This window comes from Methylobacter sp. BBA5.1 (assembly GCF_000746145.1).
GTDB classification, from domain to species: Bacteria; Pseudomonadota; Gammaproteobacteria; order Methylococcales; family Methylomonadaceae; genus Methylobacter; species Methylobacter marinus.
In genome coordinates this window covers 1-57,671 of the sequence record NZ_JQKS01000021.1, presented here as the reverse complement: position 1 = coordinate 57,671, position 57,671 = coordinate 1, and the positions used below count along the sequence as shown (strand labels likewise).

Below are 57,671 nucleotides of genomic sequence, written 5' to 3'. Positions count from 1 at the left end.
CATAAGCTTATTGTAACTTGGAATGCCGTCCCTTGCTGTAAACCGATGCAATAACTACCGTGCATCCAGTGAGTATCAAGTATTCTATAGGGATAGTTGCTCGAAGGAAAATATCATTGCGATACATGCGCGCGGGAGAGATCCGTCATGCCTCCGATATTTTTCAAGAGGCATGACAGTTATCGCGGACAGGTTAGACTACGTCATCCAGTTCTTCGGCCGATTGTAAGGCTTTTTTCGATCGGTAATTTGGCGCTATGCTGATCAGTAACGTCAATAAGGTTGCCGCATAGGGAACAGCCTGTACTGATAGCACAGCTGTCCATAGTCTGCCGCTCAGATTATCGAAATGGTCCAGGGACAACATTAAGGTAATGGCTGCACCTAATAAAATCAGCAATATCAATTCTTGACGTATGGTCATTAAACCTTCGAACAGAGGGCCTTGCTTTTCGTATTTAGGCGTACGCATAAATGGCTTGTTGGATGTGAATAATCCCTGGATCGTGCCCTTGGCGACTGTATGCGTTAGGGCTAACCCAGATAAAGCCGCTCCTAGCGAATGCCAGACCGAACAAGGGACGCGCGCCTGATACAGCCATAAGCCGCGCAGGACTTTAAAGCTGAATATACCGATCGTCGGCAACAGGAAGGCATTGACCGGCAGCTCGCTGTGTGTCGGATCCAGTGCAATAAAGCCGGTCAATATCAGACTTGCCGTGGTAAATAACAAGGCTAACGCATCCGAAAACCAAGGTAACCAGCCAGCCACAAAATAATACCGCTGCGCGGATGTCAGTGGTGATTTTTTCGTAGGCAGGAAGCTGCGCCAATGAGCTTTAATAATCTGCATCGCGCCATATACCCAGCGATACCGCTGAGTCATATAACCGGACATGGTGTCAGGCATCAAGCCGCGTCCGAAGGAATCCTTGACATAGACCGAGTCATAGCCCGCTTCATACAGACGCAGCCCCAGTTCACTGTCTTCACAAATACACCATTCGGCCCACTTACCGACCTTTTCCAAGGCCGATTTCCGAATCATGGTCATTGTGCCGTGCTGGATAATGGCATTGTATTCATTCCTTTGTACCATGCCGATATTGAAGAAACCGGCATATTCCCAGTAACAGAAGGCTTTGAAAGTGCTCACATGCAGGTCACGGTAGTCTTGGGGCGATTGTACGAAGCCGACGTTTTCATTGTCGAAATAGGGCACCATGCATTTGAGCCAATCAGGTGAAAGAATATAATCGCTGTCGATGACAGCGATGATTTCAGCATCTTCAGCGGTTTGTTCGAGCGCATGATTGATCGCGCCAGCTTTAAAGCCCGGCCAGTTTTCCAGATGAAAGAAGCGGAATCTTGGCCCCAGGCGCTCGCAGTCATCACGCACCGGCTCCCAAACCGCAGGGTCCGTGGTGTTATTATCCATGACCAGCACTTCCAGATTGGGGTAATCGACTACCGCCAGCGCTTCAAGCGTTTTGCGCACCATGGCCGGCGGTTCATTGTGGATAGGCAGATGCAGCGATACTTTCGGGTATCTGAAATCAGGTCCCGGCGTCAGCGGTTCGAAGGTCCTGGCGGTTTTTTTATGCCATACCACTTCCGCGATCTCCAGGCTTTCAATCATCAGGATAATCACCGCCAATATCTGCATCAATATCAGTATGACCCAGAAGGCGATAGTGAGAGGCGAGTGGTATTGTTGGGCGCCAATTGACGCGGACCAGAAAATTACCGATGCAGCAAGGTTGGCCATGACGCCGAAAAAAACCATACCGGGCAGTTTGATGCTACGGCGCGTGAACAGGAAGACAGCCATTAATAAGACACTGAAAATGGCCGCACCTGCCGCCCAGTGTTTCCAGGCCGGCAAGGCCAGTACGTCGCCCTCTAATGGGAATTTCGGTTTACGGTCGGCATCGAACACGCCCCAATAAGCGCCGGCAGAACCTTCCAGTGCCATTTTCCAGGGTTGGTCAAAGGCTTCAACTATGTAGTAAACGAGTTTTTCATCTGTGGCGCGGTTCAGGAATTCGCGTAGGAATTTTGCTTGGTTGGACCGCGATGCCGTTGCGTGCTTGAAAGGTTGGCCATTCGACGGCCAGCCTACTTCGGTAATAACGATAGGCTTATTCGGATAGTGTTGCTTCAGTTCATTATAACGGTAAAAAACATAATCAACCGCATCATCGATATTAATTCCTTCCCAATAGGGCAGGATGTGAACTGCGATGTAATCTACTTCATCGACTAAATCCGGATGTTTAAGCCATAGATCCCATGTTTCAGCAGTGCTGACCGGCCGCCAGGTACGTTTACGCACCTCGCGTAAATATTCAATCAACTGTTGCTTGGCTTGCATCTGTTGCTCTTCATTCTTCTGGTGGCGCAGCAGAAACTCATTGCCAACCAAGAGTCTGACGATTTTGGGATTGTCCTGGCGACTGACTTGAATAAGAGTTTCGATTTCTTGCCGATTCGCTTCCAAGTCATCATCAATCCAAGCGCCGAGCGATACATTTAAGTTGTGTTTGGCGGCGAGTCCGGGAATTTTATCTTGTCCTCTTAATACGCTATAGGTACGGACGGCATGTACTTTTCCGGAAAGCAGAGCCAGATCTTCCTCGATTTCAGCTGTAGTGGGAAATTGATTGTTTTCCGGAGAATGGTTTTTTCGCCTGGGATCGAAGGTCAATCCCATCATGGGCTTGTTCCATGACTTTAACTGCAAGGGGTTATTGGTGTAGCTCCAAATACTGAAATTTATGACGACTAGCAAGGCGAGTGCAATAACAGTAACTATTTTTTTCATTCAGTTGCTCGAAAATTAACGCTAAAGCGAAAAAATTTTGGGTTGAGGGACTTGTAGGGTATACGGCTATTATTTATGTAAACTTAATTAACCATGGGTGGAGTAAACAATCATTCCTTTGGTGAATCGAAATGACTGATTTTGATGGTTCTTTTAAGTTTTTTGATGGTTCTTTTAAGTTTATGGAATGTGTCGAATCGATTTAACCACCATTTTACACCTGTTCCAAAACTGACAAGAATTTATTTGCTGGCGTTGCGCATGGAGCGCTTTTTTCCGTGCTTGCGGCACTTTATTAAATCAATCTTAATTCACTCACGAGTAGCAATAAGTGAGCGGTTATGCATCGCATGCTGTTTGCCTGCCGGCTTTACGTTCTGACTGGCATCCCGGGACTAATCCGCTTGCGGCTGCGTGACCTTATTCAGTCGGGTAAGAGGAGTTATAAATCCTGCTTCACGCCAGGTTTTAAATTAGGCCAGTGACTGAAAGCAAACACCCAGACCATTATAATGTTAACGACCGGTATCAATAGGCAGAAAACCCAAGCCTTATGCAAGCCTGCTTTATCCAGTATTTTGGCTCCCAACCATAAGACGAAAGCAACGAACACGATTATCAGGGCCGCTTCCATTTCATCCCTCCATCAATGTCTTTTTGATTGGGCCAGGGCGCAAAGGCAAGCTGCAAAAAAATCAGCAACAATCCAAATCCAGGCAAGAACACCAATAATGCCCATGCCGGATGGAAGCCCGCTTTTCTGTAAATCAGACCAACGGGCAGGACTATCATTAAGCCGACAATAATGACGCGACCTATTTCAGGGAACATATTCTTTAACGGATATGATGAATGGAAGCTGAATATTTATTAAAATTGAGCTTAATCCTTTTTTATGTAAAGGTCGGTGATCGTACCGGCAATCATTTCGGCGGCAAAAGCGAAAGTTTCGGATAGTGTCGGGTGAGCGTGCACGGTTAAGCTGATATCTTCCGCATCGGCGCCCATTTCCAAAGCCAGTACCGCTTCGGCGATTAATTCGCCGGCATTGGGCCCTACTATGCCGGCTCCGAGAATCCTGCCAGTCTCTTTTTCGCAGAGTATTTTAGTCAAGCCTTCCTTGCGCCCCAGGCTTAACGAGCGACCGCTGGCCGCCCACGGAAAAATGGCCCTGTCGTACTCGACGCCTTGCTGTTTAGCCTGATTCTCAGTCAATCCCATCCAGGCTACTTCGGGGTCCGTATAAGCAACGGAAGGGACGGTTAATGCATCAAACCCGGCTTTTAAGCCGGCAGCCACTTCCGCGGCAATTTTGCCTTCATGGCTCGCTTTATGGGCCAGCATGGGGTTGCCGACTATATCGCCTATGGCAAAGATATGCGGGACATTGGTGCGTTGTTGTTTGTCGACGGCGATAAATCCCATGTCATCAACCTGGACACCTGCTTGTTCGGCAGCAATGGACTTGCCGTTTGGCCTGCGCCCTACGGCTACCAGAACCGCATCGTATAGATCTGAATCAGGAGCGCCTTTACCCTCAAAAGACACTTTCAAGCCTTCTTTAAGCGCTTCAACAGAGGATACGCGTGTTTCAAGCCAGATGTTTTTGTATTGTTTTTTAATACGTCGATACAAAGGCGTAACCAGATCGTTATCGCAGCCAGGTATGATTTGATCCATCAGTTCAACAACACTGATTTCCGAACCCAAGGCATGATAGACGGTGGCCATTTCCAGTCCGATAATACCGCCGCCGACAATCAGCAATTTTTTCGGAATCTCTCTTAATGCTAGTGCATCGGTTGAATTCCACAAACGCGGGTCATCGTTAGGGAAGGTCGGTATTTTGGTCGCATGTGATCCTGCGGCTATAATGGCTTGATCAAAACGGATGGTTTGTGCGCCGGCTTCGGCTTGTACTTCGAGCGTATTGGCTGAAGTAAATTTGCCGGTGCCCTGTATCACGTTTATTTTGCGCTGTTTTGCCAATCGAGCCAGACCATCATTCAAAGCGCCTGATACGCTTTCTTTCCATGCGCGAATCTTGTCGATATCGAACGTTGGCTTGCCATAATGGACGCCGTGATGTTCGAATTCCTCCGCTTCATGGACGATCTGTGCAATATGCAGTAAGGCTTTGGATGGAATACATCCGACATTCAGGCAAACGCCACCTAAAACGGCATGACGTTCGACCAGTACCACCTGTTTACCCAAATCAGCCGCGCGGAAAGCGGCTGTGTAGCCGCCGGGGCCGCCGCCCAGCACCAGAACTTCTGCGTGCAGTGATTCATCATTAATCGCCGGATTAACATCCATCTTATTTCCCCTGATTAAAGTAGCAAGCGACGAATATCGCTTAAGTTTTGTTTGATGACTGCCATGAAACGAGCACCTTCCGCGCCATCAATCACGCGGTGATCATAAGTCAGATCCAGAGGCAACATCAGGCGAGGTATAAATTCCTGTCCATTCCATACTGGCTGCATTTTAGAGCGGGTAACGCCGAGAATAGCTACTTCAGGAGCATTAACAATAGGTGTGAAAGCCGTGCCGCCGATACCGCCGAGACTGGAAATCGTGATACAGCCACCTTGCATATCCGCCGGCATAAGCTTGCCTTGACGCGCTTTTTCGCTTTTTTCAGCCAGTTCAGTCGATAATTCGTTGATGCCTTTCGTATCGACATCGCGAATCACTGGCACGACAAGGCCGTTCGGTGTGTCGACTGCAATGCCAATATTGAAATATTTCTTATAGATCAATTTTTCGCCGTCGGCAGATAAAGAGGCGTTGAACTGAGGGAATTGCTGCATGGCGGCAACCAGAGCCTTGATGATAAATACCAATCCGGTGATTTTTGTGCCGCCAGCTGCTTTTTCGGTGTTGAGCGTATTGCGGAATGCCTCCATTTCCGTAATATCAACCTCTTCATGATACGTGACCATTGGCAGGTTCAACCAGGCGCGACTCAGATTTTGTCCAGTCAAACGTTTTATTTTGCTGAGCTTTTGTTCTTCAATGGCGCCGAACTGGGAAAAATCTACCGCCGGTATTGGTGGAATTCCCGCGCCGCCTTGAGCAAAACCTTCCGTCATCATTTGTTTGACGAAGCTTTTTACGTCTTCTTTTAATATGCGTCCTTTCCGGCCGCTGCCTTTTGTGATTTTGCTGATATCCACGCCCAGTTCACGGGCAAAAAGCCGGACAGCCGGCGTGGCATGCGCGACTTTGGCGGGGGAGGGTTCTGCAATTGGCTCAGGTGCGGATACAGGCTCTGGAGCTGGCTTGGATTGGGGGGGCGCTTGAACTGGTTGTTCGGGTGCCTTTTTTTCCGGAGCGACTTCTTTGGATTCTGGTTGTGCCGGTTTTTCAGCGGCAGCCTGCTCCGTACTTGGCGACACAGTTGCAATTAATGAACCTTCCGAGACTTTATCGCCGACCTTTATAAATACTTCTTGTACAGTACCTGCCGCGCTGGCGGGCAGGTCCATACTGGCCTTATCGGTTTCCAGTACTGCCAGAGTCTGATCCAGTTGTATAACATCACCTGGTTTAACCAGGACATCTATAACATCGATATCCGAGAAATTGCCAACATCAGGCACTTTTAATTCGATTAGAGAAGCCATTTTGATTCCTTTTCTCAAGTTAACCAGGGAGCCGTAACATCGGGAGCTATGCCGTACTTGGCAATGGCCACCTCTACTTTTGCCGGGTCAAATTGTCCCAAATCCGCCAGGCTTTTCAGGGCCGCAACGGCAATATGATAACGATCAACTTCAAAGAATCGGCGCAGTTGCTCTCGCGTATCGGAGCGGCCAAAACCGTCGGTGCCGAGCACGGTATAAGGCGCTTTGATATAAGCCCGAATTTGATCGGCAAAAGCACGGTTATAATCACTGGCGGCAATGACTGGTCCTTGAGCATTGTTCAGGCAGTTGGCGACATGCGATTGTTTCGGAGTTTCGGTCGGATGCAACCGGTTCCAGCGCTCGCAGGCCCGACCCTCTCTCGACAGTTCGGTAAAACTCGGACAACTCCACAGATCGGATTCGACGTTCCAATCATTACGTAATAATTCAGCGGCAAACTCGACTTCACGGAAAATAGTCCCCGAACCCAGTAATTGTACTCGCGGATTATTTTGTCCGGCGCCGCGGCGGAAGCAGTACATGCCCTTAATGATATCCTGTTCTATACCTTTGGGCATCGCCGGATGGGCATAGTTCTCATTCATCACGGTAATGTAATAGAACACGTTTTCCTGTTCGACATACATTCGCCGCAGACCGTCTTGAATGATTACTGCCAGCTCATAGGCATACGTTGGGTCGTAGGAGACACAATTGGGTACGGTCGCTGCAATCAAATGGCTGTGCCCGTCTTCATGCTGTAGACCCTCGCCATTCAATGTCGTTCTTCCAGCTGTGCCACCCAGCAGGAAGCCACGAGTACATTGGTCGGCGCCAGCCCAGATCAGGTCGCCCACACGCTGAAAACCGAACATGGAGTAATAGATGAAAAACGGAATCATCGGCACGCCATGGGTCGAATAAGAGGTGCCCGCAGCAATCCAGTCACAAAGGCCGCCGGCTTCATTGATGCCTTCCTGCAGTACCTGACCGTGCTTGTCTTCTTTATAGAACATGAGCTGGTCGGCATCCTGCGGCGTATATAATTGTCCGACTTGTGACCAGATGCCCAGTTGTCTGAACATGCCTTCCATGCCGAAGGTGCGCGATTCGTCAGGTACGATAGGAACGATGCGTTTGCCGATATTCTTGTCTTTGATCAGTATGTTGAGCAGGCGCACGAAAGCCATGGTTGTCGAAAATTCGCGACCTTCGCCGCCGGCTTCCAGTAGCGGTTTAAAGTCCGCCAGTACCGGCACATCCAGCGCATGGGATTTAGTTCTTCTAAAGGGTAAATGGCCGCCTAAGTTAAGGCGCCGTTGCTTCATGTATTCCTTCTCTTTCGAACCCTCGGGGAAAGTGAGATAAGGTAAGTCATTCAGCTCTTCGTCAGAGACAGGCAGTTCATAGCGATCGCGGAACCGGGTCAGCGAAATTAAACTCATCTTTTTCTGTTGATGAGTAATATTCTGCGCTTGTCCCGACTCGCCCATGCCGTAACCTTTAATGGTTTTAGCCAGAATAACAGTCGGCTGTCCTGTATGGTTGGAAGCGGCATGGAAAGCCGCATAAATTTTGGCAGGATCATGGCCGCCACGATTTAATTCCCAGATGTCGCGGTCAGACCAGTCGGAAACCATGGCCTTCAGTTCGGGCGTGTTAAAGAAATGCTCGCGTACATAGGCGCCGTCTTTGGCTTTAAAAGTCTGATAGTCGCCATCGACACACTCCATCATGCGCGCTACCAGTAAACCGTCTTTATCGCGTGCCAGCAGCGGATCCCAATGATGCCCCCAGACCAGCTTGATCACATTCCAGCCGGCGCCGCGGAATTCGCTTTCCAGTTCCTGGATGATTTTGCCGTTGCCACGTACCGGGCCGTCGAGTCGCTGCAAGTTGCAGTTGATGACAAAAATAAGATTATCCAGTTTTTCACGGCCGGCCATGCCGATTGCGCCCAATGATTCTGGTTCGTCTGTTTCACCGTCGCCGAGAAAGGCCCAGACTTTTCGTCCTGTCGTATCGGCAAGGCCCCGGTCCTGTAAATAGCGCATGAAGCGTGCCTGATAAATGGCCATAATCGGGCCTAATCCCATCGACACGGTCGGGAACTGCCAAAAATCGGACATCAGCCAGGGATGGGGGTATGAGGATAAACCGTTGCCATTGACTTCCTGGCGATAGTTATCAAGCTGTTCCTCGGTGAGTCGCTCCAGCAAAAATGCACGGGCATAATCACCCGGGGCTGAATGGCCCTGAGTAAAAATCAAGTCGCCATCGTGCTGCTCGGATGGGGCATGCCAGAAATGGTTGTAGCCGACATCGTATAAAGTCGATGCCGATGCAAAGCTGGCGATGTGGCCGCCGACATTAGTATGTCTATTGGCTCTTAGTACCATCATCATTGCATTCCAGCGGACATAAGAGCGGATTTTATACTCTATCGTGGTATTGCCGGGGAACTGTGCTTGTTGGGCAACGGGAATGGTATTGATATAGGCGGTGTTGGCGCTGAATGGAATGTCCAGACCAGCGTGACGGGTTGCGGCGACTAATTGCTCAATCAGAAAATGTGCGCGAGCACCGCCTTCCCGCTCTAATACGGCTTGCAGAGCTTCAATCCATTCTTTGGTTTCTGCCGGATCGACGTCATCCTGCCCGGTAATCTCTGAAATTAAAGTTTTGTTCATGTCTGATCCTAATTGGAGCGGGTATACATAGCTTATTAAAATTATTATTTGGAATTGTATCCAGTGATTTTGCCGTAATTTTTACAGGCTTAAAATTGCGAGTCCAGAAACAACATGACTGTAAATCAAGGTCAAAATATGCCGATGATAGCTAAAGGCGAAGCCCCACACCAGCTGTCAAGCCGGATAAAATAGCATTTTTGACGCCAAAATTAAATAGTGAATGGTTTATATTTAAGTGTTTATCAAGCTCGACTCTTTTCTTATTTACAAAGTATTATGCATTTGGTACCAGTTGTTATGAATAAGGATTTGGTTGTAAATAATCTTCCTGTTTAAACATCGTTCGCGAGCGATGCGCTTCACTGCGTCGCCTAGTGAGCCTGCTTTTGGTCGGTACATTCCATGCAAGATTCTAATTTCAGGAAGTCATTTTTAGCCAAATCCTAAGTGCATAAATTGTGAGTCCGTAGATCCGAAGTGTGATTCGGATTGATGATATAGAGCCTGAATGAGAGCAGGCAAAAAAACGAAAGCTATAAAATTGTACACAAAATTAGAATATGCTAATATTCTATTTCAGTATTGTTCTTACAGTTAAACAGGCGCAATATAGTCTTGGATTATGTTGATTATTATTTAAAGCAAAAATGTAAAACAACCAGCAAGAGGGTGTAACATGGCTCGTATAGTGATTTTAGGTGCCGGTATTGGCGGCGTACCGATGGCTTATGAAATGAAGGAAACAGTAGGGAAAAATCATGATGTGATTGTGATTTCCGATACGCCTACATTTCATTTCGTGCCATCGAATCCTTGGGTTCCACCTCGGTGGCGTAAGCCGGAAGAGCTGAAGATTGAATTGGCGCCGGTTATGAAAAAGAAAGGTATAGAGTTCATCCAAAAAGCAGCATCAAAAGTTGATCCTGCAAACAATCAGGTACAACTGGTAGATGGTTCTGCCGTGCCTTATGATTTCCTGGTTATTGCGACCGGCCCCCGCCTGGCATTCGATGAAGTGCCCGGATTGGGTCCTGAGGGCTATACTTCATCGGTCTGCCATGTCGATCATGCTGAAGTTGCAGTCCGTGATTGGGATAAATTCATGGAAAATCCGGGCCCTATTGTTATCGGCGCAGTCCAGGGCGCATCCTGCTATGGTCCTGCGTATGAGTATTTAATGATTATTGAAACGGAATTGCGTAAACGTAAGATTCGCGATAAGGTGCCGATGACTTTTGTCACGGCTGAGCCGTATATCGGTCATTTGGGTCTGGGTGGTGTAGGCGATACCAAAGGATTGCTTGAAAGCGCACTGCGGGATAAGAGCATTAAGTGGATAACCAATGCCAAAGTCGACAGGATTGAGGATGGCATGATGTATGTCACGGAAGTCGATGATGAAGGCAAGGAAAAGAAAAAACACGAGTTGCCGTTTAAGCATTCGATGATGTTGCCTGCTTTCACCGGCGTTGATGCGGTACGTAATGTCGATGTGTCAGGCTTGGTGAACCCGCGCGGTTTTGTTCTGGTGGATGAACATCAGCGCAATCCAACCTTCAAAAACATCTATTCAGTCGGTGTCTGTATCGCGATTCCGCCGGTTGAACCAACGCCGGTACCAGTAGGTGCGCCAAAAACCGGCTATATGATTGAATCCATGGTAACGGCGACTGCCCATAATATCGCCAGTGAACTGGAGGGCAAGGAGCCGACTTATGTGGCTACGTGGAATGCTCTGTGTCTGGCTGATTTTGGCGATTCCGGTGTCGCGTTTATGGCCAAGCCGCAAATCCCGCCGCGAAATGTGACTTGGTCATCGGAAGGCAAGTGGGTGCATCTGGCGAAAATCGGTTTCGAGAAATATTTTATGCGCAAGATCAGAAAAGGCATCAGTGAGCCGTTTTACGAGAGACTGATGCTTAAGTTGATGGGTGTTGTACGCTTAAAGTAGAGGAGAATAGATGACTATTGATCGCATGGTGTTTGCTGTGGCGGGCAGCTTTATTCTGATCAGTCTGCTGCTGGCGCATTATCATTCTGAAAACTGGCTGTGGTTTACGGCGTTTGTCGGGGCAAACTTATTGCAGTCGGCTTTCACTGGTTTTTGCCCATTGGCTATGGTATTAAAAAAGCTGGGCTTTAAGTCCGGCTGCGCTTTTTAAACATAGTGTTTGCAGAAACGTAGCGGCATGTGAATCTTCGCTAGCTTCGTTTCTGCGGCAAACTTTGTTTTCCGGTATAATTCACCTATTTTTTAACTCAAGGTTAAGGCGTTATGTCGGAAATCAATAAAGTAGTACTGGCTTATTCCGGAGGTTTGGATACTTCGGTCATTCTCAAATGGTTACAGGATGTTTATTCCTGCGAGGTTGTCACTTTCACTGCCGATCTGGGCCAGGGTGAAGAGGTCGAGCCGGCCCGGGCCAAGGCGCAAGCACTGGGCATCAAGGAAATCTATATTGAAGATCTGCGTGAGGATTTCGCGCGCGACTATGTTTTTCCGATGTTCCGGGCCAATACGATTTATGAAGGTGAATATCTGCTCGGCACATCGATTGCCCGTCCTTTAATCGCCAAACGGCTCATTGAAATCGCCAATGAAACCGGCGCCAGCGCGATTGCTCATGGCGCAACCGGTAAAGGCAATGATCAGGTACGCTTTGAGCTGGGCGCCTATGCTCTGCGTCCTGACATTCAAGTTATCGCACCCTGGCGCGAATGGGATTTAACTTCCCGGCAGAAACTGCTGGCTTATGCTGAACAGCATGGCATTCCGGTTGAAATGAAGAAAGGCAAGGCATCGCCTTATTCAATGGATGCCAATCTGCTGCATATTTCCTATGAGGGCCGAATTCTGGAAAATCCCTGGACCGAGCCTGAAGAAGATATGTGGCGCTGGACCGTTTCGCCCGAAGCGGCCCCTGATCAGCCGACTTATATCGAATTAACATATCGTCAGGGCGATATTGTTGCGATAGATGACGTTCCTCATACGCCTGCCGAAGTCTTGCAGAAGTTAAACAAAATTGCCGGAGAAAACGGCATAGGTCGTCTCGATATCGTCGAAAACCGTTATGTTGGCATGAAATCGCGAGGTTGCTATGAAACACCGGCCGGCACCGTCATGCTGAAAGCGCATCGTGCGATTGAATCATTAACCCTGGACCGCGAAGTGGCACATCTGAAGGATGAATTAATGCCGCGCTACGCGTCGTTGATCTATAACGGCTACTGGTGGAGCCCCGAGCGCAAGATGTTGCAGCAAATGATCGATGCGTCTCAGGAGCATGTTAATGGCAAAGTCAGACTGAAACTTTACAAAGGCAATGTCATCGTGGTCGGTCGGTTATCTGAAGCTGATAGTCTGTTTGATGAAAGTATTGCTACATTCGAAGAAGATGAAGGTGCTTACAATCAAAAGGATGCTGAAGGCTTTATCAAGTTGAACGCATTGAGGTTGAGAATAGCAGCTAAAAGAAAACGCTGACTCAAGAATTCAGTCGTATGGATTTAGTCTGTACGGCTATCCTTTGCATTTTAATAGGGTAAGAATGCTTTCGTTTTCTTAATTTATTTTTTTAATAATAAATAACACGTATACCCGTAAGGGTATGCGTATGGGCTGTCGATCCACTACATGGACAGGAGAAAGCAGTCAGTCATTTCCTCTGTTCACTCTGTTCTTGATGATGAGCTTCTTGCGGTCGCGGTTCCCCATGTCAGGATACGAAATGAACTTTTGGCCAAAAGGTCGGCGATGCATTGAATATTTGCGATGAAGTTGATCGGTGGTGAAGGCTATTCCATAAAACACAGGACAAATTGCATTAAACTTGTATAATTACCTGATTAGGTAGTGGTGCTACCAAATTATAAAAATAATATTTTTTCGGCCGGACATTGTTTTTCATTGGCTCCCGGTTGAGAGGAAGTGAATAATGAGCGATATGCGAGAGATAAATTCAGAGATTATTGATGCTCATGGGCGTCGCTCTGTGATTCTGCAAACAATACCGTCGCACCAGGGATTAATGAAAATTAACAAGTTGTTGCTGATTGTAGTGTTTATCTTGATGACTGTTGTTTTTATATTAGGCTTTTTATTATTTCCCGCGCACGATGTTATGCCTAATTATAAAAAAATCACGCCTTCCGAAATCTATACCTCCGGAATGAATTCGGTGTTATCTGCTGAAGTTAATACGTTAAAAGGGCAACTTATCGGTTTGGTCAGTGGTTCAATAGAAAGTAAACTAAGAATTTTGGAAGAGAGTATACGCTTGGGCGCTGTTTCGAGTTCTTTGGGGACAATAGAAGATTTAAAGAATGATGTAAGAGTATTGCGATCTTATTCAGATTCCGCTAAAAAAGAGCCGGCGGAAATTGACAGTGAGCGACTCATGCAGGAAATGTCGCACCTGAAAAACCTTATCTATCTTAGCCTTGCTTCTTGTGGATTGATGCTTGCCGCAATTGCCGGAATCTGGATCAGAAACAGTAACCGGTTACCTTATAATAAGGAAGTAAAAAGGGGATATTTAGGTAAGCGTTGAATTTTGTTGATAGAAATAAAAAAGCCACCCTAATATAAATTAGGGTGGCTTTTTTTATGTTCGTCTATCTAGGGGATAGATAGCTTATTATTTGCTGCCCAGATATGCATATAAAGCGTCAAGAGCTTGATCTTCGCTATAACCTGCTTTTTTGACGGGACCAACAGCCATGATAGCATCCATGGCTTTTGGCATGCCGCCTTTACCTTCTCTAATAACAGTTTCGAAAGTGGCTCTGTCCAGTTTTCCGGATTTAACTAATTCGAACAATTGTGGATTTGAAGCGATGTCATGGCAAGTGCCGCAGCCACGACCGAAAGCGCGGTCATAGATTTTTTGGCCGACTTTGATATCTTCCTGAGCAAATGCTTGTGAGCTTAAAGCGATTAAAGCAATGCCCGCTAATGAACCTAATGATTTTTTCATATTGACCTCTCTTGGTGATTAAAAAAGACTGCAATATTTTACTAAATACAGCCCAATTAAAAGTTAAACCCGCAAAGGATAGGGAATTTAGCAATAAAATTCAATCCTTTTTATTAAAATATATATTTATTATTTGCTTGGGGTCTATTATCAATAAATTGTATGAATAATAACTGAATCGTTCAGATTGTTTTTTGCCGCTATAAAGATTTATTGGCCGAAATGATAAAAAACTTCACTATTTATTTAAGTGCAGAGTGGTGGCTGTGAAATCACCGATTATGGCCGCTTATGAAGTTGCAATGAGATAGTCCAGTCAGTCAAATTCAACGGCTTGAATAATTATCTATTCTGTATGCTATAAGGTTGACAGCGTCTATAGACAGATGATTTTAAACTGGCTGATCCGTATGAAACCATTCCAGTTTGTCATGCAACATTACGACGGTGCCGATAATAACCAGTGTTGGCGGTTTTATGTCCTGGCCGGCCACTATGCCAGGCAGGGATTCCAGGGTGCCGGTAATAACCCGTTGGTTACTCGTGGTACCCTGCTGCACCAGAGCAACAGGCAAATTTTTCGGGCTGCCGTGTTCAATTAAAGACTGACAGATTTTTTCCAGCCCGACCAGACCCATATAAATGACAATGGTTTGATTGGGTGCGGCCAACTGTTTCCAGTTTAGGTTGATGGAATTGTCTTTTAGGTGGCCGGTCACGAATGTGCAGGATTGGGCGTGATCCCTATGGGTCAGTGGTATACCCGCATAAGTGGCGCAGCCTGACGCTGCAGTGATGCCCGGAACGACCTGGAAATTGATGCCCTGCTGCATCAAGGTTTCAATTTCTTCTCCGCCGCGACCAAAAATAAAAGGGTCGCCTCCCTTCAGTCGTACCACCCGTTTCCCTGCTTTGGCCAAATCCGCCAGCAGGCTGTTGATGGATTCTTGTGGGAGTGCATGGTTATGCCGTTGCTTGCCAACATAGATTTTTTCGGAATCCCGGCGGGCTAAATCGATAATTTCGGGCGAAACCAGTCGGTCATAAACTATAACATCAGCCTGTTGCATTAACCGTAATGCACGGAAAGTTAATAAGTCAGGCGCACCGGGGCCGGCTCCGACCAGATATACTTCGCCAACATTAACGTTTTCTTTCTGATTAATGAGTGTCTGCTCAAGCTGTGCCTCGGCTTCCTGTTCCTTGCCTGAAAAGACCAGTTCGGCAATGGAGCCTTGAAGTATGTTTTCCCAGAAGATTCTGCGTTGCGCAGGCTCTTTAATGATTCTTTTGACGAATGGTCTGAATTTTTCAGCAATATGAGCCAAGCGACCATAGGCAGGGGGAATCAAGCCTTCTATTTTCGCGCGAAGCAATCTTGCCAAAACCGGCGAAGCGCCGCCGGAGGATACCGCGGCAACGACCGGTGAGCGATCAATGATGGCCGGAAAGATAAAGGTGCAAAGTTCGGGGTTGTCAACTACATTAACAGGGATGTTCTGTTCAGCTGCCGTTTTGGCAACTAGTCGGTTGGTATCGGCATTATCAGTGGCTGATACAACCAGTCTGAATCCATGCAAGTCGACAGTTGGGGAAAAAGTCTTTTTCTGTATATTCAGGTTATGAGTGACCTGTAGGTTGGAAACGGCTGCGCTTATTTCATTGGCGATGACAGTGATTTTTGCATCGGCCCGTGCTAATAATTCAATTTTACGGGCAGCAATTTCACCAGCGCCGACAACAAGGCAATCTTGATCTTTAAGTTTTACAAAAATTGGAAAATAATCCATTGTATGTCTATGATTCGCGGATTAAGTAGAGGATGGTATTATAAGCATTCTGAAGTGACTTAAGAACATTTAAAACCAAACAATGATTGAATTTAACCTAGAATTAGATGCTAGCGGTTTGAATTGCCCTCTGCCATTGTTGCGCCTGAAAAAAGCGCTGATGGAAATGGCCAGCGGTGATGTTGTCAAGGTAATCGCGACAGATCCGGCAGCCCACTTGGATTTTGGCGTTTATTCCGACCAGACAGGTCATCAAATCATTAAGCTTATAAGAGAATCGGACAGGCAGATTTTTTATATCAAAAAAAAATGATCGGCTTGCTTCAAATAGAAAAATGCAGGATATTCGGTTGCTGTCGGAATCTGCGGATATTGAAATATAAAGTCATGAGCTATAAAAAATGGAAATAATAAATAAACTCTGCCTTGCTTCACTGTATCCCGCTTCGGCTAAATTGTTTGCCTCATGACGCTCAACTTCAAAACATCCACGACATTATAAGCATGTAAACTCTATCCAATGTTGTCACATTCAGGCGAACTTATATGATCGATAATTTTATCTATTTTCTATAATCACTCCCAGACGTTATATGCGCGATGGGGAATCCGGAATATCCGCAATTTTTACGACGCAATCCGGCGTCAGATTTTTTACGCTTAGTATATTTGCATTCTTTCTCATCAGCAGTCCGATTGCTCATGCCGAGCCTGAAGCGAATCCAGTCTTAAACAGCAACACGCTTTATTTTTATAATTCGGAAACAAATATTAATAATTACGTTTCCTTGAAGATCGCATTTGATACCTATCTTTCAAAATTTGGGGGCTTTCGTTTTCAACCGTTTAGTAACAAAGATGTTTTTGAGAAAACGCTCATGGAAACGCAAGACGGTGGATTCCTGCTTTCTAGCTGGCATTATCATATTTTACAAAAAAAAGTGTCGATAACACCGGTTTTAGTGGGAATCTCTCACGGCAAATCGACCCAGCGAAAAGTCTTGTCAGCAAAAAAACAAATCAATAAGTTTGAGTTATTAAAGGGAGGGAGAATAGCTTCCGCAGCTACCGAAGCCTATACGCGAACTATTCTTAGTCAGATTCTGGGTGATGACAGTGCTGGGATTCTGGCGCAGATAGAGTTGATTCTGGTTCCCAAGGATATCGATGCCTTGATGGCTGTGGGCTTCGGCATGGCGGACGCGGCATTGACGACGGAAGACAGTCTCGAGAATCTTGCCAAAATTAATCAGAAGCAGTATAGCTTGTTGACTCGGCTGGGCGTCAGCGAGAAACAGTTCCTCACCTTGGTCGTGGTCCCGAACAAGGCGACTGCAAGCGCAGAGGTCTTGCTGGATATATTGGAAGGCATGGATCAAGCCCCTGAAGGGGAAAGTAGGTTGAAAATGCTCGGTCTTGACGGCTGGCGGAGGCTCACACAGTCTGAACTCAAGGAGCTCGGGCCCTAGTATGACAGTAAATATGGCACGCGTTATGACAGACTGGCTTTTGATTTGGCGAACACTAATCGTCAGGACAGGATGCCTGCTGTTATTTGTTTTAATGCTGTTATCATTTCAGACAGGTGAGGCCATTGCTGAAGAAAGCGGAGGTACATTGGTTCTTAATTCAAATGCGGCGGTAAAAAATTATGAATTGGCTCAAGCGGCGTTTACAGCAAATACAGTAGGGATAAGGGCAAAAATTAATTTGGGGGATAGTTCAGTCGACATCGATCAGGTTAAGAAACAGATTCGGCAAGTCAATCCTGACATTATTTATGCGATTGGTTCAAAAGCTTATTTATTGGCGCACGAAATTGCTGAAGATAAAAAGATAATTTTTTCATCTGTGCTGAATTGGCAGCGTTTACCGATGAGCGAAAATTCCTATGGCGTCTCCAATGAGTTATCACCGGGAATGCAGTTGATGACTTATCGTTACCTTTTTTCGGCGGTAAAGAAGATTGGGGTAATCTATAGTGAGAGATATAACAAAGAATGGTTATCGGGAGCTATTGAAACCGCGGAAGATGTGGGAATGGAAATTATTAGCACTCCCATTGCCGAATCAGCAGAATTAATGCCGGCCTTGGAAAAACTGTTGCCGGAAGTGGATGTTTTATGGCTTATTTCGGATCCTGTTGTTCTTGCAAGCCAAGAGTCTGTGCTTGAAATCTTTAGCGAGAGCGCGGCGATGAAAAAACCGGTCATTGCCTATGCTGAAATATTTTCCACATTGGGGGCAACGCTGGTGATATCGGCTGATATTTCCACGATGGGCCTGCAAGCCGCAAGTCTTGCGAGAGAGTTGCTAGAGCATAAAAAAGTCTTGCAACCCGTGGTTGATCCCGCAGGTTCCTATATTATGCTTAATATGAAAAAAGTGAAGGAATATGGATTGGATTTGAATAACGAAGCTTTGGGCTCGGTTAATCAAATTATTGAATAATCTTTGATAGATCAGCCTGAGAATATAACAAATGGTTAAACGGAGTATTTTTAAAAAGCTTCTCGTGACGATGGTGGGTTTAATCATCGCCTTGTTGACTATGTTGACCTTTGTTCAGATCGAGTTTCAAAAAGATGTGTTTGAAAAAGAGTTGGAAAAACGCATTGCATTGATAAAAGGAAAATTAATCGATAGAGGACAAATTTTATCCGATAGTCTATCCGGTCAAGTCAAAAATGGCATTGCTTCCGTTAATCTCTCGCATGTTTCCGACCTGCTAAGAAATGCAGTGAAAGAAAATGAGGGCCTTCATTACATCATTCTAATGCAATCCTCCGGTATGGCGTACATCCATACCCTAAAGCCTCAGTTGGAGTTGGAGATCTTATCCGAAAAAGAAGACTTATTCGCTGCGAGCCAAAATACCGCGACAGTCAATGAATATGCCAGCGATGGTAAGTCCTTTATGGAGTTTATCATGCCTATCCAAGTAAGTTCGGAGCCTTGGGGGGTTCTTAGGCTGGGATTTTCACTGGATCTTCTTAATCAGGAGATCACTAAGTCAAAGCAGGAAAGTCTCGGACAAATCCGTGAAATGATAACGCGGTTATTAATAATCACGGCTATTTTTATTCTAATGGGGGTCGGTATCGTATTATTCGTATCCGAGCGCTTGTCCAGGCCGCTAATGCATTTAACTCGTCTGGCAAATCAGCTGGCTCAAGGCAACTTTGCGGTCAGCGAGACCATTAACGAATACCAGGAGGGTGAAATCGGTGCGTTAACGACAGCGTTTGCTCAGATGGCCAGAAATCTAAAGGCTTCTTACGATAAGCTTGGAGAATATAGCCGGACATTAGAGCAGAAAGTCATAGAACGTACATCCGAACTGGCGGAGGCACGGGATCAGGCAATTGCCGCCAATAAAAGCAAATCAGAGTTTCTTTCGATCATGAGTCACGAAATTCGAACGCCGATGAATGCGATTATCGGTATGACCCGCTTGGCGCTGCAGACGGAGGTCACCGCCAAACAGTATGATTATCTGACAAAAGTTCAAGCTTCCTCGCATGCATTGCTTGGAATAATTAACGATATTCTGGACTTTTCCAAAATCGAAGCCGGGAAGCTGGAATTGGAAGCCATCGCATTTAATTTGGATGATGTGCTGAATAACCTTTCAAATCTGATGAGTGTCAAAGCGGAGGAAAAAGGCCTTCAGATACATTTTATCACTGACTGTAACGTACCTTTGTATTTGATAGGGGATCCGTTGAGACTGGGTCAGGTATTACTTAATTTGGTCAATAATGCAGTGAAATTCACCCCATATGGCGATATCGTCGTTAATATTGCTTTGGCTGAACATGCTGGAAAGGTGTTGGAACAAAACCAGATCATGCTTGAGTTCTCCGTCAAGGATACCGGAATAGGTTTGACGAAAGAACAAATAGGCGGGTTATTCGAATCTTTTAGCCAAGCCGATAAATCCACTACTCGTCGATACGGGGGGACTGGCCTTGGATTGGCGATCTGTAAACGAATGGTGGATATGATGGGAGGAGATATTCATGTAACCAGCGAAGTAGGAAAAGGAAGTACCTTTACATTTACCGCCGTCTTTGAGCAATACCAGGGAATTGATGAAAAATATATTGCATCGTTTGGTGATTTTCACGGCATGAAAGCATTGGTGGTGGATGATAATGCAACATCCAGAAATGTTTTACGTTCTCACCTGGAGTCATTTTCCTTTCAAGTCGCTCAAGCCAACACAGGGGAGCAGGCGATTCAGATGTTGGAAAACGCATCCGTTGAAAGTCCTTTCCGACTTGTACTCATGGATTGGAAATTACCCAAACTGGACGGTATCACAGTCGCGCGCCGTATTAAGAATAATCCCAGGATTACCCATGTGCCTCGCATCATCATGATAACTGCTTACAGCAGGGAGGATGTTATACAACAGTCTAATGACGCCAACCTGGACGGGTTTCTTATTAAGCCGGTGCATCCGTCGGTGTTGCTGAATGCGATTACCGATGTATTCGGCCAAAATCGATTTGACGATTATCCTGCTTTACAGAATCCCTGTTCGACAATGAGGCATGAAAAATTGCACGAAACCAAAGGGGCGAAACTGTTGTTGGTAGAGGATAATAATATTAATCAACAAGTTGCGAAAGAAATACTGGAGCAGGAAGGTTTTGAGGTCGTTATCGCCACGGATGGATTGGATGCCGTGCAAAAAATACGGATCAACCGTGTTGACGCTGTGTTAATGGATTTGCAAATGCCGGTGATGGACGGTTATGAGGCAACACGAATTATACGTTCCGAGCCTCAGTTTGATGACTTGCCTATTATCGCTATGACGGCTCATGCCATGGGCGATGTTAAAGATAAGTGTTTAAGTGTCGGCATGAATGGATATGTGGTCAAGCCCATAGACGTTGATGAACTGATGACTCACTTATTGGCTGTTGTCGAGCCGAAAATGCAGAAAATATCATCAGATAGGACTTTGGAGGAAAACATAGAGCTACCGGCGGCTTTGCCGGGTATTGATATGCAATTGGGATTAAAAAATGTTGCGGGAAATGCTCAGTTATTTCATGAATTGCTGGTGAAGTTCCATGAGAATTTTAATGATGCAAATGCCCGGCTAGAAGCCTATCTGCAAGCAGGCGATAATGGAGCGGCTTTGACTTTACTGCATTCATTAAAAGGTGTAGCGGGCAATCTTGCCATGTCCGAACTGAACGACAGAATAGGTGCGCTGGAACAAGCCATTAAAAAACAGCAGGCATGTGTTTCTGAATTGGCAATTGAATTTTCAAGAGCTCAGCATAAAGTGCTTGAGTCGGTATCACGGTTACGCGCTATCGAGTCTGGAGATCTGCCCGATGGTGATAACCCTGTTGACCTCGATTTGTCGCTGGTAAGGCTTGTATTAGAGAAACTGCTTAATGCTTTGGATGGAAGTCGCCTGGATGCGGATTATTATTTTAAAGAACTGAAAATGATTGTCCGCAATGCATGGCGAAGTGAAAAGCTCAAGCTGCTTGGGCAGACAATTAACGAATTTGATTTTGCCGCCGCCCAATCTGTTTTACAGGACATTGCTCTGAATTTATTTGATACGGAACTCGAGCAGACATCCGCATCTTCCAGCGCGGATAACCGGCAAAAAATATTGATTGTCGATGATATGCCGATCAATATCAGGGCATTGGGAGAGGTTTTAAGGTCGCGTTATGATATCATTGTGGCAATAAGCGGGGAACAAGCTTTGCTTATGGCGGAGTCGGATCAGCCGCCGGACCTGATTTTGCTGGATATCGAAATGCCGAGTATGGATGGGCGGCAAGTGTGCAGATGCCTGAAATCCAATGAAAAAACGCGTCATATCCCAGTGATTTTTATTACCGGGCATGATGAAGTGTCGGAAGTGATGGCGGGCTTTGAGTCAGGCGCCGTCGATTACATCAGCAAACCGTTCAATATATCTGTCGTTCAGGCCAGGGTTCAGACACACCTTGAACTTAAGAAACAGCGTGACTTACTGAAACAGCTGGCCAGCATAGATGCATTGACGGGCATTCCCAATCGCCGCATGTTCGATGAATATTTTGCCAGAGAGTGGCGCCGCTCCATGCGGTCAGCGTCACCCCTGTCACTGATCTTCATGGATGTGGATTATTTCAAACCTTTTAATGATAACTACGGGCATGCGGAGGGCGATCGGTGCCTGGAGAATATCGCGGCAATACTGAGCGATACGCTTAAGCGGGTCACTGATTTTGTGGCTCGTTATGGAGGCGAGGAATTCGTCGCTGTATTGCCGGAAATGAATTTTGATGGGGCGGTGGAAATTGCCGAGGCCATGCGTAAAAATGTAGCTGATTCCAATATTCCTCATGCTTATTCCGGTGTGGCCGATCGGGTAACGTTAAGCCTGGGCGTGAGCAGTGTCGTGCCTGCTACGGACCTATCGCCGGAAGACCTGATAAAAACAGCCGATGAGGCACTTTATATGGCGAAAGAAAATGGTCGGAATCAGATCGGCGCAAAAATGCTGAGGGTTAAAGATGCAATGCCTGATGTGTAACAAAATCGGTTTTCCATTCCTTTTGTCCGCGCTGGAGCGCCAGACATGTCATGGCGCTTCGGTTACATGTTTTTACCTTTAGAAAAGAACTCATAATCTTCATCGACTATGAGTAAACAATTCCTGGCTTTATCCATATACGCCGTTTCATTGATCCAAATGGCACCGGTATCCGCCGGAGCGCCTTCCATCACGCCGCAAACAGATATCGCAAATTCATTAGATGAGGAACTCGGCTGGCTGCAGGAAGAAGCTGTCATTTTTTCCGCGTCCCGGCGCGAACAAAAGGTTTCGGAAACATCGGCCGCTGTATTTGTTATTAACAATGACGACCTTCTACGGTCCGGCGTTACATCCATTCCCGATGCATTGCGAATAGTTCCCGGTCTTCAGGTCGCGCAAGTGAATGCGAATACCTGGGCAATTACAGCCCGCGGATTTAATGGAGAGAATGCGAACAAACTGCTGGTGATGATTGACGGCAGGACGGTTTATCATCCTACATTTTCCGGAACGCTCTGGAGGACAAAAGACGTATTGCTCGAAGATGTAGAAAGAATTGAAGTGGTTCGGGGGCCTGGTGCCGCCATGTGGGGCGCCAATGCAGTGAATGGTGTCATTAATGTCATCACCAAAAGCGCGAATAATAGTCAGGGTTTGTTGGTTACGGCCGGCGGAGGTACAGAGGATAAGGGGGGGGGTGCTGTTCGTTATGGTGGAAAGATTGCAGATAGTCTGCATTACCGGACATACCTGAAATATGCCGACAAAGATGATTTGAAAGTCTTGGGAGGCGGAAACCCTCAGGATAACTGGGAAAAATTTCAGGGCGGTTTCAGGGTGGATGGCGAATTGACAGAGCAGGATTCCCTGACCTTGCAAGGCGATCTGTATACCGGCAACGGGGGCAGTTTGCGGAGTATTACGGCACCTATGGCGCCTTTTACTTCTCTGGCTAATGTGGGGGAGGATTTTTCCGGCGGCAATATTTTGAGTCGGTGGCGGCATCGGTTTTCTGATACATCGGATCTGTCGCTACAGCTGTACTTTGATCATACCCGGGATAAAACCACTTATTCCGCATTTAATGAATCATCGAAAGCGGTTATCAATACATATGATGTGGATTTACAACATTATTTCCAGCTTGGGGGGCGGCAGGAAGTAACTTGGGGGCTTGGATTTCGGTATATAACGGACGATCAAAATAATGCCATCAATTTTGCATTTGCTCCCGCAAGTCGCGATTATCTCCTGTACAGCGCATTTATACAGGATCAGGTCGCGCTGATCCCCGACACGTTAAAGTTCCTGTTTGGCTCGAAGTTTGAACATAATGATTTTAACGGTTTTCAAATTCAGCCTAACGCCCGTCTGATTTATACGCCCGATAATCAACAGACCCTGTGGGCGTCTGTTTCACGCGCGGTACGCACGCCCAACCGTTTAGACCATGACACGAGTTTGCTCTATTTCAGCCAGGAAGCCCCCGGCGTTTTTGCCGCTTTACAAGGTAACAAGGATTTCGAATCGGAAGAGCTGATGGCGTACGAATTAGGCTATAGAATAGCGCCGGCGGAAAATATCTCAATTGACGTCGCGGCTTTTTACAATGTTTATGACAACTTGAGCAGTGTGGAAGCCCGCAGGCCTTTTGTTGAAACGATTGATGCCGCACCTCATCTGGTTTTCCCTGTTTCTTACGGAAACAACGCCCAGGGCGAAACTTACGGATTGGAGATGGCAGTGCAATGGCTGCCATTGGAATGGTGGCGTCTGCAAACGAATTATTCTTATCTGCAAATTCAGATTCATACTGCCACGGGTTCGGTGTCCCAAGATGTCGAGGAAGGACAATCGCCGCATCATCAATTTAATCTCAGGTCTTCCATGGATTTGCCGCACAATGTGCAAATGGATACTTTTTTTCGCTATGTGGATAGCTTGCCTGAACGGAATATCGACAGTTATCTGGAAATGGATGTCCGCCTGGGATGGAAACCTGTAAAAAATATAGAATTCTCCCTTTCCGGCAGAAATTTACTCGATAGCAGTCACGCCGAATTCCAGGCCGTAGGGACAGCGGTACCTGTCATCGAGGTACAGCGCAGCCTGTTCGGACAGATAAGTCTGAATTTTTGAAGAGCAGGCCGGCTTTCTTTCTCAGCTTGTCCTTGCGGAAGGCAATATTAAAATTTCCTTTGCCATGCAACCGACCAGGGAATGCAAATTTCAATTCCTTCCCAGGAAAGCTTGCTTAATAGGTTTGCCGGAGGCTATCCAGATTTTAATGGCCTCATAAATAATGACTGTTGTGAACGTGACAGCCATCCATACCAATACAGCTTCAATAGGCAGGGATGTCCAGGCGCCGATCGTTATGCCCAGCATTTGATCATAGTTGTATCCCCACCACTGATAAGGTGAGGCGAGTGTCACTTCCCACAGCAAGCTGATCAATAAAATGAAAAAGAAGGTGGAACTGAAAGCGCGCCAGTTGATAAATCGGTAAGTTGTCTTAAAAAAAGCCATTGAAGGAACAAAACTGGCGACTACGAGAAAAATAAAATAGCCGGGAAGACCGCCTTGATAGGGATGAGGATAAAAATTCTTGTAGATAATGGCTGATATAATCAAGACCAGACCAATCATGAGCGATTGCGGATGGAAAAGCACGATGCTTTCTATCTTTTTACTCTCGACTGAATAGTCAGGCACATTATAAGCGGCAAGCCAATATTCATCACACCAGATATAGATGAGCAGAACCGCAATAAATCCGGTTAGATAAAAGACAAATTCCTCAAGCGGCAATGCCATCCGCCAGTTCATCTGGCTGAAGTCAAAGCCGGGCAGGTATATCTGGAGGGTGGCTTCATGGTTCGTAAAGGTAAAAAAAACAAGCCCGAAAACAATATCCAGAATAAAACCGAGCGGTATGAGCACGATTAGGGCCAGCCAAAAAGATTTACGGATAAATTTTTCATCGTGATTGATATAAAGCCAGATGATAATTGCCAAAGCCGGAACAATAAAAAGCAGAAGGCTCCAGGTATAGCCCAGAGGGGAAACGCCGGCAATAGGATCAATGACATTTTGAGCTTTTTCAATGGTCAGCAGCGTTAATGTGGCTGGCAAGACCAGGATGACGATCATGACAAAAAATATTTTAAAATCTTTTACTGACGTGAAGTTCATTTTCGCTCTCTGTTGCTAAATAATTATAAGGATTTGAAATACTTGTCAAATTTGTCGGTCATGCGATGGCTCCATCGGTTTCGCCAGAGGGAATTCCATAGCATCGGTACGAGCGAAACAGATGGGTTGACTTTAAAAAAGCTAGCACAAGCTCTGCATTTTGTCAGTTTTTATAATGGAAATGCGGAACCAGCGGTTATATCATTGGGCGGGACAGTCAACAGAGACGAGGCTCAAGCGCTATTAATGCTTTATTGTTGTCGCCCGCCGGAGCATGGCCGTATGGCAATTGATGCCTTTTTATTGTTCGGGGATATGGATTCTAGCTAATGTAATGAGCCGCCTCCATGCTTCGTTTGATTTGGCAATTCAGAATCGAACGCTTTGGGTCCAGGCGGGTATGCGGTATATCATCGAAAGAATCCGTTATTCAATGTACTCATAAATGCTAAATAACTTCAGCGCTTCCTTGCTGAAGTCCGTAATTCCGGTTCGAGAACAATCAAGGTGTTATCAGTACTCAACAGCGATAATTCTTGCTGGGCGGTTACCCCTTGGTTGGTTTGATGGCTATTTATGAAAATGATGCGTCGGACATTCGCCGTTTCTTAGGCTAATGATCGGCCACCGGGCCGCCTTGGCAAATTGGGTCAGTTTTTCATCAGGATCAACCGCGACTGGATTGTCGACTAGTTTAAGCAATGGCAGATCATTGTGTGAATCGCTATAAAACCAGCTGTTTTTCATGGTTTCCGTCGAATTTTTCAGCCAGGCTTCCAGTAGTTTAACTTTACCTTCCTGAAAACAGGGGATGCCATCAAAATCGCCTGTATATCGCCCTTCTTTATATGACGGCGTGGTCGCCAGCAGGTTATCAATGCCATACAGTCCGACTATCGGTTCGGTAACGAAGCGGTTGGTGGCCGTAATAACCAATAAGGTATCGCCCCGGTCCCTGTGTTTGGTAATCAGTTGTTGCGCGGATTCCAATAACAGCGGTTTGATGGTTTCTTCAATAAATTGGTCGCGCCACTGGTAAAGCTGCTCGGGTTCGTTGTTGGCTAAAGGCCGCAGGGAAAAGCGCAGGAATGCTTTTATATCCAGCGTGCCCCGCTTGTAATCGTCATAGAATTTTACGTTAGCACTGGCATACTGATCTTTATCGACAATGCCCCGGTCGACAAGAAACTGCCCCCACAAGTAGTCACTGTCATCGGCAATCAGGGTATTATCTAAATCAAAAATCGCTAAACTCACGGTTGAACCTGTCTGAAATAATTAAAAAAATCACGCCCTATGGCGTCGGTAGTTTTTTTATGGAACAATGGAGGTCATTACAAAACAACCTGACCTATTTTTTGCAATTCTACCACACGCAAGATTGAATTTAGGAAAGGACAAGACACAGGTTTTTTAAACATGATTGACTCTAAAGGATACCGGCCCAATGTCGGAATCATCCTTTGCAATGACGAGGGTCGCGTGTTTTGGGCAAAACGGATGGGCGTGAACTCATGGCAGTTCCCGCAAGGCGGAATTCATCAGAATGAAGATCCTGAAACAGCGATGTATCGAGAATTGTGGGAAGAAACGGGGCTGCAACAACAGCATGTACAAGTGCTTGGTCGTACGCGATACTGGCTGAGGTATCAGTTGCCCGAGCGTTATATTCGCAAGAACACACTGCCGGTCTGTATAGGTCAAAAACAAATCTGGTTTATTTTGCGGCTGATAACGCAGGAATCCAATGTGCGTTTCGATCGTTGCGCCAAGCCGGAGTTTGACGGTTGGCGCTGGGTGGATTATTGGGATCCGCTTAAAGATGTCGTTTACTTCAAGCGTAAAGTCTATCAGAAAGCGATGACCGAGCTGGGAGCGCTTCTGACTATCGATTCTGTTCCCGTTAATGCGGAAGGGTATTTATCGAAAGAGAAACAATACAGCGGGGCCAAGCATCAATAGCCTTGTGTATCTGTTTGCAACCCGGTCAGCGGCTTGGGTAAATGGTGAGTCTCGGATTTGAGCTTGCCATCGGCAAACAGTCGGATCACGCGATAACCCGAAGGCGTATTAGCGACTGTGAGTTGTTTGCTTTCGGGCTGAAACTGGAAACAGGTTGAAGGTGCGCCCCATACGCGAACCGGCCCGGCTTCAAGCGTTATTGCCTGATGGATGTGGCCGAATGTGACGGCTTTAACTTGCGGGTGTTTGTTGATTATGGCAAACAGCGCCTGCGCGTTTTCTATCATCATGGTGTCCATCCAGGGACTATTGATGGATTGGCAATGGTGATGCATGGCAAGCAACGCATAGTGATCCGGCTGGCTGCCCAGGCACCGTTCAAGAAATGCCAGTTCCTGATCAGACAGGCGGCCTCCGGGCGCGCCGGGAATCTGGCTGTTCAGACTTATGATTTGCCAGTTGCCTAAGAAAACCTGTTTGCGGCAGTTGACGAGTTCCGTATTCAAGATCTGCTGCATCAACTCATAATCATCGTGATTGCCAGGCAGGCAGACGCAGGGTGTTTGATAGGCCTCCAGCGTATTAAGAATGCGCTGGTAATTTAACGGGCTTGGGTGCTGCGCTAAGTCGCCCGTGAATAGAATTAAATCAAACTGTTGCCCAGGCGCGAAAGCCTGTTCAAGGACAGCCTGAAAATAGTAGGCTGTATCAATTCCCAGCAATGTCTCTCCAGGCTCGGGAAGGATGTGCGAATCGGATATTTGCAGTATAGACAGGCAACCGGGTGTATGCGCCATGGTCGAGACCTCATTCGATATTTTTGCATAGAACTTTGGAGTTTCTCTGCGGATTGTATAGCGCCTTGAGCGGGTCGGGTAAACTGTTGATGTCTGACGGCAAGAATCCCCGTTCAATAAACCAGTGCATGGTTTGTGTTGACAACACGAATAATTTTTTCAGTCCCAGCTTATTTGCCCGACGGTAAGTATACTCAAGCATGCGATTGCCCCGGGCGGAACCTTGATAATCCTGATGCACGGCCATGCAGGCGATAACGCCCGATTCCCGTTGCTCATCAGGATGCAGTGCCGTGCAGCCTATGATCAGGCCGTCTCTTTCAATCACGATATAATCGGCAATTTCCATTTCAATTTTTTCCCTGGAACGCTTGGTTAATTTGCCTTGCTGCTCCAGCGGCTTTATCAATTCCAGTATGCCGCCTATGTCGTTCAAAGTGGCGGGGCGCAATTCCTCAAACGGTGTTGAGCTGATCAAGGTACCGATACCGTCGCGGGTGAAAAGCTCAAGCAACAGGGCGCCGTTATGGGTGCGGTTGATCAGATGAACGCGGTCTATGCCGGACTGGCAGCTTTGGATCGCCGCTTTCAGAGGCAGGCTGATCGTGTCGGCAAGGTCGGGGTGCTGCTCCAGAAAAGTTCTGGCTTCCGCAGTGGTCATCTGCTGGATTTGCGCGCCGTCATCAGGATTGCAACAGCTTTGTTCAGTCAATAAAATCAGTTTTTCGGCTTTTAATGCAATCGAGACGGCTGTTGCGACTTGTTCGGCGGACAAGTTGAAAATTTCCCCGCTCGGCGAATAACCGATAGGTGAAATCAGCACAACATTGTTCTGATCCAGTTGTTGATGGATGGCCGCGCTGTCGATGCGCCGCACTTCCCCTGTATGGCAGTAATCGATGCCGTCGATGACGCCAATGGGTTTGGCGGTCACGAAATTGCCGGAAGCCACCTTGATTTTCGCGCCCGCCATCGGCGAATTGGCAAGGCCCATGGACAAGAGTGCTTCAATTTCCACGCGCACAAGCCCCGCCGCTTCCTTGACGCATTGAAGCGCCTGGTCATCGGTAATGCGTAAATGTTTATGAAAGCGAGGAGGCGGGCTGTTTTTCAGGCGCTGGTCTATCTGCGGACGTATGCCGTGGACCAGAACCAAGCGTATGCCCAGGCTGTTCAGCAATGCAAAATCATGAACGTGATTGGCGAAATCATCGTCAAGAACCGCCTCGCCGCCGAACGAAATCACAAAGGTCTTGTTGCGATGGGCATGTATATACGGCGAGGAGTTTCTAAACCAGCTGACGAATGATTGATGCGATTCCATGATAGCGCTTGCGGAATTTTTGCCCATGAAAGAAAAGGGGCTCAGGGCGCCGGAACGCCCAGAGCAAACAGGGACGGGATTTTAATCCAGATTGTCAGTCACCGCGCCCAATGAAGCGGAGCTGACAAGTTTGGCATATTTTGCCAATACGCCACGCGTATAACGCGGTGCGGGTTGCCGCCATTCGGCCAATCGACGAGCAATCTCCTGGTCATCAACGTGCAACGTCAAGGTATTGTTTTCCGCATCAATCGTGATCGAGTCGCCGTTTTCAACAATCGCCAACGCACCGCCGACATAGGCTTCCGGAGTGATATGTCCGACCACGAAACCATGCGTGCCGCCGGAAAACCGGCCGTCGGTAATCAGAGCCACATCCTTGCCCAAACCTTTGCCCATTACGGCGGAAGTGGGGGACAGCATTTCGCGCATGCCGGGACCGCCTTTGGGGCCTTCGTAACGGATAACGATCACATCGCCTTTGACAATGTCGCCGTTCAGGATGCTTTGCAGTGCTTGCTCTTCGGCCTCGAATACCTTGGCTTTGCCGGTAAAACACAGACCTTCCTTGCCGGTAATCTTGGCGACGGCGCCTCCGGAAGCCAGATTGCCGTATAGAACCACCAGATGGCTGTCTTTTTTGATCGGGTTATCCAGCGGATGAATCATGTCCTGGCCTTCCGGATACGATTTGACGTCAGCCAGATTTTCAGCCAGGGTTTTTCCGGTCACGGTCAAGCAATCGCCGTGCAGCAAGCCCCGGTCCAGCAGTTCTTTCATCAAAGGCTGAATGCCGCCGATCTCGATCAGTTCGGCCATTTGGTAGCGGCCGCTGGGTTTTAAATCAGCAACCATGGGTACATGCTTGCCGATGCGCGTGAAATCGTCCAGTGTAATGTCGACACCGACGGCATTGGCCATGGCCAGGATATGCAGTACCGCATTGGTCGAGCCGCCGAGTGCAATGGCAACCGTAATCGCATTCTCGAACGCTTCCTTGGTCATGATATCGCGTGGCTTGATGTCTTTTTTCAACAGTTCCAGTACCGCTGCGCCGGCGAGTTCGCAATCCCGGCGCTTGTCTTCAGAGACAGCGGCCTGAGCGGAACTGTTGGGCAGACTCATGCCTAATGCTTCAATCGCCGATGCCATGGTATTGGCGGTATACATTCCGCCGCATGAGCCGGCCCCCGGAATGGCTTTAGCTTCAATCTCAGCAAGTTCGGCATCATCGATTTTGTTATTGGCTCTGGCGCCAACCGCTTCGAATACGGACACAACATCCAGTTTTTTATCTTTGTGGCAGCCTGGCAGAATAGTGCCGCCGTATACGAAGATGGCCGGACGGTTCAAGCGGGCCAAGGCGATCATGCAGCCGGGCATGTTCTTGTCGCAGCCGCCAATGGCGACAACGCCGTCAAAGCCCTGGCAGCCGACCACGGTTTCAATGGAATCGGCAATGACTTCGCGCGATACCAGCGAATATTTCATGCCTTCCGTACCCATGGAAATACCGTCCGATATCGTGATGGTATTGAAGATAACGGCTTTGCCGTTGGCATTGTCCACGCCGCGCGCGGCATCATCAGCCAGCCTGTTGATGTGCATGTTGCAAGGCGTCACCATGCTCCAGGTCGAGGCGATACCAATCTGCGGTTTGCTGAAGTCTTCGTTCTTAAAGCCAACGGCATGCAGCATTGCGCGACTTGGCGCACGCTCCATGCCGTCAACAACTTGAGAAGAATAGGTGCGGTTTTTTTTGTCACCTGAGTTAGCCATATAAGCGATTTCCGAAGGTTAAATATTTAAAATATAGGGTGCGAAGGCAAAGGGTTGCATTGGTTTCTCAGAAGGTATCCCAACTGCTGTTTCTACGACGCCAGCCTAATTTGGGTAGAATGAACCCTAATACGACACCGATCAAGGATAGAATGCCACCGTATAAAAACCAGTCCTGATTGCTGCTGTCCGCCAGCGCCTGGTTTTCCAGTTTGAGCTGTTCCAGTTCCCGTTCAACATTAACCACGCGTTCCTGAAGTTCGTCGCGTTGAGTTTTTAACTCTATCGCGCTGGAGGCGGTTTGTTTCAGTTCGTTAAGTTCCCTGGTTAAGTGATCACGTTCCGCTGCCAGGGATTGTTCAAGCGTTGTTCCCGGGGTAAGCGCGCTTTTCAATGATTCAAGTTCGGCTTTCAACGCTATATTCTCCGTTTCGAACGACGCCAGTTTTTTATTGGCGGCATCCAGTTGAAAACGCGAGGAGGGTTCTTTCATAGTGTGACGGGTCAGAATATAGCCTTCTGTGCCGTTACTAAGACGCGCATAGCTGAAACCGGTTTTATTGTTCTGGCTAATTATCGTAAGAGGCGTACCGGATGGGAGCAGTTTTACCACCTTGCCGTGCGTGTTTTCTTCGCTTCTTAACGCTAAATTGACATTGTCGGTTATATAGGCTGTTGTAGCCTGCGCCGGACCGAAAGTGAGCATTAGGATAAAAAACGAGCTTAATAGTTTTTTCACTTGAATCTCTGGTGTTGATCGTTTGAAAAGATAAATTTTAGCGTTATTTATGGCACATGAGAAATTCCAGCAGCGCCTTTTGGGCGTGCAGGCGATTTTCAGCTTCATCATAGATAACGCTCCGAGGACCATCGATAACGTCAGCAGTGACTTCTTCACCGCGATGCGCGGGCAGGCAATGCATGAACAGGACATCATGATTGGCGACTTTCATGACCTCTGTATTGATTTGATAATTTTTAAAGGCTATTTCGCGTTGTTTCTGTTCCTCTTCCTGACCCATACTGGCCCAGACGTCGGTAACGAGCAAATCCGCATTCTGGGCCGCTTCCAACGGTGTGGAAAAAAAACGGACGCGATCGCCCGCGGCTTTAACGATCGATTCCAGGGGTTCATAACCAGACGGGCAGGCAATGTTCAATTTGAAGTCCAATACGGTCGCGGCATCAATATAGGAATGGCACATATTATTACCGTCACCGATCCAGGTGACTGTCTTGCCTTGAATGTCGCCGCGATGTTCAAAAAAGGTCTGCATGTCTGCCAGTAATTGGCAAGGATGCTGTAAATCGGTTAAGCCGTTGATCACAGGTACGCGCGAATGTTCCGCGAATGTCGTTACCGTTTCGTGCTTGTCAGTTCTGAGCATGATGCAGTCGACCATGCTGGAGATAACCTTAGCGCTGTCTTCCAGCGGTTCGCCGCGTCCGAGTTGGGTGTCCCGGGGCGACAGGAACAGGGCGCTGCCGCCAAAATGGCTCATGCCGGCTTCGAATGAAATGCGCGTGCGCGTCGATGATTTTTCAAAAATCATCGCCAGGACTTGGCCTTTAAGGGGCTGGTAGTTGGGATCGCGGTTGTTTTTCAGCGTTATGGCTCTGTTGATCAAGCCGCGAAATTCTTCGCTTGATAAATCGAGCAGGCTGATGAAGTGTCTGGGAATCATAGGCATAGTCTTGTATGCTCTTGAATAAGAGCTGATAAGGTTTCCACGAGTTGATTGATTTGTTGGTCATCAATGATTAATGGCGGCAGCAAGCGGATGGTTTTCTCGCTGGTAACATTGATCAATAAGCCTTGCTGTAGGGCTGATTTGACAAGTTCCGCGCAGGGTGCGTCAAGCTCAATGCCGATCATCAGGCCTTTATGGCGAATATCGACCACATGCGGGTTATCACCCAGTTGCTTGGCAAATCCGTCGTGGATTGCCGTGCCTTTTTGTTCGACTTGTTCGATCAGGTTTTCATGGTCTAACGTTGCCAATACTGCTAACGCCGCGCTGCATGCCAAAGGATTGCCGCCGAACGTCGAGCCGTGGGAACCCGCGGAGAAGAGTTGGGCCGCTTTGCCATGGGCGAGGCAGGCGCCTATCGGTACCCCATTACCTAGCGCCTTGGCCAGTGTGCAGACATCAGGCACGATCGAGTTGTGCTGGTAGGCGAGAAATTTACCCGTGCGGCCTATGCCGGTCTGGATTTCATCCAGCATCATCAGCAGGTTATATTGGTCGCACAGGTTGCGGATTCGGTTCAGATAATCGCTGGCCGGAATGTTGACGCCGCCCTCGCCCTGAACCGGTTCGACCAGGATGGCAACGATATTACCGTGCTGTCCAATTGCTTGTTCGATGGCATCGATATCGTTATAAGGCACGCGCACAAAACCTTCGACCAGCGGTGCAAAGCCTTGCTGTACTTTGGGGTTGCCGGTGGCGCTCAGCGTGGCCAGCGTGCGGCCATGAAAGCTTTTTTCCATGACGATGATGGCCGGATTTTCTATATGCCGCTGGTGTCCATAGAGGCGAGCCAGTTTAATGGCGGCTTCATTGGCTTCGGCGCCGGAATTACTGAAAAAAACGTTGTCCATGCCGCTTTTATCAATCAGCCTGTCCGCCAGGTTCTCCTGGGCAGCGATACCATATACATTTGATGTATGCACCAGGGTTTCGCTTTGTTTGCAGATGGCCCGGTGCACTGCCGGGTGAGCATGACCCAGGTTGCATACGGCTATACCCGCTAAGGCATCCAGATAACGTTTATTGTCGGTATCCCACAACCATACGCCGCTGCCCCGCTCGAAAGTTACGGGTAAACGTCCATAAGTTGGCATAATATGGCTAGTCATTGATTCTGCCTGCAAAGAAAAGTAGGCGGAAGTCAGCCGCCCGTCGGAAAAATGTTCGATTATAGTTTTCAAATGAGCCTCAGGCAAGAGCGGTCCTTTAAGATTTACTTTTTTAACAGCGTAAATGTTGATAAAATTAGTTGGTTTTATTTGTCGAATGAGTGACTGCTACTATGAATGTTACAGAAAGAATTAAAGACCAGCTTGAAAACAATCCGGTTGTTTTATACATGAAAGGCACGCCTGATTTTCCGCAGTGCGGCTTTTCGGCGCAGACTGTTCAGATATTGGATGCCTGTCATGCAAAATACGCGTACGTTAATATTCTTGAGGACCTTGAGGTTCGTGAAGCGCTGAAGGAATACTCGCACTGGCCGACTTATCCGCAGCTTTATATCGGCGGTGAACTCATCGGCGGTTGTGACATCGTGACTGATTTGTACACCAAGGGCGAGTTGAGCAAAATGTTGGCGGCGGCCGATGCCATAGCGGAATAAACCGCCGAGGCTCTGCAATAGTTAAATTGAGAGCCGGTTGATCAAGCGCCGCTGGCTCAATAGGCGGGATAAAGGCAGTTCGAAGGTAATGTCAATGATCACCGTATCCGCGGACGCGGGTACGGTGATGGTTTCTATCTTATTGATCGAGCGACTCAAGTCGCTTCCAGCGGTTGACTATCATACAGAACAGTTCGGCTGTCTTTTCGGCATCATAGAGCGCTGAATGCGCCTTTTCGTTATCCCACTCCAGTCCGGCTGTCCGGGCTATTTTAGCCAGCACGGTCTGTTGATAGGCCAATCCTCCGAGTGTGGCCGTATCAAACGTACTGAACGGATGAAACGGACTTCTCTTGATTTGCGTGCGATGAATAGCCGCATTTAAAAAATTAATATCGAAAGCCGGATTGTGGCCGACCAGGATCGCCCGCGTGCAGTTGTTGCGCTTTACCGCTTCCTTGATGGGTTTGAACAGCGTATTCAGCGCCTCTTTCTCGTCGACAGCCATGCGAAAAGGGTGGTGCGGATCAATGCCGTTGAATTTAAGGGCGGCTTCATCCAGTTCGGCGTTTTTAAACGGAATCACATGCGTGGAATAGCGTTCTGTGATTTCCAGATCGTGCTGGCTGTTAAGTTCGACGATAACGGCGGCGATTTCCAGTACTGCATGTTTTTTAGGATTAAAGCCGGCTGTTTCAATATCGATAATGACGGGTAGGTAGCCTCTAAATCGCTTGTCTAAGGGTATTGCAGGTATATCCATTAATTTTGAATGGTCTCGGGGTGGAAAAACTTAAGGGGCATAATAGGGTGGATGTCGGTGGTAGTAGACATTTTATGGTATGTTACGCGAAATTTAATTCAGAATAAAAATAATAGCGAAATTAAAGGCAAATCAATGCGCAAGCAAAAATTAATAACGCAATTGACTGGTTTTATATTATTCGGCATGTTGGCCGGATGCGCAACCAGCGCAAAAGACACCAGGGATCCGATGGAAAACTGGAACCGTGGGGTACAGACATTTAATGATAATCTTGATGATTATGTGATGAAGCCTGTCGCTAAAGGTTATCAATGGGTCACGCCGTCATTTGTCGATCGTGGCGTGACTAACTTTTTCAGTAATATCGATGATATCGGCGTCACCATAAATGATCTGTTGCAGTTTAAGTTGTCGCAAACCGGTATGGATGGCGCGCGCTTTATTGTTAATACGGTGGCCGGGATTGGTGGCTTCATCGATGTCGCGGAAATGATTGACCTGCCCAAGCATAACGAGGATTTTGATCAAACCCTGGGCGTTTGGGGCGTGCCGACCGGGCCTTATCTGGTGTTGCCGTTTTTCGGGCCCAGCTCGCCGCGCGGGGTGGGCGGTTTGATCGGCGATGCGGCCATGAACCCTATCAGCTATATCGATAGCGGCATTATTACGGGTTCGTTATTCGCCCTGAATGCGACCGATTTGCGTGCCGATAATTTGGGCACGGAAAAAGTGGCCGCTGAAGCGGCTGTGGACCGGTATGAGTTTTTCAAAAATTCCTATTTCCAGCGGCGTAACTACCTGGTTTACGATGGCAATGTCCCGGAGGATGAGGAAGAACTGGAACTTGATGAGGATTATTTGTCACCTGTCAGCCCCTATTGACCGGCATTTTAACCCCAGACAGCCGGCATTTGACGGCTGTCTGGGGTCTATGCGCTACTGCTGTATTTGCCAGGCGAGTTCTTCATTGGCTTTCAGCGGCGTGATCGATAGCGAATGCTCGCTATAGGCCCCCGGTACTTTCCAAGGGGTTTTCACCAGCGTGACGGCGTCCAAATTTCTCGGCAAACGGTAAAAATCGGCGCCGTGGAAACTCGCAAAACCTTCCAGTTTATCCAATGCGTCGGCCCGTTCAAAGACTTCCGCATACAGTTCCAGCGCGGCATGGGCGCTGTAACAGCCCGCGCAGCCGCAAGCGGCTTCCTTCAGCGAGGTCGGATGCGGGGCGCTGTCCGTGCCCAGGAAGAATTTCGGATGGCCGCTGGTGGCGGCGGCAACCAAGGCCTGGCGATGGTGCTCGCGTTTGATGATCGGCAGGCAGTAATGATGCGGACGTATGCCGCCGGCCAGCAGGGCGTTGCGGTTGAACATCAAATGCTGCGGCGTGATGGTGGCGGCAATGCGCGCGCCGGCCGACTGCACAAACTGCACGGCTTCCGCCGTTGTTACATGCTCGACTACGATGCGCAGTTCCGGGAAGTTTCTGCTGATATCGGTCAGGGTGGTGTCGACGAATACCTGCTCCCGGTCGAAGATGTCACATGCCTCGTCAGTAACTTCGCCATGGATCAGCAAAGGCATGTCGTGCTTTTCCAGGGCCGCCAGCAGCGGGTAGGCGGCCTTGATATCACTAATGCCGGCATCGGAATGGGTTGTGGCGCCGGCCGGATACAGCTTGAACGCTTGTACATGCTCGCATTCCGCGGCTTTGCTGATTTCAGACGCACTCGTCGAGCCAGTCAAATAAAGCGTCATCAGTGGCGTAAAATTCAGACCGACGGGCACGGCCTGCAGAATTTCCTCCCGATAAGACAGGGCCTGTGCCACGGTCGTCACGGGCGGCTTCAGGTTGGGCATGATGATGGCACGGGCAAATTGCCTGGCGGTATGAGGCATGACGGTTTTTAAAATCGCGCCGGTTCTGACATGCAAATGCCAGTCGTCAGGTCGTGTGATGGTTAATTTTTTCATTATGCGGGTTATTCTTCTGTAAAATAGGCAGGTATTTTATAGGAAGGACCTTGAAAATCTAACATAGTCCCCTATTTTGGGTATTATTTTTTTGTTATCGGAGGGGCTAATGCCAATTTACGAATATCAATGTCAAGCATGCGGTCATGAACACGAGGCGTTGCAAAAACTCAGCGACGAGCCATTAATTCACTGCCCGGCCTGTAGTCAACCTGAGCTGATGAAAAAGATCTCAGCGGCCGGGTTCCGGTTAAAAGGCGGCGGCTGGTATGAGACTGACTTCAAAAGCGGTACCAAGAAAAACATAGCGGGCGAAAGCAGCAGCTCCAGTACCAGTACCAGCTCTCCAGGCTCAGCGAGCTGCTGCGGCGGAAGCTGTAACAGCAGTCATTAGGGCTGACTTGCAACAGCCGGTTTAAGCACGTAATATCGACAACTTTTTTGGATTAACAGAGAAAACTTATGCGTACCCACAAGTGTGGAGAATTAAACAAAGAACATTTAGGGGAGGCCGTTGAATTATGCGGTTGGGTTCATCGTCGCCGGGATCATGGCGGGGTCATTTTTTTTGATCTGAGAGACCGTGCCGGCCTGGTGCAGGTCGTATTTGATCCTGATTCTCCTGAAACTTTCGCCATCGCTGAAAGTGTACGCAGTGAATATGTTTTAAAGGTTGAAGGGATCGTGCGCAATCGTCCCGAAGGCACGATTAATCCGAACATGCATACCGGTGAAATTGAAGTGCTGGTCAGCAATGTGGAAGTGCTGAACGAATCCGAAACACCGCCTTTCCCGGTGGAAAGCGATATCGAAGTCAACGAGGAAATGCGTCTGCGTTATCGCTACATCGATCTACGCCGCACATCCATGCAGGAAAAAATGCGCGTGCGTCGCGATGTGACGCGTACCTTGCGCAATTTCCTCGACGATAACGAATTTTTCGAGATTGAAACGCCTTATCTGACCAAGGCCACGCCGGAAGGCGCGCGCGATTACATCGTGCCCAGCCGCACACATGAAAATGCCTTCTTTGCCTTGCCGCAGTCGCCGCAGCTTTACAAGCAAATACTGATGGTTGCCGGCATGGACCGCTACTATCAGGTTGTGCGCTGCTTCCGCGACGAGGATTTGCGCGCCGACAGACAACCTGAATTTACCCAGCTCGATATCGAAACGTCTTTCATGGATGAAAACGAGATCATGGAGGTCATGGAAGAGATGATCCGTCAGTTGTTCGCGGAAATCATCGATGTGCAACTCGATGCCACTTTTCCTCGCATGACTTATCAGGAAGCGATGTCCCGGTTCGGCGTCGACCGTCCCGATCTGCGGATTCCGCTGGAACTGGTCGATATCGCCGAGGAAATGAAAGCGGTCGATTTCAAAGTCTTCTCGGGTCCTGCCAACGATCCCAACGGTCGTGTCGTGGCCTTGCGCCTGCCTAACGGCGGCGATCTGAGCCGCAAGGATATCGAGGACTTGACCAAATACGTCGGTATATACGGCGCCAAGGGTCTGGCTTATATCAAAGTCAACGACCGCAATGGCGGCATCGACGGCCTGCAGTCGCCGATCGTCAAATTCGCACCGGCCGAAGTCTGGGAGCAAGTGCTGACCAAGACCGGCGCTCAGACCGGCGATCTGATTTTCTTCGGCGCCGACAAGGCGCACGTCGTCAACGAAGCGATGGGAGCGCTACGGGTCAAGCTGGGCCACGATCTCAACCTACTGGAAGGCGACTGGAAGCCGGTTTGGGTGATCGATTTCCCGATGTTCGAATGGGACGACAAGAGTCAGCGCTGGAATGCCATTCACCATCCGTTCACGGCGCCCAGTTGCTCGGTCGAAGAATTGCTGGCCAACCCTGGCGCGGCGTTGTCACGCGCCTATGACCTGGTATTGAACGGCACTGAAGTCGGCGGCGGCTCGATTCGTATCAATCGAACAGCGATGCAGCAGACCGTGCTAAAGATTCTGGGCATTGACGAGGACGAAGCCAAGGAAAAATTCGGCTTCCTGCTCGAGGCGCTGAAATACGGCGCACCGCCGCACGGCGGAATGGCGTTCGGACTCGACCGCCTGGTCATGCTGATGACCGGATCGCACTCGATCCGCGATGTGATTGCCTTCCCTAAAACACAATCAGCGTCCTGTCCTTTAGTCAGTGCGCCGGCTGTCGTCGATGATGCGCAGTTGCGCGAACTGGGCATCCGGTTGCTGAAACCGGCAGTCAAGGCATCGTAAGATAAGCCTGTCCAACATTTGCTCCGCCGTAAAATATGCGGCGGAGGCAAAACTATATCGGGAAGGAAGGGTCTTAGTAAATTAAATACTTCGTTCCATCGTGTCCGTTGTGAGTTATCAAATTATTCTCTGTTAAGGTTTGTCTTTATAATGACCGATACCGCATTATCCATTCAAGATTATGCATTGCTCAGTGACGAGGAGTGCGAAGCGCGCATTGTTGCCGCCAAGGAAAAGCTGGGCAGTCGTTGTGTTGTTCTAGGTCATCATTATCAACGTGATGAAGTTTTCAAGCATGCTGACTTGACCGGCGATTCATTGAAACTGTCCCGGGAAGCGGCCCAGTCCGACGCCGAATACATCGTGTTCTGCGGTGTGCATTTCATGGCCGAAGTGGCCGACATTCTGTCCAGGCCCGAGCAGATCGCCATATTGCCGGACATGGCGGCCGGCTGTTCCATGGCGGACATGGCCAACCTGATCAAGGTGCAGAAATGCTGGCACGAGCTGGCTGAAATTCTGGATGTGGAAGCTGAAGTCACGCCCGTGACTTACATTAACTCGGCTGCCGACCTGAAAGCCTTCTGCGGCGAGCATGGCGGCATCGTCTGTACGTCGTCCAATGCCCAGAAAATCCTGGAATGGAGCTTCGCGCGCCGCGAAAAAATCCTGTTTTTCCCGGATCAGCACTTAGGCCGCAACACCGCCTACCGGATGGGTATTCCGCTGGAGGAAATGGTGGTTTGGGACTTCACCAAGCCCATGGGTGGGCTGACGGCCGAGCAAGTCCGCAATGCCAAGATGATTCTGTGGAGCGGCTATTGTTCCGTGCACCAGGCGTTCCAGCCGGAACATGTCGATAACTTCCTGCAGCGTTATCCCGAAACGAAGGTGATTTCGCATCCGGAAGCCTGCTTTGAAGTGTGCCAGAAATCCGATTACATCGGCTCTACGGAATACATTCTCAAGACCGTACGCGAAGCGGAGCCGAACACGCGCTGGCTGGTCGCGACGGAACTGAACCTGGTCAATCGTTTGAACGAGGAATGCAAAGCACAGGGCAAGAACGTGCACTTCATGTCGCCCATGCTGTGCATGTGTTCCACCATGTTCAGAACCGATCCGCAACATTTGGCCTGGGTTCTGGAAAACCTGGTGGCCGGCCATGTCGTCAACCGGATCTCCGTACCTGCCGACGTGGCCAAACTGGCCAAGGAAGCCCTAGATAATATGTTAGCTATAAAATAGTTTTTATTTGATATCAGCAGTTGTAGGGTCGAATTCATTCGACCCGAAATACTCGCAAAGCTTTACTGCATAAAAAGCCGATAAATGCAGCGCATTTATCGGCTTTTTTACAGTAGATGGAGGGGCGACTTCAGTCGCTCAGAGCGGATAAATCCGCCCCTACAGAATTATTTCGAATCCTTCCACTTCTGTTTCCTGGCCAGTTTCTTCGCCGCTTTCTGCTCGCGGATAACCGCCAGTTCGGCCAGTTCCCGTTCCATCATGGCCGGCGTTTCCAGGCTGATGCGGCCGATCATGCCGGAGCGCAGCTCGGCCAGTAACAGTTTGGCAACCTTGTCCATGTCCACGCGTCCGCCCGAGCGCAGACAGCCGCGATTTTTGCCGATAGTTTCCATAAGCGCCTGCTCGCCATCCGGCAGCTGTTCGATCTGATAGCGGGCCTTCAGCAGGTCGGGGTACTGTTTTAACAGATACTCGGCCGCGAAAAAGGCGATATGTTCATGATTGATGGCCGTGTCCTTGATCGCGCCCGTGGTCGCCAGCCGGTAGCCGCTGTTCCGGTTTTCGACATTGGGCCAGAGCACGCCGGGTGTATCCCACAGGACGATGCCGTTGCCGATGTCGATACGCTGCTGGGTTTTGGTGATGGCCGGTTCGTTGCCGGTCTTGGCGATAATCCGGCCGGCTAGGATATTGATCAGCGTGGACTTGCCGACATTCGGTATGCCCATGATCAGGGCTTGTATCAGCCGGCCGCTGCTGTCCCTGCCGGGCAGCATCTTGTGGCACAGATCGGCGATCTGGCGCATTTTTTCGGGTTGCTCGACGGTCAACGCCAGGGTCTTGACGCCTTTTTCCCGTTCCAGATAGATTTGCCATTGCTGCGTCAGGTCCGGGTCGGCGAGATCGCTTTTGCTGAGCACCTTGATGCAGGGCTTGTCACCGCGCAGGGTTTTCAGCATCGGATTCTCGCTGCTGAACGGAATGCGCGCATCCAGAATTTCAATGATCAGGTCAACCTGAGGCAGGATGTGTTTGATCTCTTTGCTGGCCTTGTGCATATGGCCGGGATACCACTGAATAAGCATGATGTTTTTCAAATAGTTAGAATGCGGGTCGAGCGCCATTATAGCAGCTATAGCATAGGGCCGCCCCGATGACAGTGCAGCAAAGATGGCTGTTATTCAGTATCATGTGCCATAAAATCCCGATTGCTATTAATCATCCGTATGAAAACGACGAAAGAAACAACGATAACAAGCAGCTTTTACGCCTACTTATCAAGATTGCGCTGGATCAAGCGCTGGGGGCTCAAACGCAATGCCCATGACGAGAACGTCATGGAGCACAGCTGGGAAGTCTCCGTCATCGCGCATACGCTGGCCCTGATCAAAAACCGCTATTACGGCGGTAATGTCGATGCCAATGCCGTCGCCGCCGCGTCCTTGTATCACGATATCACCGAAGTGATCACCGGTGATCTGCCGACACCGATCAAATACCACTCCGAGGAAATCAGCACGGCTTACAAGCAGATTGAAAAACAGGCCGAGAAGGAGCTTCTGAACCTGTTGCCGGCGGAGCTGCAGGCCGATTTTAAGACGCTGATTCATCATGACCACATGCCGGAAGAGCATGTGCGCATCATCAAGGCCGCCGACAAGATCTCAGCCTACCTCAAATGCCAGGCCGAGCTGAAAGCCGGCAACACCGAATTCGAGATGGCCGCCGAGCACCTGGCCAAAACAATCGGCGAATCCGATCAGCCCGAAGTCATGTTTTTCATGCAGGCGTTCGTGCCCAGTTGCGGACTGACCCTGGACGGCCTCATGAAAACCTACTGAGCTGGCAACATTAGGGACATACCACATGTTAAGACTCTTCCATACAGCCGACTGGCATCTCGGCCATCACCTGCACGGCGTATCGCGACACTCCGAACACCGGCAGTTCCTGGCCTGGTTGCTGCAGGCCATGCAAGACAGACAGGTTGACGCATTGATCGTCGCCGGCGACATTTTCGATACCGCCAACCCCTCGGCGCTCGCGCAGGCGCAACTTTATGAATTCCTGGTCAACGCCAGAACACGGCAGCCTCAACTGGATATCGTGCTGATCGGCGGCAATCACGACTCGGCAAGCCGGCTCGATGCGCCTTCGCCGATACTGAAAGCGCTGGGCGTGCATGTCGTCGGCGGACTGGTGCGCAAACCCGACGGAACAATCGACTGGGATCGGTTGATCGTGCCGCTGACCGATGCCAAAGGAGCCATCAAGGCCTGGTGCGGCGCCATGCCGTTTCTGCGCCATGCCGATCTGCCCGGCAATGGCGAGGCCGGCGATCCCTTGATCGCCGGCGTTAAAGACCTGTATGGACAGTTATCTGAACAGCTCCAGAAAAAGTCCGGCAACGGCGCGAGTCTGGTCCTGACCGGCCATTGCTACATGGTAGACGGCCGCGTGTCGGAACTGAGCGAGCGCAAAATCCTGGGCGGCAACCAGCACGCGCTGCCGGTCGATATATTCTCCGGCAACGTCGCCTATGTCGCCCTGGGCCATCTGCATCTGGCGCAAAAAGTCGGGCCGCACGAGCATATCCGCTACAGCGGCTCACCGATACCGCTGTCCTTCGATGAAGCCGACTATCGGCATCAAGTGCGGCAGATTGATATCGAGGCGGGGCAGGTGGAAACGGTCGCCGTTCAAATTCCGCGCGGCGTCGAGATGATCAGAATCCCTGACGGCAAGAACTTCGCGGTATTAGCCGACGTCATCGCGCAACTGGAGCGTCTGGATCTCGACCACGAACTGCCGATTGAGCAAACCCCGTTCGTGGAACTCAGAATCCGGCTCGACAAGCCGGAACCGGGCCTGCGCCAGCAGATCGAGGAAGCCATCGCCGGACTGCCGCTGCGCCTGCTGAAAATATCGACGGCCTATGGCGGCAGCCAACAAAGCCTGGCCGATGCGAATATCGAACAGCGATTGGAAGAACTGCAACCCATGGACGTTTTCCAGCGCTGCTACCAGAACCGCTACGACCAGAGTGCACCGGACAGCCTGACAGCCCTATTCAATGAACTGGTCGAAAGCGTGCAGGGAGGCGACTGATGCGCATTCTGGCGATTCGCGGCAAAAACCTGGCCAGCCTGGCCGGCGAGTTTGAGATTTCACTGGACGATGGCCCGCTCGCGCAGGTCGGCCTGTTCGCCATCACCGGTCACACCGGCGCTGGCAAGAGCACGATACTGGACGCCCTGTGTCTGGCGCTGTACGACAAAATACCGCGTCTGCCCGAAGGACACGGGTTTGCGGTCGGGCACAGGGACGAGGATGAAAATCTGCGCGTGACCAGCAACGACGTGCGCTCGATATTGCGGCGCGGCACGGCCTCGGGGTTTGCCGAGGTCGATTTTATCGGCAAGGACAAGCAAGCCTACCGGGCGCGTTGGGAAGTCAGCAAGGCGCGCGGCAAGGCGACCGGCCGGCTTCAGCCCCAGGACATCACGCTGACTCATACCGCCAGCGGCCTGCGCATAGGGCAGGGCAAAAAGAGCACGCTGGAAGCGATCAGTGAAAAAATCGACCTCAATTTCGACCAGTTCCGGCGTTCGGTGCTGCTGGCGCAGGGCGATTTTGCCGCGTTCCTGAAAGCCAAGAAAGACGAACGCTCCAATCTGCTCGAGCGCATCACCGGCACCGATATTTATTCCGAACTGTCGATCGCGGCCTTCGAGCGCGCCAAGCAGGAAAAAGAGGCGCTCAGACGCATCGAAGAGCAGTTGCAGAATCAGCTGCCGCTGGCAGAGCCCGATCGAAAAGCGTTGGAACAGGAACGCGATCAGTGCGTCGCGCTGCTGGACGATCTGGAAAAAGCGATCAACGCCAATCAGCAAACCCTCGACTGGTACACGGCGCTGAACAACCTGAAAGCGGCCGAGCAGGCGGCCGGAGAGGCCTTCGAACACAGACGGAAAGCCTGGGACGACGCCGAAGCCGATCGCCTGCTGATAGAAAAAGTCGAAGCCGCGCAACCGCTTAAAACCCTGCTGGCGCAGTATGAAGCAGCGCTGACAGAAGTCCGGGATGCGCAACAGAAACTGCAAGCCGGCGGCGAATTGCAAGAAACCACCGAATTCAGGCTAAAGGCGGCCAAACAACAGGCAACGGTTGCCGCCGATGCCCTGCAGGCCGCCGAGAAAAACCGGCATGATGCCCAACCGCTATTGAACAAGGTCCGCGATCTGGATACCCGCATCGAGATCATGCAAGTCAATATCAACGCCTTGACTGCCGAACAAATCCGCCTCCAGGAACAGCTGGAGGATGCGCAAACGCATCATCAGCGCCTGCTGGCACAGCAGGCTGAAAAAACGGATCGATTGCAGCAGCTCAACGTCTGGCTGGACGAAAATCAGGCGTTCAAAACCATCGCGGTTGAATGGAGCCGTTGGCAAGGAGAACTGGAACGCTACCAAGTGCTGGCAGCACGCAAGATCGACTGCGAGAACAGGCTCAATACCCGCAAGGATGCGGTTGACGGTGATGAGCACCAGCTGGCCGGGATCAAAAAAGCCATCATGGAAAGCCTGCAGGAGCAGGAACGGCAACAGGCAAGGCTCGATCCGCTGAAACAGCAGGCCGGACAGTACTCGCTTGAGGACTTGAACCGGACTAAAGACGAGCTGGAAACCAAGCGTGCGCAAGCCAGTGCGGCCCTGAAGCTGGCTGAGGAAGCGAGAGGGCTGCAACAGGCCATGACGCAGGACGGCGACAGACTGGCCACTATCGGGCAGGCGCTGACCGATGCGGCCGGACAATTGGAAACGGCAATCCGCCAACAGGCCGTCAACGGCACCGCGCTCGAAGAAGCCAAAAAAGCCCTGGCCCTGATCCAGGCCGCCACGCATAAAAACGCGCAGGAATTCCGCGATCTGCTGCAGCCGGACCAACCCTGTCCCGTTTGCGGCGCCCTCAAACATCCCTGGCGTAGCCATAGTACCGTGGGCTCCCCGCTGGATGGCGCTCAGCAGGCCCGGGTCAAGGAACTGGAAAGCGAAAAAGTGGCCCTGATCAAATCGGTCGCGGGGCTTAACAACCTGATGGCCCAGAAACAGGAACAACAGACGGCGCTGGAGCAGCAAATCACTCAGACCCAGGCAAAACTGGCTGATTGCCGTAATGAGTGGAACATGTTGACCTTGCCCGACAAAGCCGATCTGGCCGTTACCGATGCGGGGCTTTTACCGTGGCTGGAGCAACAGGCCGAACAATTGATGGTCGAATGGGAGCGGATCAAACAGCAGGAGAAGCAGGCCATAGAACTGCAAAAGCAGATAAAAACGGCTCAGGACCTGTTCGATGCCGCCAAGCAGAAACAGGAAACTCTGGCCGGTCAACAGGCTGCACTCGACAGCCGTCTGGCCGAAAATAAAGCCAACCTGAAGCATTTTTACGAGCAGCTTCAGGAACTGGAAACACAATGGGACGCGCAGACCGGGCTGCTGCAGGCGCCGTTTGGCCAGATTGATGACTGGCAGTCCGATCTGGCGCGTGATGCGGAGCAGTTCAGACAAAACCTGGCGTCACAGGTAGGCCAATGGCAACAGGCAGCGCAGGAAGTAGAGGCGACCACCCGAGATCTTGCCGATATCAAGCACGAGGAAAAACTCTCGGCCCAGACCCTGGAACAATGCAGAAAACTTTTCCAAGCCAAGCAGACCGACATCACACAGCAGATCGAGGGAAAACAGAAGCTGTCAGAAGAACGCAATGCCTTGCTGCCGCATGCCGAGGGTGAGACCGCAGACATCTACGAACAGGCACTGCACCGCAAGGTACAGGCTGCCAAGGCCGCGCATCAGCAGGCCAGCGATAATGCCGCCCAGGCTGAAACCGATCTGGCGACGCAGCAACAAAACCAGCGGCACTGGCGGGACGAGACCGATCGGCGCTCTGGCAATCTGGAAAAGGCGGGGAATATGCTGAATCAGGCGCTGGCAACGCAGGGCATCGACCTGGATGGCTTGAAGCCGTTGCTGGAAAAGGACGAAACCTGGTTGAGTGAGCAGAAAGCAGACCGGCTAAAGCTGGAACACGCGCTGCACGAAGCGGCCGCATTGCTGAAAGTCAAAGCGGACGACCGGCGCCGGCATGAAACCCATGCGCCCCTGGAAACTGAGGAACTCGCCCTGCAGATCGCTCAGGAATTGCGGCAGCAGCGGCAGAATCTGAATTCACAGAAAGAAGAAAAATTGATACTGCTACGCGAAGACGACAAGAAAATCATTGCCGGCAGCCATCTGAAAGCGGAGCTTGAAAAGCAGCAGGAGCGCTGGCAACAATGGGAAAGCCTGAACGATCTGATCGGCTCGAAGAACGGCGCCAAATTCCGCGGCTTTGCCCAGAGCCTGACTCTGGAAGCCCTGCTGGCCCATAGTAACCGCCATCTTGAAGATTTTGCCCGGCGCTACCGGTTGCAACGCGTGCCGGGCAGCGAACTGGAACTGCAGATCATCGACCGCGACATGGCCGACGACGTGCGCAGCGTGCACAGCCTGTCCGGCGGCGAAAGCTTTCTGGTCTCGCTGGCGCTGGCGTTGGGCCTGGCCTCATTGTCCTCAAACAAAACCCAGGTTGAATCACTGTTCATTGACGAAGGCTTCGGCAGCCTGGACCCGGAAACCCTCGACATCGCCATTGCCAGCCTGGACACCCTGCAAGCCCTGGGTCGTAAAGTCGGCGTTATCTCGCATGTGCCGATACTGGTCGAAAGGATCGGCGCCAGAGTCATGGTTGAAAAGCAGGGAGGGGGGCGGAGCCGTGTTTTTGTTGAGGGGAATGGTTAAGGCGCGCCGTTAAATTGGCATTAAATACGCTGTTGTGCAGGAGCGGGATATAGGTTCTGTAAGGCTTGAATCATGAGGGTCAGGTTGCATTGATGTCGAGCACCAAGCGAAACTGACCCCCATTGATTGCCGATCAAACCAGATCGGTCTGAAGCGGTTCGGACTGCCCGGAAGAAGCGGGACATTTTGACTGCTTACCACGGGGAAGGCGAGTGAAACTCACCTCTTTACATCCAGGCTGTCTGAACTGACTATAGCATCTATCGGGTTTACTCCTGTTTGGCGAGCTGTCCCATACGGTCGGCGCGCTGGTCGGGTTCAGGGTGGGAAGACAGCATTGAATGCTCACCTCCGCTCAATTGCGCCAGTTTACGTAGCGCGCTCTCCGCCGCTTTCAGATTGCCGCCTGTTTTACGCATGAACTGCAATCCGTAATCGTCCGATTCCGTTTCCTGACTCTGGGAGTACTGGGCGTTCAAGACGGATTCCAATAGCCCGCCTAATTCCGAGGAAACAAGATTGCCAGCCATTGTTCCGCTTGCGGCCGCGCCTTTGCGGGCTCCGCTTAAGGCCAAGGCGGTACGCATTTCCTTTGCGGCATGGCCGTTTTTGATATGGCCTATTTCATGGCCAATAACAAACAGCAACTCTTCGTCATTCATTAGATCCATCAATGCCGTGTAGACACGTACAGAGCCGTCCGCCGTCGCATTGGCATTAACGCTGTCGCTGACATAAGCCTTGAAGTTGATATCCAAACCATCATAGTTGCGGTACTTATCGGTCAACCTCGCCAGCCGCTTCGCATATTTGCTCGATGCGGGAGCGACTGTTTCCTGGGATTGTTCTTCAAATAACCGCATTTGTCGCGAAGATTCTTTCACTTCTTCGTCTGTCAAAGTAGCGGCTTTTCCGAGTTCGGACGCGGCACCTATGGCACCGTCGACATCAATGCCTCCGATACTGCCTACTTGAACTCCGGGTAATCCCTGTCCTCCGCAGGCCGCTAATAACGAGCATATTCCAACTATTCCAATGACACGATTCATTATTGATTTTCCTTATTTATTCCATTGATCGGTTCTGATTTCAAGCACTTAATATTGCTTTCAGACTTTAACTTTGATTATTCAAAAAATGGGTAAACTCATTGACTTGATGAGCATCACGCCGATAATGCTTCGAGAGAAGCTAAATGAGGTTGCCTGGAGCCCCTTTATGAAATAGAGCGCTAAGCAACCTAACGGATTTTATCATGGGAAAAATGGATTGACGACCCTGTCTTGCCAATCAGAGCAATCGCGCAATGCTTTCCTGATTCATGAACAGGACAGTTCAGCTCGCCGGCTGTTTCGGGCAGGATCAGCTCCAGGCTCGGGAAGCGGGCGCGGCGAAGCCCTGATGCCTGAACAGGGCTCCACTCCCTCAAGGCGCTCGAAGCCGACTAAGCGCTCGGCGTAGATGATAAGGTAGATTACCAGCGTGTTGTCCCGGTACAGCCGCTCCATCCGAACCAGGTACTATCCTGAGCGCCCCAGGTCGGTGATGACTCAGCTGTCGATCAGGATGACGGCCATGAATCGCCCAGCATCAAGGCTATGATGTCGGCGACGCTCATGATCAGTTTAGTGCTATGGGCGGTGCGGAACCGGCTGGCATTCTTTCGGCCGGTCTAGGGCCAAAATTTTAATGAACCTGGCCGCAATCCATAACGAAGTAGTTTTGGTTCAGGCCGGGGATAGTCTGGTGAAGTCGAGTTTTTCCGATGAGGAAAACGGTCAACTCCGAATTTATTGGAGAGGATGTTTTAGGTGATCATGGCTATTTTTTGGCAACCGTATTCACATCTTCAGTGGGATTCCAAGAATAGATTGAAGTATTATCCATGTAATCACACAAACGATAACAATCAGTATCGTTTTGATGTGTTTTGATGTTTCGCCATCATTATTTTCTGGTTTTGACATAATAAAATATATCCATGGTTTAATTACTGCGCCCATCTGATTCATCAGTTGTATGGGTTTTATAAACGCTATAGTCATTGCCTGCAAGAAATTTGCATTATCTAAATTTGTACGATTTCAAATTTAGTGTGCAGGTTGGGTTAGGCGATAGCCGTAACCCTGCACATCGAAGCGATAAATGTACCATGAATGCCGTTAACAGAATTCGTGGGAGCGGGGTTACGCCGTGACAAACGCTTATAACGGCGCTTTAAATCGTGATTAGCCAGTATTTTCTGGGGAGATGGAATATTTTACGTTATCGCTTATCCAACCTACCGAACTTGCTTGAGGTGTTGCGAGGTTTAATATGAAATGCCCTGATTGTGGAGAAGATATTGAAATTGAAGATTGGATGGGTGACGAACCATTCGGTTGCCCTTATTGCGGAATTATCCTGCGGCTGATAACCAGCAAGGACGCTTATTCCGCTGCCAACGACAAGCGGTTGGTGATTTGCGAATAAGCTGCCTGATCTTTTCGGCAATTGCAAGACGTTCAGGAAATGCTATGGCGCCGGAGACCTATTAGCCTGAGTGAATGCCACGATTTGCTGGGAATGGTGTTGCCGCATGCAATCCAGAACCCAGGGCGGATAAATGAGGCGTCATCCGGTAAATGACGCCAGATGCTCACTAAACAACCACCCGCTCAAGCGGGTGGGTTCGAATAACGGACTGAAAGTCCGGATACGCGTCGACTAAACGACGCGTCTTAATCGGGTTCCATCTTAAAATTGTCATTGGGATTAGGTTCAAAATGATGCTCCAAATACTGTTTGATCATTTCATCCGTCATCTGGCCAACGGTGGCGCAAAAATATCCGCGCGCCCAAAAATGCCTTCCCCAATATCGCTTTTTCAAGTGCGGAAACTCTTCGAGCAGATAGCTCGATGTTCGTCCCTTAATTCGCCTCATGATTTCACTGGGAGCCATATTCGGCGGTGCACTCACCAAGATGTGCACATGATCTTTGCTCACCACGCCTTTGATGATCCGTATCTCAAAGGCTTCACACGTCTGCCGCACCAAGTCTCTCACTCGTTCGGCTATTTCACCTTTCAGAACTTTATAACGATACTTCGTTACCCAAACAAAATGGTACTCAATTTGGTAAACCGTATGGCTGCCGTATCTATAGTCCATTGCCACCTCCTTGGCCAGATTATCGCAGCTAAAGCTGACCGGCTAAAGCCGGTGGTTTAAACCTTATGATGGAAAATTAAACTTAGTAATTAAGCTATGACCGAAGCAGCGACCAAACAATCGATCTATCAAAGAAAAGAGCAGGCGGGTTTCCTGGAAACTGTCGGAGTTCGTTACTACCAGTTTTTGGCCAAAAAAGCCGGTACGGCCGAGTTGCATAATGTCAGCATCGATGACTTACAGCCCGATGCAACGCTACAGGCATTATCGTCCAATATCACGGCTTTCGCGGCCGTGATCGCCTTTGCCATAGGCGCTCTGACCACATTCGTGACAATCTGGATAGAATGGACTTATCAAGCCTCGATGAGCACCACGGCCTATTATCTGCTCTATGGCTCGGCGTTAATCTTGATGCTGGTTATCGAAATGACTGTGCTGTTTTGGCTGGGTCTCAAAATTGTCTACAGCCTCGCCTGTCTAACCGGACATAACCAGGCCACCAAAGACTTTTGCCTGCCGGGTGATGATGCCGTGCCCAATATACTGGCACGTGCCGCGCTGGAAGTGCCGGATCCGATCATTCATTATTTGGGGATTGATCCGCTAAAACATTTATCCAAATCCAAAATATTTCTGGTCACGATTTTATATAAAGCCAAAGTCATACTCAGTAGTCTGGGGGTGAAATTTTTACTGGTGCGCTTTTTTGGTAAAGGCGACATACGCATGACCTTCAACTGGGTTGCCATTCCGATAACCGGTTTATGGGATGCCTTTACTTTGTATAAAGTGGCTAGGGAAGCGCGACTGCGCCTATTCGGCAACAAACTGGCCGAACATATTGCGGTGAACATCATCACCGACGAAGTGATCGCTCAACTGAGCCCTAAAGCCCGCGAAGGCTCGATCAGGGCGGTTGCGGTCATGATGGTCCTGGCGCAACATTACCATCCGAATATGTTGGTGTTGTTGCATAGGCTCTGCCTGACCTTCGAAATCGATGAGACTAAAGAATACGATAACTGGAAAGATTTTTTATCACTCCTGGATGAAATCTCCGAGCGCGAACGCTATTTTTTGCTTGATTTACTGTGTGTATCTGCCGCTTTCGACGGACATTTATCACGTTTGGAACGACACCATTTGCCAGAGGCATTCAAAGAACTGACCGAAGAATACATGCAACGCGCGGAAAAATTAAAAAATATGCTGCTGAACGGGCAGTTACATGCGGCCAAAGACTTATGCGAACTGGATTTTAATGCTGGCTAATGCCGCTTTTGATGCACTTCAGTTCCTTATGTCAGATATACTCGGCGCGGTCAGGAATGTAGAAAACGAGATGAGCAAGTAGGACGGTTTCGCGCAGCAAACCGCCATTTCAGGCAGACCAGTAATATCGTGGAACATTACGGTTTTAAGACGCCGGTTGTTGGTGGATTGCTAAGGCAAATCCACCTTATAATTCATCCTGCATACGGCCAGTTTGGAAACCTGGACATATGAGGTTTTTCCTCTTTTATTTAGCTTGTTGGATGGGATGCGCTTTTCTGACCATCAACTTTGCTATAAATAGTGAGCAAACGATGAAGTTGTTTACCATCCCACTCTACTGAGCTTTTTATTATTTCAATTTAATTTTAGCCTGTTTTGCGTTTTTCACGCCCTCCAGTCTATCGGATAAGCCTTCATCTATTTTCCAACAGTCTTCATCCAGATAATAAAAATAACCGGCATTTCCATTCTCTTCGCCAGAACCTAACCTGTAATAACTATACAAAATGACTAAACCATTATTATGGAGGTTGGATTTAACAGTAAATACGGATTTGACTTCAATTTCAAACAGCCCATCCGCTTCTTTTATGGGTTCAAGATGAGTCACTCGATTTTTTTGAAATCCTTTTTCGGATAACAGCACAAGTCCACTAAAATTCGTAGATTGACTTTTATCATGGTAAATTGCAACAACTGCACGTGACGCCCCTTGTAATGCAATCTCTACAACTGGGTGTACTAATTCGGCATCCTTTGGTAAGGCCGACTTTAAGAATGTATGGATTGATTCGCTAGATTCCTTTTGAACCAACTCAGAGCCTAACGTAAATAACGGAAATAACATTAATACAAAAAAAGTATTAACAAATATCCATTTTTTGTCACGATAATTAATATTAGTTTTTCTCATTTTAATACTGCTATTTTTTTATTGTCATATTTTTTATAGGCTATCTCAAGCTTGGTATCATATTTATTTTCTTGATACTTAGGCCCATTATATGCACGAGCAAAACTCTTCCAATCTTTAGATTTGAGGTATTTAGTTAATCCAACCTTACTAATAAAATTGACAAAGGCCAATAGTTGCTTGCCCTCTGATTCGAACATTGCTTGGGTATAATCTTCAATAGACGAGAAACCAGAAGCTGAGTAATTAAAACCCATGATTTGGAAGAGCCCCCAAGAAGTAGATTCAAGAGCAGCTTGCCGATTTATGGTCATCGCCTTCTCTAAGCGACTATACTCAGCTTCACCACCTAAATACAAAGCTTTGTTCCACTTTGATGAAGAAATATCTGGATATCTTTTATCGAAAGCATGAAAAGTTTTTTTCGAAAAAATGTGAGCCTCAAAAAGAATTTTAGGCTTACCAGATGAGAAAAATCCTCCACCTTTGGATTCGACATCAGTAACGGCACGTATGCATGCTTCTTCGCAACCCAACTTTTTTGCTGCTTTATCAAAATCGCTATTCGTTAGTTTAACGCCATTACTTGACGCAGGAAGTGCGATTGAAAACACCTTGCAATTAGAGTTCTGATATTTTAATTCCAAAGCTGTAAAGGTGGGCCCAGATGGACTAATACGCCCATCTGGCTTTATACCAAGATAGAACTTTTGAAAATAGTCAATGGCAGCAATAGTGTTTTGATTTAAGTTGCCACTTTCATCCAATTGAAGACTGCAAATAGCATTGTTCAGCATTTGCTGAATTAACTTAACATCTCCTAATATGTTTATACATCCGCGTCCGACAGATTTCTGAATTTTATCCATATTACATTCCTTTTATTTTTTGTTATTACTTTCATCGATCTAATTAGGTATATAGTTAGAAAGGCAAATAGATAGAGTAAAGCGAAACTAAATTCTATGAGGCAAACTGAACTTCGCGCCTATACCCCCTTCTTCAGTCTTAATACCAATTATTTCCTCATAATTTATTTATTAGCGATAGCGAATTCCATAACAAATTCAATTTCGGCATTTTAATTAACAATATTACTCAAGCCCATAGCCAAACTCACCATCCGGCACTCCGGCATATACACACTCAATCCCCTTGCCCCAGGCGGCAATGTCCAGATGCAATGCAGATGGTCAGGCAGGATAACGATGGCATTAATCCGGTAAGGTTTGCGCTCCTTGACGTAACGCAAGGTGGCTCTCAGCAGATCAATCTTTTCCACCAACAGATAATTATTCCGGCGTTCTGCGAGAGTAACGGTGAAGAACCAGGTTGAGCCAGGGGGCGTAGATCCGGCGGTAGTCAGTCATTGGCCTGGCTGATGGTTACTCGAATGATGCGCTTCGTGCCTCAGCGCATCCTATGGCTCTTTACAATTCATCCAGCATACGGCCTACAGTTACTTTATCAGCGAGGACTTGAAGTACACTCAAGCCACTCCAGGCTGACACGAAAGAATATATGCGGCACTTTGCTTCAGACTCATCTGGAAATAGGCGAAGAACTTTTATTTTATATTCTCCTGTATCAGCTACCTTAATTTCTGAAAGCTCCTCACCTTCAGCGCCTAAAGATTCAAAAGCGATAACATCCTCAAATACAATTGACCAAGTGTTTTCTTGCCAATCCTCAAAATAAACTTCTAAGCTCCCAGGCTTAGAAATCATTTTTTTTATTGCCCCATCGTTAATTACTAAATTGCTTAATTCCAACTTTACATCCCCGGATGTGATTCGCCAGGTAAAAAACCAGTACCATGGCCATGTTGATAATTCTCTGGTTTGATTTTCTGGACCTCACCACGGCGTTTAGCTTGGCCCCATGTCAGATTATCAGGCTTAGTTTCTATATGATAATGTTCTCCATGATGCCTCGCATTAAATGGTCCTGGATCTCCCGGATGACTTTCATAACGAATGCGAGTATTACTATTGGGCGACCACACCATTCTTGTGGTGCCATGTTGAGTTGTAGATACTTCTGGATCTACTCCTAAAGCCTTCGTCAGATCATTAGGGTTATCTGGAAAATGAGTTTTTGCTTCTTTTGCAATACCCGCACAGTCCTTTCCCGTCAACCCCAACGGATCAACCCAATTGACCGGATTAACCGCATACTGGAACAGGTTCACGCCGCCGGCCAGGCCAATCGGATCCTGGTGGATGAAGCGCCCGGCCTGGGGATCATAATACCGGTTCAGATTGTAATGCAGCCCCGTCTCGGCATCAAAATACTGCCCCTGAAACCGCAGCGGATTATCGATGTCGGCCACATCGGCCAGGGCCAGCGAACCATAAGCCCGGTAGCGGGCCGACCAGACGATTTTGCCGGCAGCATCGGTCAGTTCGCGCGGTGTGCCCAGATGATCCAGGTGGTAGTAATAGACCTGTGAGGCCGCGCCGCCGGCCTGATCGATGCAGGCCAGCGGCCGGAAGCCGCCGGGCTCGAACAGATAGGTCCGGCACCGCTCCGCCCGGGTTTCCTGCAGCAGTCGCGCCCCGTCATAGACGAAGCGCGTCTCGCCCTCGGGCGTGACCTTGGCGATACGTCGGCCCAGCGGGTCGTAGCGGTACTGGCTGATGCCATCGGGCGTTTCGGCCCGGATCAGGCGGTTGTCGCTGTCGTAGGCGTAGCGGGTAGTGAGTCGGCCGGCCTTGCCGCGCCGCTCTTCGGTCAGGTTGCCGGCGGCATCGTAACGGAAATGCCGGTCGCCCAACAGTACCAGGCGGTCGCCTTTGACCCGGCCGCCGCCGTCCTCGTTCATGCCGATCAGGTTGCCGGCCGGGTCGTGCACGAAGTGTTCCGGCGTCAGGCCTTCGACCTCGATAAGCCGGTCGGCGGGATCGTACAGATAGCGGCTGGCGCCCTGGCGCAGGTCGTCGACGGCGTTGAGCTTGCCGGTGGCGTCGTAGCCGTAGCGGCGGCCGAGCAGGGCGGCTTTGCCCCGCAGGCCGGCCTGGTGCTGGGTCAGCCGGCCCATCGGATCGTAGGCGTAGCGGCTGACCAGGTCGCCTTGCTGGCGGGCGGTTTCCAGGCCCTGCTCGTCGAACTGGTGGCGGCTGAGGATTTCGCCGTCCAGGCGGACGGTCTGCAGGCGGCCCTGGGCATTGTAGGCATAGTCGAGGCGCTGGCCGGTGGGCGTAACCGTGGCGGTGCGCCGGCCCAGGGCGTCGTATTCGTGCGCGATCGCGGCGCCGTCCTGGCTTTCGCTGATGACCTGGCCGAGCGGGTTGTACTGGAACTGCAGCTGCGCGTGGCTGTTCTGGGCCTGTTGCAGGCGGCCGAGCGGATCGTAGCGGAACTCGCAGGCCGCACCGTCCCAGCCGGTCTTTTTCAGCAGGCGCCCGAGCGGATCGCGCTCAAAGCGGCTGACCTGCCAGTCCTGGTCGCCGCGCTGGGCGTACAGGTCCAGGTTGCCTGTCGCATCGTAATGATAGCGCTGAACGCGGCCGTCGAAGCCGATCTCTTCGATCAGGTTCTCGTCCTGGTCGTAGTTGAGCTGGTAGCGCTCGCCTTGGGCGTTGGTCAGGCCGATCAGGTTGCGCTCGCTGTCGTAGTGGTAGCGCAATACCTGGCCGGCGGGGTCGCGGCGTTCGGTGAGCTGCGCCAGGCCGTCGCCGTAGCGGTATTCGGTCGTGCGCCCGGCGGCGTCGGTATAGCGGGTTAAGAGCCCGGCTTCATTGTAGGCCAGCTGGACCACGGCGCCGTCGGGGCCCTGGAGGGCAGTGACGCGGCCGGCGGCGTCGTACCGGTACTGGCTGCTATGCGGGTGGTGCCTGGCGGCGATGAGCCGGTCGTCGCTGTCGTAGCGGAACTGCCGGCGGCTGCCGTCGAAGCCGATCTCGCCCGCCAGCCGCGCCTGCTCGTCCCAGAGCAGGGTGCGGGTCTGGCCCAGGGCGTTGACGATCCGCGCCGGCAGGCCCTGGTCGTTGTAGGCGATGCGCGTGACGCCGCCTTGCGGGTCCTGCGTCTGGATCAGGCGGCCCCGGTCGTCGTAGTCGCGGCTCCAGGTCTGGCCCAGGGGATCGGTCAGGCCGGTCAGCTGGCCTGTGTCGCTGTAGGCCAGCTGTGTCGTGTGCCCGAGCGGATCGGTCACGGACAGCAGCCGGCCTTCGTCGTCGTAGGCGTAGTCGGTGCGGTGGCCGGCGGCATCGGTGACGCGGCTTAACAGGTTGTGTGCGTTGTAAGCGTAGTGCGTGCTACGGCCTTCGGGGCTGGTCTGCCACATCAGCAGGGCATTAGCGTCGTGCTGGTATTCGCTGACGCCGCCGCGCGAGTCGATGGCGCG

The 57,671-nt window shown here is 49.5% G+C and carries 45 protein-coding genes (1 of these 45 running past the window's edge); 19 read left to right on the top strand and 26 right to left on the bottom strand.

The annotated features are described in order from the left end of the window. The 6 genes from EK22_RS13810 to aceE form a co-directional block, all read right to left on the bottom strand. On the bottom strand, positions 1-3 hold the 5' portion of the coding sequence (locus EK22_RS13810) for a serine/threonine protein kinase (RefSeq protein WP_036251930.1). Its footprint begins 987 nt before the window's first position; only the first 3 of its 990 coding nucleotides appear in the window; its start codon is at positions 1-3; its stop codon lies off the left edge, out of view. Between the two features lie 190 nt (positions 4-193). Beyond that, the gene (locus EK22_RS13805) at positions 194-2,824 is read right to left on the bottom strand and encodes a glycosyltransferase (protein ID WP_036251928.1); all 2,631 of its coding nucleotides are present in this window, start codon (positions 2,822-2,824) and stop codon (positions 194-196) included. Between the two features lie 618 nt (positions 2,825-3,442). Continuing rightward, a complete protein-coding gene (locus EK22_RS13795; RefSeq protein ID WP_020157348.1) occupies positions 3,443-3,655 on the bottom strand; it encodes a hypothetical protein in 213 nt (70 codons plus the stop codon). Between the two features lie 51 nt (positions 3,656-3,706). Further along, entirely contained in the window at positions 3,707-5,143 is a 1,437-nt protein-coding gene (gene lpdA, locus EK22_RS13790; protein WP_020157347.1) for a dihydrolipoyl dehydrogenase, read from the bottom strand. Positions 5,144-5,157: 14 nt separating this feature from the next. Then, the gene (aceF, locus tag EK22_RS13785) at positions 5,158-6,456 is read right to left on the bottom strand and encodes a dihydrolipoyllysine-residue acetyltransferase (RefSeq protein ID WP_036251925.1); all 1,299 of its coding nucleotides are present in this window, start codon (positions 6,454-6,456) and stop codon (positions 5,158-5,160) included. Between the two features lie 14 nt (positions 6,457-6,470). Then, the gene (gene aceE / locus EK22_RS13780) at positions 6,471-9,149 is read right to left on the bottom strand and encodes a pyruvate dehydrogenase (acetyl-transferring), homodimeric type (RefSeq protein ID WP_051961908.1); all 2,679 of its coding nucleotides are present in this window, start codon (positions 9,147-9,149) and stop codon (positions 6,471-6,473) included. A 679-nt stretch (positions 9,150-9,828) separates the two neighbouring features. Between aceE and EK22_RS13775 the strand changes: the two genes are divergently transcribed. From EK22_RS13775 to EK22_RS13760, 4 genes are all read left to right on the top strand, one after another. Continuing rightward, positions 9,829-11,103: an NAD(P)/FAD-dependent oxidoreductase gene (locus EK22_RS13775; protein ID WP_027146957.1), complete on the top strand. Its 1,275-nt coding sequence runs from the start codon at positions 9,829-9,831 to the stop codon at positions 11,101-11,103. A 10-nt stretch (positions 11,104-11,113) separates the two neighbouring features. Next, positions 11,114-11,314: a YgaP family membrane protein gene (locus EK22_RS13770; RefSeq protein WP_036251923.1), complete on the top strand. Its 201-nt coding sequence runs from the start codon at positions 11,114-11,116 to the stop codon at positions 11,312-11,314. A gap of 113 nt (positions 11,315-11,427) precedes the next feature. Continuing rightward, positions 11,428-12,639, top strand: coding sequence for an argininosuccinate synthase (locus EK22_RS13765; RefSeq protein WP_036251920.1), 1,212 nt, complete (start codon positions 11,428-11,430; stop codon positions 12,637-12,639). 451 nt (positions 12,640-13,090) lie between these two features. Next, a complete protein-coding gene (locus tag EK22_RS13760; RefSeq protein WP_020157341.1) occupies positions 13,091-13,705 on the top strand; it encodes a hypothetical protein in 615 nt (204 codons plus the stop codon). A gap of 87 nt (positions 13,706-13,792) precedes the next feature. Here the strand turns inward: EK22_RS13760 and EK22_RS13755 are convergent, their stop codons facing one another. Further along, on the bottom strand, positions 13,793-14,131 hold the full coding sequence (locus tag EK22_RS13755) for a c-type cytochrome (RefSeq protein WP_020157340.1): 339 nt from the start codon (positions 14,129-14,131) through the stop codon (positions 13,793-13,795). A 392-nt stretch (positions 14,132-14,523) separates the two neighbouring features. Next, on the bottom strand, positions 14,524-15,921 hold the full coding sequence (cysG, locus tag EK22_RS13750; protein WP_020157339.1) for a siroheme synthase CysG: 1,398 nt from the start codon (positions 15,919-15,921) through the stop codon (positions 14,524-14,526). 82 nt (positions 15,922-16,003) lie between these two features. Here cysG and EK22_RS13745 point away from each other — a divergent pair, with 82 nt between their 5' ends. The 5 genes from EK22_RS13745 to EK22_RS13725 all read left to right on the top strand — a co-directional run bounded on the left by EK22_RS13745 (position 16,004) and on the right by EK22_RS13725 (position 24,625). Further along, positions 16,004-16,234 (top strand): sulfurtransferase TusA family protein, encoded by a 231-nt coding sequence (locus EK22_RS13745; RefSeq protein ID WP_020157338.1) that lies wholly within the window; start codon positions 16,004-16,006, stop codon positions 16,232-16,234. 280 nt (positions 16,235-16,514) lie between these two features. Then, positions 16,515-17,390: a PhnD/SsuA/transferrin family substrate-binding protein gene (locus tag EK22_RS13740; RefSeq protein WP_051954333.1), complete on the top strand. Its 876-nt coding sequence runs from the start codon at positions 16,515-16,517 to the stop codon at positions 17,388-17,390. A gap of 25 nt (positions 17,391-17,415) precedes the next feature. After that, positions 17,416-18,372 carry an ABC transporter substrate-binding protein gene (locus EK22_RS13735; RefSeq protein ID WP_161786441.1) on the top strand — a complete coding sequence of 319 codons (957 nt, stop codon included), beginning with the start codon at positions 17,416-17,418 and terminating at the stop codon, positions 18,370-18,372. Between the two features lie 31 nt (positions 18,373-18,403). Continuing rightward, a complete protein-coding gene (locus EK22_RS23225; protein ID WP_051961906.1) occupies positions 18,404-22,483 on the top strand; it encodes a response regulator in 4,080 nt (1,359 codons plus the stop codon). 108 nt (positions 22,484-22,591) lie between these two features. Next, positions 22,592-24,625 (top strand): TOL_0244 family TonB-dependent receptor, encoded by a 2,034-nt coding sequence (locus tag EK22_RS13725; RefSeq protein WP_051961905.1) that lies wholly within the window; start codon positions 22,592-22,594, stop codon positions 24,623-24,625. A 90-nt stretch (positions 24,626-24,715) separates the two neighbouring features. Here EK22_RS13725 and EK22_RS13720 read toward each other — a convergent pair whose 3' ends face one another. Together EK22_RS13720 and EK22_RS13710 are read right to left on the bottom strand one after the other, a co-directional pair. Further along, positions 24,716-25,681, bottom strand: coding sequence for a hypothetical protein (locus EK22_RS13720; RefSeq protein WP_036251917.1), 966 nt, complete (start codon positions 25,679-25,681; stop codon positions 24,716-24,718). A 570-nt stretch (positions 25,682-26,251) separates the two neighbouring features. Then, entirely contained in the window at positions 26,252-26,938 is a 687-nt protein-coding gene (locus EK22_RS13710) for a histidinol-phosphatase (protein WP_020157331.1), read from the bottom strand. Positions 26,939-27,100: 162 nt separating this feature from the next. Between EK22_RS13710 and EK22_RS13705 the strand changes: the two genes are divergently transcribed. Then, entirely contained in the window at positions 27,101-27,643 is a 543-nt protein-coding gene (locus EK22_RS13705; RefSeq protein WP_020157330.1) for an RNA pyrophosphohydrolase, read from the top strand. Here the strand turns inward: EK22_RS13705 and cpdA are convergent. The 6 genes from cpdA to EK22_RS13675 all read right to left on the bottom strand — a co-directional run bounded on the left by cpdA (position 27,637) and on the right by EK22_RS13675 (position 34,406). Continuing rightward, positions 27,637-28,440: a 3',5'-cyclic-AMP phosphodiesterase gene (cpdA, locus tag EK22_RS13700; RefSeq protein ID WP_036251912.1), complete on the bottom strand. Its 804-nt coding sequence runs from the start codon at positions 28,438-28,440 to the stop codon at positions 27,637-27,639. The two genes, EK22_RS13705 and cpdA, sit on opposite strands and share 7 nt — an antisense overlap. Before the next feature lie 10 nt (positions 28,441-28,450). Beyond that, entirely contained in the window at positions 28,451-29,764 is a 1,314-nt protein-coding gene (argA, locus tag EK22_RS13695) for an amino-acid N-acetyltransferase (RefSeq protein WP_027146955.1), read from the bottom strand. 81 nt (positions 29,765-29,845) lie between these two features. Beyond that, the gene (ilvD, locus tag EK22_RS13690) at positions 29,846-31,543 is read right to left on the bottom strand and encodes a dihydroxy-acid dehydratase (RefSeq protein ID WP_027146954.1); all 1,698 of its coding nucleotides are present in this window, start codon (positions 31,541-31,543) and stop codon (positions 29,846-29,848) included. Positions 31,544-31,610: 67 nt separating this feature from the next. Next, positions 31,611-32,282 (bottom strand): TIGR04211 family SH3 domain-containing protein, encoded by a 672-nt coding sequence (locus EK22_RS13685; protein ID WP_027146953.1) that lies wholly within the window; start codon positions 32,280-32,282, stop codon positions 31,611-31,613. A gap of 43 nt (positions 32,283-32,325) precedes the next feature. Continuing rightward, complete coding sequence (gene argF / locus EK22_RS13680; protein WP_036251910.1) at positions 32,326-33,228, bottom strand: ornithine carbamoyltransferase; 903 nt, start codon at positions 33,226-33,228, stop codon at positions 32,326-32,328. Then, positions 33,225-34,406, bottom strand: coding sequence for an acetylornithine transaminase (locus EK22_RS13675; protein ID WP_027146952.1), 1,182 nt, complete (start codon positions 34,404-34,406; stop codon positions 33,225-33,227). The genes argF and EK22_RS13675 overlap by 4 nt, the downstream gene beginning before the upstream one ends. A gap of 173 nt (positions 34,407-34,579) precedes the next feature. Between EK22_RS13675 and grxD the strand changes: the two genes are divergently transcribed. Next, entirely contained in the window at positions 34,580-34,903 is a 324-nt protein-coding gene (grxD, locus tag EK22_RS13670) for a Grx4 family monothiol glutaredoxin (RefSeq protein WP_020157323.1), read from the top strand. Between the two features lie 139 nt (positions 34,904-35,042). Here grxD and rnt read toward each other — a convergent pair whose 3' ends face one another. Next, positions 35,043-35,666, bottom strand: a complete 624-nt coding sequence (gene rnt / locus EK22_RS13665) for a ribonuclease T (protein ID WP_020157322.1) — start codon at positions 35,664-35,666, stop codon at positions 35,043-35,045. Between the two features lie 135 nt (positions 35,667-35,801). Between rnt and EK22_RS13660 the strand changes: the two genes are divergently transcribed. Next, on the top strand, positions 35,802-36,551 hold the full coding sequence (locus EK22_RS13660) for an MlaA family lipoprotein (protein ID WP_036252007.1): 750 nt from the start codon (positions 35,802-35,804) through the stop codon (positions 36,549-36,551). A 54-nt stretch (positions 36,552-36,605) separates the two neighbouring features. On the opposite strand, the gene pyrC is transcribed toward EK22_RS13660, so the two are convergent. Further along, positions 36,606-37,640, bottom strand: coding sequence for a dihydroorotase (gene pyrC, locus EK22_RS13655; RefSeq protein WP_036251907.1), 1,035 nt, complete (start codon positions 37,638-37,640; stop codon positions 36,606-36,608). 109 nt (positions 37,641-37,749) lie between these two features. On the opposite strand from pyrC, the gene EK22_RS23720 reads away from it, so the two are divergent. The 3 genes from EK22_RS23720 to nadA all read left to right on the top strand — a co-directional run bounded on the left by EK22_RS23720 (position 37,750) and on the right by nadA (position 41,132). Continuing rightward, a complete protein-coding gene (locus tag EK22_RS23720) occupies positions 37,750-38,034 on the top strand; it encodes an FmdB family zinc ribbon protein (RefSeq protein WP_036251906.1) in 285 nt (94 codons plus the stop codon). A 68-nt stretch (positions 38,035-38,102) separates the two neighbouring features. Then, on the top strand, positions 38,103-39,884 hold the full coding sequence (aspS, locus tag EK22_RS13645; protein WP_036251904.1) for an aspartate--tRNA ligase: 1,782 nt from the start codon (positions 38,103-38,105) through the stop codon (positions 39,882-39,884). Positions 39,885-40,034: 150 nt separating this feature from the next. After that, on the top strand, positions 40,035-41,132 hold the full coding sequence (gene nadA / locus EK22_RS13640) for a quinolinate synthase NadA (protein WP_036251903.1): 1,098 nt from the start codon (positions 40,035-40,037) through the stop codon (positions 41,130-41,132). Positions 41,133-41,299: 167 nt separating this feature from the next. Here nadA and ylqF read toward each other — a convergent pair whose 3' ends face one another. Beyond that, complete coding sequence (ylqF, locus tag EK22_RS13635) at positions 41,300-42,220, bottom strand: ribosome biogenesis GTPase YlqF (RefSeq protein WP_036252004.1); 921 nt, start codon at positions 42,218-42,220, stop codon at positions 41,300-41,302. A gap of 141 nt (positions 42,221-42,361) precedes the next feature. Here ylqF and yfbR point away from each other — a divergent pair, with 141 nt between their 5' ends. From yfbR to EK22_RS13620, 3 genes are read left to right on the top strand one after another with little or no spacing between them, the layout of a single operon-like run. Beyond that, a complete protein-coding gene (gene yfbR / locus EK22_RS13630) occupies positions 42,362-42,976 on the top strand; it encodes a 5'-deoxynucleotidase (RefSeq protein WP_036251902.1) in 615 nt (204 codons plus the stop codon). Positions 42,977-43,001: 25 nt separating this feature from the next. After that, positions 43,002-44,243, top strand: a complete 1,242-nt coding sequence (locus EK22_RS13625; protein ID WP_020157314.1) for an exonuclease SbcCD subunit D C-terminal domain-containing protein — start codon at positions 43,002-43,004, stop codon at positions 44,241-44,243. Next, positions 44,243-47,980 (top strand): AAA family ATPase, encoded by a 3,738-nt coding sequence (locus EK22_RS13620; protein WP_036251901.1) that lies wholly within the window; start codon positions 44,243-44,245, stop codon positions 47,978-47,980. The genes EK22_RS13625 and EK22_RS13620 overlap by 1 nt, the downstream gene beginning before the upstream one ends. A 269-nt stretch (positions 47,981-48,249) precedes the next feature. Here the strand turns inward: EK22_RS13620 and EK22_RS13615 are convergent, their stop codons facing one another. Continuing rightward, positions 48,250-49,029, bottom strand: coding sequence for a M48 family metalloprotease (locus tag EK22_RS13615; protein WP_027146948.1), 780 nt, complete (start codon positions 49,027-49,029; stop codon positions 48,250-48,252). A 1,671-nt stretch (positions 49,030-50,700) separates the two neighbouring features. Next, a complete protein-coding gene (gene tnpA, locus EK22_RS13600; protein WP_020157762.1) occupies positions 50,701-51,132 on the bottom strand; it encodes an IS200/IS605 family transposase in 432 nt (143 codons plus the stop codon). Positions 51,133-51,228: 96 nt separating this feature from the next. Here tnpA and EK22_RS13595 point away from each other — a divergent pair, with 96 nt between their 5' ends. Continuing rightward, a complete protein-coding gene (locus EK22_RS13595; RefSeq protein ID WP_020157308.1) occupies positions 51,229-52,407 on the top strand; it encodes an LBF_2804 family protein in 1,179 nt (392 codons plus the stop codon). 352 nt (positions 52,408-52,759) lie between these two features. Here the strand turns inward: EK22_RS13595 and EK22_RS13590 are convergent, their stop codons facing one another. The 5 genes from EK22_RS13590 to EK22_RS13575 form a co-directional block, all read right to left on the bottom strand. Beyond that, positions 52,760-53,323: a hypothetical protein gene (locus EK22_RS13590; protein WP_036251899.1), complete on the bottom strand. Its 564-nt coding sequence runs from the start codon at positions 53,321-53,323 to the stop codon at positions 52,760-52,762. Then, positions 53,320-54,192 (bottom strand): N-acetylmuramidase family protein, encoded by an 873-nt coding sequence (locus tag EK22_RS13585; RefSeq protein WP_036251897.1) that lies wholly within the window; start codon positions 54,190-54,192, stop codon positions 53,320-53,322. The genes EK22_RS13590 and EK22_RS13585 overlap by 4 nt, the downstream gene beginning before the upstream one ends. Before the next feature lie 212 nt (positions 54,193-54,404). Continuing rightward, positions 54,405-54,608, bottom strand: coding sequence for a hypothetical protein (locus EK22_RS24285; RefSeq protein WP_152565109.1), 204 nt, complete (start codon positions 54,606-54,608; stop codon positions 54,405-54,407). Positions 54,609-54,753: 145 nt separating this feature from the next. Further along, positions 54,754-55,095 carry a hypothetical protein gene (locus EK22_RS13580; RefSeq protein ID WP_036251896.1) on the bottom strand — a complete coding sequence of 114 codons (342 nt, stop codon included), beginning with the start codon at positions 55,093-55,095 and terminating at the stop codon, positions 54,754-54,756. A gap of 2 nt (positions 55,096-55,097) precedes the next feature. After that, the coding region (locus EK22_RS13575) for an RHS repeat-associated core domain-containing protein (RefSeq protein ID WP_235209399.1) at positions 55,098-57,671 on the bottom strand (2,574 nt) is incomplete at its 5' end.

Coding starts and splice junctions, on each gene's coding strand:
- EK22_RS13760 (WP_020157341.1), top strand. CDS start 13,091: ATGAGCGATATGCGAGAGATAAATTCAGAGATTATTGATGCTCATGGG.
- EK22_RS13725 (WP_051961905.1), top strand. CDS start 22,592: ATGAGTAAACAATTCCTGGCTTTATCCATATACGCCGTTTCATTGATC.
- argF (WP_036251910.1), bottom strand. CDS start 33,228: ATGATTCCCAGACACTTCATCAGCCTGCTCGATTTATCAAGCGAAGAA.
- cpdA (WP_036251912.1), bottom strand. CDS start 28,440: ATGGCGCATACACCCGGTTGCCTGTCTATACTGCAAATATCCGATTCG.
- ilvD (WP_027146954.1), bottom strand. CDS start 31,543: ATGGCTAACTCAGGTGACAAAAAAAACCGCACCTATTCTTCTCAAGTT.
- aspS (WP_036251904.1), top strand. CDS start 38,103: ATGCGTACCCACAAGTGTGGAGAATTAAACAAAGAACATTTAGGGGAG.
- ylqF (WP_036252004.1), bottom strand. CDS start 42,220: ATGCTTATTCAGTGGTATCCCGGCCATATGCACAAGGCCAGCAAAGAG.
- nadA (WP_036251903.1), top strand. CDS start 40,035: ATGACCGATACCGCATTATCCATTCAAGATTATGCATTGCTCAGTGAC.
- rnt (WP_020157322.1), bottom strand. CDS start 35,666: ATGGATATACCTGCAATACCCTTAGACAAGCGATTTAGAGGCTACCTA.
- EK22_RS13720 (WP_036251917.1), bottom strand. CDS start 25,681: ATGAACTTCACGTCAGTAAAAGATTTTAAAATATTTTTTGTCATGATC.
- EK22_RS13625 (WP_020157314.1), top strand. CDS start 43,002: ATGTTAAGACTCTTCCATACAGCCGACTGGCATCTCGGCCATCACCTG.
- EK22_RS13795 (WP_020157348.1), bottom strand. CDS start 3,655: ATGTTCCCTGAAATAGGTCGCGTCATTATTGTCGGCTTAATGATAGTC.
- EK22_RS13620 (WP_036251901.1), top strand. CDS start 44,243: ATGCGCATTCTGGCGATTCGCGGCAAAAACCTGGCCAGCCTGGCCGGC.
- tnpA (WP_020157762.1), bottom strand. CDS start 51,132: ATGGACTATAGATACGGCAGCCATACGGTTTACCAAATTGAGTACCAT.
- EK22_RS13765 (WP_036251920.1), top strand. CDS start 11,428: ATGTCGGAAATCAATAAAGTAGTACTGGCTTATTCCGGAGGTTTGGAT.
- grxD (WP_020157323.1), top strand. CDS start 34,580: ATGAATGTTACAGAAAGAATTAAAGACCAGCTTGAAAACAATCCGGTT.
- EK22_RS23225 (WP_051961906.1), top strand. CDS start 18,404: ATGGTTAAACGGAGTATTTTTAAAAAGCTTCTCGTGACGATGGTGGGT.
- cysG (WP_020157339.1), bottom strand. CDS start 15,921: ATGGATTATTTTCCAATTTTTGTAAAACTTAAAGATCAAGATTGCCTT.
- yfbR (WP_036251902.1), top strand. CDS start 42,362: ATGAAAACGACGAAAGAAACAACGATAACAAGCAGCTTTTACGCCTAC.
- EK22_RS13745 (WP_020157338.1), top strand. CDS start 16,004: ATGATTGAATTTAACCTAGAATTAGATGCTAGCGGTTTGAATTGCCCT.
- aceE (WP_051961908.1), bottom strand. CDS start 9,149: ATGAACAAAACTTTAATTTCAGAGATTACCGGGCAGGATGACGTCGAT.
- EK22_RS13805 (WP_036251928.1), bottom strand. CDS start 2,824: ATGAAAAAAATAGTTACTGTTATTGCACTCGCCTTGCTAGTCGTCATA.
- EK22_RS13755 (WP_020157340.1), bottom strand. CDS start 14,131: ATGAAAAAATCATTAGGTTCATTAGCGGGCATTGCTTTAATCGCTTTA.
- EK22_RS13590 (WP_036251899.1), bottom strand. CDS start 53,323: ATGAGAAAAACTAATATTAATTATCGTGACAAAAAATGGATATTTGTT.
- EK22_RS13775 (WP_027146957.1), top strand. CDS start 9,829: ATGGCTCGTATAGTGATTTTAGGTGCCGGTATTGGCGGCGTACCGATG.
- EK22_RS13705 (WP_020157330.1), top strand. CDS start 27,101: ATGATTGACTCTAAAGGATACCGGCCCAATGTCGGAATCATCCTTTGC.
- EK22_RS13740 (WP_051954333.1), top strand. CDS start 16,515: ATGCGCGATGGGGAATCCGGAATATCCGCAATTTTTACGACGCAATCC.
- EK22_RS13660 (WP_036252007.1), top strand. CDS start 35,802: ATGCGCAAGCAAAAATTAATAACGCAATTGACTGGTTTTATATTATTC.
- EK22_RS13585 (WP_036251897.1), bottom strand. CDS start 54,192: ATGGATAAAATTCAGAAATCTGTCGGACGCGGATGTATAAACATATTA.
- aceF (WP_036251925.1), bottom strand. CDS start 6,456: ATGGCTTCTCTAATCGAATTAAAAGTGCCTGATGTTGGCAATTTCTCG.
- EK22_RS13735 (WP_161786441.1), top strand. CDS start 17,416: ATGACAGACTGGCTTTTGATTTGGCGAACACTAATCGTCAGGACAGGA.
- EK22_RS13615 (WP_027146948.1), bottom strand. CDS start 49,029: ATGAATCGTGTCATTGGAATAGTTGGAATATGCTCGTTATTAGCGGCC.
- EK22_RS23720 (WP_036251906.1), top strand. CDS start 37,750: ATGCCAATTTACGAATATCAATGTCAAGCATGCGGTCATGAACACGAG.
- lpdA (WP_020157347.1), bottom strand. CDS start 5,143: ATGGATGTTAATCCGGCGATTAATGATGAATCACTGCACGCAGAAGTT.
- argA (WP_027146955.1), bottom strand. CDS start 29,764: ATGGAATCGCATCAATCATTCGTCAGCTGGTTTAGAAACTCCTCGCCG.
- EK22_RS13595 (WP_020157308.1), top strand. CDS start 51,229: ATGACCGAAGCAGCGACCAAACAATCGATCTATCAAAGAAAAGAGCAG.
- EK22_RS13770 (WP_036251923.1), top strand. CDS start 11,114: ATGACTATTGATCGCATGGTGTTTGCTGTGGCGGGCAGCTTTATTCTG.
- pyrC (WP_036251907.1), bottom strand. CDS start 37,640: ATGAAAAAATTAACCATCACACGACCTGACGACTGGCATTTGCATGTC.
- EK22_RS13675 (WP_027146952.1), bottom strand. CDS start 34,406: ATGACTAGCCATATTATGCCAACTTATGGACGTTTACCCGTAACTTTC.